Origin of the sequence: Bacillus sp. IT-79MI2 (genome assembly GCF_949768135.1) — a bacterium.
In the GTDB taxonomy this organism is placed as follows: Bacteria; Bacillota; Bacilli; order Bacillales; family Bacillaceae_G; genus Bacillus_A; species Bacillus_A pseudomycoides.
Map to the genome: position 1 here is coordinate 115,344 of NZ_CATKPV010000139.1, position 57,671 is coordinate 173,014.

Below are 57,671 nucleotides of genomic sequence, written 5' to 3' on the forward strand. Positions count from 1 at the left end.
TTATATGGATGGGAAGTCACTGACATTGCCGTAACATTAACCCATACCGGTTATGCAAGTCCGGTAACTACAGCTGGTGATTTTAGAAAACTAACACCTCTTGTCTTGATGGATGCTTTAAAGCAAGCTGGAACAAATGTATACGAACCAGTAAATGAATTTGAATTAACAGTACCAACAAATTCAATTAGCACAGCAATGTATAAATTATCGGCAATACACGCTACTTTTAAAGACCCTGTACTGCATAACAATTCCTTTTATTTAACAGGAACTCTGCCGATGGCCAAAACAGAGAACTTTAAGCGTGGCCTACATTCTTTTACTGAAGGCGAAGGTGTCTTTATCGCTAGACCTTGCGGATATAGTAAAATCGAATCAAATTTCCCATCACGAAAACGAGTAGACTATAATCCACTTAATCGAAAAGATTATTTATTGCATGTGCTTCGTGCTTATTAATTTAACATAAAGTGAAACTAATAATCAGTGGTTCCCCCCACTGATTATTAGTTGAACCAATGGGGCTTTTACAGACAGCTCATCTCCCACCTAACTTCTTTGCATCTGCTGAATTTTGAGGTGAGAGTGTTACTGTCCTAAAATAGCGGGATAAACTGAAAAAATCGATTGTCAGCAGACAATCGACTTTTGAGTTAAGCATGATGTATGTAACCCTTTTTGGGAAATCCTACATATAGCGTTCATGTAGCACATTGTACGTTATGAACTACTGCTGGCAGAGGTTGCTGCAGAGGAAGCGGTAATTGCTGCTATCATAGCTGCCTGCTGCGCCTGTATGAGAACCTCTATCATTGTTTGTAAACCTGTGTTGGCAGCGTGACTTTCCGCACCTTTCTGACTTACGAACAGTTGGATGGCAATCAGAATATTTGCATCCGTATGCCAGCGGAATAATTTGTCCCCCTGCAGTTTTTCAATGAATGCTCGAATAGAATGAACTTCTTTCTCTCTATCCTCAAGCAACGCTAGTAGCCCGATAGCCGGATAATGCATCTGTTTCACTTTTACCTTTTCTTGCTTTAGCAGATTCCATATGTTTGTGTATCGTGCTACTAAAATATCTTCACTGACATCCTTCTTTAGAGAAAGAATATGACTTAAAAATTGAAGATTATTTCCTTTGTACATACCAGCTGCCGCCAGCTTCTGGTAGAGACGTTCCACTCGATCCATAAGCGTCTCTACTTTCTCTGATTGTCCTGCTAGTAAAACAGCGAGCGGGTAATCATCTGTACTTGTAAGAAAGAAGTGATCCTCTTTCATGCGTTTATATACTTGCAGCGACCGCTGAATGCGTGTGTCATGCTGTCCATTGTCTTCTGGTAAAAGCACTGCTGCTGCCAGATAAGTGAATATACTCCGGCTAAAGCCACCAGCGACCAATCGTTCATATAAGTCTAGAAACTGTTGAAACGCTTCTTTGTAATATGTAAAGTGAATATCTAATGTTGCTGCAACCACAAAGCGATGATAGGACTTCAAATAGGAAAACATCCCTACCTGATCCTTAATATAATTACTAATTTCTAAAAACCGCCCAAGATCAAACGGCTTATCGCTGCCTGCATACATAGCGGCAATCATCATCCCAGTCCGAGAATCACTAGTTTTCCACCTTAGTTCTCCCTTCAACTGTGTATATATGTGTGTATACTGCTCCAACTTCTGCTGCAATGTAATCATAGTGGTCCCCCCGTTTTTCTTGTGCTTCTCTTCTATCATACTATTATTCCATATTTAGGAACACTGTTTTTGATACAAAATTTGTAAGCTTATACTTCCCTTAGTATTTTTTCCACAATACCCCTATTAGTTATAAGTAAAATCCCCATTTCCGTCTTTCTATCTCTTTTTACTCACTCCTAACAATATGTTCAATATGAATAGGCAAATCATTCACTTTATCTTTTAGAAAATCCGGTTTCAAGTTATATTCACTTATTCGTTCTAATAGCACCCATTGAAATACATACCTTCTGCCGTCTTCTTCAAGAACAAAAGTATCCTCTCCTTTTGCAGGCAACTCAAGCAAGTTCACTTCATAATAAAAACTAATTTCATGGAACTGATGCGTATCATATGTAAAGAAATTTTCAGCCGTCCATAACAGTTTTTTCACATCAACATTTACTCCTAGCTCTTCTCTAAGCTCTCTTTTCACTGCCGTTTCACTGCTTTCTAGCATCTGCACTCGTCCGCCTGGTATATACCAGAAATCTTCCCCTTCATTTTGAATCATGAGGATTTTATTTTCTTGTTTGCATATTGCACCAACTCGGTAGTTAAAACAAGTTTTCTCTAATTTGAATGTAAGATCCATTATTATGTGCCACCTTCATATGATTTGAAATTTAACTATTAAAATATTTTACTTGTAAATTTTGTTTATAAGCGATGATGATAGAAAACAATCCATTAAGTGCAAAAAGAATAACTACTCCAATTGATAAATAAGCTAAATCTGGAGAAAACACAAAAATCGCATGCCATGGAGAATCCGTACTATAAATTAGTACTGGAATTGTAGCAATAGATAGCACTAAGAAAATGATACCGGAAATGCACCCTATACTTCTTTTACGAAATTTTTTTGATTTCATCTTTACCAATAGATAAATAAGCATGATAAAAAGCAAGCAAATTATCCCCAATGTAATCAGTTGAACAATTGGAGTATTTGAAGGTATATCAACTAGTTCATTTCCATTTATTATATTTATAATACCTTGCTTCAAATATGAAAGCGCCTCTTCTTCTAGAATATGATTTTTATTGGTAAGAATCACGCCGCCCCAACCTGTTTTTGGTATAAAAAACATTTCTGCATGTGAATCAGGGGTTGAACCTGAATGCCATATCATTTTCTCCTCAGAATCTGGATTTGTGATTCTTACCCCTAGGCCATAGAAGCGGTTTTCACCGGTTTGAAGATGAGGTGATACATAAAGATTCCTAGTATTTTCAGTTAAAAAATTGTCATTCTCTTGTCGGCTAAGAAATTTAATGTATTGAATCATATCTTCTGCACTTGCCGTTATGTACCCATATGGTGCTCCTCCATTATCATAAGTTACCGAACTTTTCCGAGGGATTCCAAACCATGACTGATAGCCACCTAAATATCCTTTTTTATATGCAGTATCATAATCAGCTGCTGCATTCTTCATACCTAATGGTAAAAATACTTCCTGCTTCATGTAGTCAGAATATGTTTGATTGGTAACCTCTTCAATAAGAGCACCGAGAATTAAGAAATTGGCATTACTATATTGATATTTTTCTCCGGGTGAAGCGGTAAGTGTAACGTTTGATAGACTTTTCACATTGTCTTTTATAGCATTGAAACCTTTAGATTCTTTATCTGATATTGATAAACCCGAATAAGTACTAATTCCACTTGAATGGGTAAGCAAATGTTTAATTGTTATTTTTGATGTTGCTTCTTTATCTTTAAGTGCAAACCACGGAATATATTTTTGGACTGGATCTTCTAAGTGAACGGTACCTTCTTCCATTAATTTCATTATGGCTAAACCTGTTAATGATTTACTTATCGATCCAATAGTAAAGGGAGTTTCAATCGTTACTCTTTCTTCAGTTTCTCCCGTTACACCCCATGCTTTTGAATAATACAAATCATTTCCATGAACAATAGCAATCGAAGCTCCTGGAATTCGATGTTCCTTTAAAAAAGCTTCTACATAGTTGTCTATAGTATCTTTCATATCTTGTTCTGCGGAGACTTTTGAGGCTGATAGGAATAAAGTGCATGCATTAAATAATAAGCAAATTAAAATCATAGTGAATTTTAGTAGTTTCATATAAAGTTTCACCTACTAATATTTATTTTTCGTATACGAAACACTACCAACATAGAGATTAGTAAGGAAATTGAAATGCTAGTAATCATTAGTAAGGAATTCCACCAAGAATTATCTGCTATGTGATACAAAATATTATAGTCAAACGAATTATTAGTATGTAGTGGGTTAAATGATTCTGTTAAAAACATAGATAGTAAGAGTTGTGAAGTGAGGTAGGTAACGATGGAAGTAAGGAATCCACTCACAAATAAAATTCCTGTTCTATTTTTTGATTTTCGTATCTGTTTTATTTCAGAATGAAGATCTATTCCATTCATTTCTAAAAAATCTTTAACAAATGTTGTTGTATTTCCTAAATCTTTTAGACTATCTTGGCCGTGTTCACGACATTCTTGTATATGCTCTAAAAGCTGCTGCCTAATGATTCTTCTGTTCTTTGAACTGACTTGATATTGTTTTAATTCTTCCAGAACTTCTTTTACAAACCGTTTTTCTTCCTTGGTCAAATTCATGTTCATTCCAAATGCTCTCCCTTCAAATCACTTTGCAGTAGGGATTTTATATCTTGTTGTAATTCCAACCACTCGTTGATTTTTTTCTGAAGATACATTTCCCCTTGTTCATTAATTTCATAATAAACTCTAACCTTACCACTTTCTGTCATTTCACGGTAAGTATGAACCCATTCTTGATCTTTAAGCTTGGTCAAAATCGGATAAATGCTTCCTACTCCTTTCAGTTTTAAATTGTGTTTTTCTAACTCCTTCATAATTTCATATCCATAGCTTTTTCCCTTTGACAAAATAGATAACACACACATCTCTAAATGACCTTTAATTAAACTTGTTCTATCCATAAGATAAATTTAACAAAAATATATACTTCATTCAAGTATATTTTTTTGAAAATATTAACTTTTCTAAAATCGAAAGCACACGCACTAAATTTTGAATCTCCAAATACATATAACCCCGTCTAATTTTAAGACGGGGCAAAATATTTTTTTGAAATCTAAATTTTATTACACAATCATATCAGATCTTTTGGACTCCCAATCTAGCAGAATCTATTTCCTTGCAAATTTTTTCTCAGCTTGATGAGTATATACTCTCATCATAATTTCTCCTTCTGAAACCAAACCTCTAGCAATTCCGCCTCTCTTTCTCTGGATATACCTGCTTTTCGTTCTGTATCCTGCCTCGATTTCTCCCATAGATACACATCACAAATAGTATCTTCAATAGGTCTAAAAGAAAGACCAGCGTTAACAGCTTTTTCTATACTGATGAAAAAACTACCTTTCCACGGTTCTGTCTCTCCTTCTAGTGGAAAATTTTCAGGAATCCATAAAGGCAACTCCGTCCATGGCTTTACTTTATTCTCAATTAAAAATTGTTCTTCTACCCATACAAATTCAGCATCGCTATTTGTTACTGCTTTACAAGTATTTAATAGTTCTTCTATCGTCAATTCATTATTCGGCCCTGTTACATTAAACTTGCCTACTTTTCTGTTTTCTGCCATATCGAATGCCCAGGTTGCCACATCTTTCACGTCAATCAGTTGAACAGGACGGTCTGAACGCCCTGGCACCATTATTTCCCCACCCTGTGCTACACGCTGAACCCAGTACGGGAGTCGATCTGAATAGTCAAATGGTCCAACAAGAAGCCCTGCTCTTATATGCAAAACACGCCCCGGCCAATGTTTTTCTGCTTCTTCTTCACATAAAACTTTAAGTGCTCCATAATACTCGTAAGGAGATATTTTCCCATCCTCAACCGCTTTCAACTTATCCTTAGACGGCATAGACTGTACATGATAGTCTTCCTTAATATGAAATGGAATCCAATCTTTATAAGTAGAGATACTTGATATAAATGTATAATGTTCGATGTTATCTCCAAGTACAGCAGCAATTTTTTTAATTTGATGAGGAGCAAATCCACATGTGTCCATTACAACATCCCATTTTCGATTTGCTAAACATGATACATCACTGTCTCTATCGCCTGTTAACTGCTCTACTTCAGGAAATACATCTTTATTCGTGCCACGATTAAATAAGGTGACTTCATGCCCTCTTTTCAATGCTTCTTCTACTAAAGCTCTTCCTAAAAAACGCGTACCTCCTAATATAAGGACCTTCATAATTTTCCCCCATTCATTTTAATAATCTATAAAATTAGCATTCATTTAATTTAACGATTTTCCTACTTAAAAAGTTATGGGGATGACGAAAAAATTAAATTCCCCCTGTCGGTGTAGGATACTACCCGAACGATTTACATAGTATCCCTAGTTTATTTTTCCCTAGTCTGTATCCGTTTGGTATATGGATTACAGGGCTCATATTACTATTCTATTCATTTCCCTTAATCGTTCTAAAAAAACAAAACTGGAAATCAGAAAAGAAACACTAACATTTCATATAGAAAAAGAGGCTACTGATTCATTAACTAGTTCGGTTCAGAATTACAAAATAACCGACTGAATAGCATTGTAATTCACAAGAATTTAACGTACTAATTAGCATTAAAAACAGAAGCAAAAAAGGCGTATGCATATAAACACACGCCTTTTTTGCAAATAACATAGGGATAACCAAAAAATCATCTTTTATTCAAATATTTCTACTTTGTTCTCCACTATTCTAACTACTTTCATTTTCACACGAGGAACACCATCTTTTTAATAATAATCATTTAATACTTGCTCAACTTCATTTTTGTATGTTCCAAGTATTTCAGGTGAAAATTGCTCAACATAATAGTCTCCACCTTTAATTAAACAGCATGCCATTTTATCAAGGGCAATTAAACTTAAAGGTCTCCCCTTGGTAAGGGGAGACCTTTAAGTTTCACTTTATTTCCACAATCTTTTAACCTCCTCCAATTCCTCACCATTGAATTCCATTCTGTATATATCTGGTTTTGATGTATGTAGTAAAAAATTCAAATCGTACTGACTGTCATAATACCCCATCATCAAAGTCATAACAGCTCCATGAGTGCCTAATACTATTTTTTGCCCTCGATAAGTCTTTAATAATTCTTTGAAAACTTTTATAGCTCGTTTCTGACAAACTGCATTAGACTCCCCTCCCTTTAAAGCAAAGTTTGGATCAGAAAACGACTTCTGTAACAAAGGCAATAATTCCTTATCAGATATTCGCTTGTCTTCAGCAGAAAAAATTCTCTCTTTCAAGTCTTCAAATACTATAACTTCTTGCCCTAAATGTTTAGCTAATCCCTGAATCGTTAGGATGGATCGATGGTATGGGCTTGAAACAAAAACATCAATACCCTTCCCTTGTAATATATCAGTTATTCGATAAGTATCTAATTCCCCTTTTTCAGTTAAGCCTCTTGTTCTTTCATTTTCTTCTATTTTTGGTGATTCACCATGTCTCACCATGTAAATGAAAGTTTTCATAATACCCCTCCTTAACATAGTTTATCGTTATTTATAGCCTCTTCATAAACAATACCCTACTCCCCCCATTCCCATCATAATTTAAATGTACCGATACCCCATTCACTTCTCCATCACCTGTTTCAATTTCAAATCCAATATCCTGATGAAATTGAATTGATTTTTTATTTACTGGAGAGGTTACCGCTTTTACAATGTGACGGTCATTTGCGCGAGCTGCATCGAAAAAATAGCTGTAGAGCGCAGAAGCTATACCTTTTCTTCGATACTTTGGATTCACTCCAATAAAATGAACGTATGCTTCATCGGCATATGTTTGCGATAAGAATCCACATAAAAACCCTAACATCTCTCCATCCTCTTCAATGACAAAACTCGTTTCTTGAAAATGAACGAAGAATAACTTTGGCAGCATATCCGCCATATTTCTCCCGTCCCACCATTCGTTAATTACAGCATGAATTGCGACATAATCTTCCACTTGTATGTTTCTAACTTTCATTTTTCTCCCTCTCATTCTACTATTTTCTATACATAGAACCGTAACATCCTAATAAAAAGCAACTCTTTATAATATTTGCTACTTATTGTATTACTTCCTTCCATCTTCAAATTTTGACATAAAAATCATTTTTATATAAAATATTCATAATAGTTAGAAAAATAAATTAAAAGAGGTGAATTTATGCAACAACAAAGTTCTGTCCAAAGAAAAGCACTCATCGCTAGTTTAATTGGTAGTTCTATCGAATGGTTTGATTTCTTCTTATACGGAACTGCCGCCGCACTTGTATTTAACAAATTGTTTTTTGTAAACCAAGATCCCCTTGTCGCACTTATGCTTTCTTATCTTTCTTTTGGTATTCCATTTTTTATCCGTCCACTTGGAGGCATTATTTTCAGTCATATTGGTGACAAAATTGGAAGGAAAAAGACACTTGTGTTAACACTATCTCTCATGGGAGGGGCGACAGTATGCATTGGTTTGCTTCCTTCATATGAAACTATCGGTATACTAGCTCCTATTCTTTTAATATTACTAAGAATTATCCAAGGATTAGGAATTGGTGGAGAATGGGGCGGTGCATTGTTATTAGCTGTAGAATATGCACCGAAGGAAAGAAAAGGATTTTTTGGTAGTATTCCTCAAACGGGTGTTACAATTGGAATGTTACTGGGAACTGCTGCTATATCTTTCATGACCATGAATATTTATAACAATTCTTGGATTCCAGTAGCTTTATATATTGTACTAACTTGCTGTATTTCTTTAATTGCGATCGCTGCCGTTTCAACGAAGCAGATCGCAGAGAATATACAAAATCAAGATGTACAAGCCTAAGTCAATCGGGGGATTTTCAACTCCCCCTCTTCTATTAAAAAGGAGGATGATCTAAATGATTCATATTACAGAAGAAATGGTAAAAGATATTTATAAAATGAAAGACTGCTTACAAGATGTAGGAAAGGCATTCCAGTATTATATGAACAACGAAATTACAACACCAGTAAGGCTGAATATACAACACTCTCAAGAAGATGCAAACTCTCTTTATATGCCTTCTTATGTAGCCCCAATCGAATTTGCATCTACAAAAATCGTTAGTATCTTCCCTAAAAATACTCAAAAAGGAAAAAAAGCACTACAAAGCTTGATTGTTTTAACAGAAACGAATACTGGTGAGCATGTCGCAACAATTGAAGCTTCCTATTTAACAACACTTCGTACGGGAGCGATGAGCGGTATTGCAACAAAACATTTCGCTCGTCAAGATTCTAGCGTCTGCGTTGTCATCGGCTGTGGTGCTCAAGCACTTGGACAAATACAAGCTGTTATGGAAGTTCGTTCTCTAACTCGTATTCTTCTCGTTAATCGGACAATACAAAAAGCTTTTGAATTTAAAAATCATTTACTCTCCTTGTATCCAAATTGGAACGGAACAATTGAGATTATAGAATCAGCTGATGATGCTGTTATGGAAGCAGATATTATTATTTGTAGTACAACTTCAACTACTCCTGTGTTTGATGGAAAACACTTAAAACCCGGTACTCATATTAATGGAATTGGGTCTTATCAACCTCATATGCAAGAACTCGATTTCACAACATTACAGCGTAGCGATAAAATTATTGTAGATACACTAGAAGGAGTTCAGCACGAAGCTGGAGATTTCTTGATTGCGAGTGAAAAAAACGAATGGGATTTTTCAAATGTATACAGTGAGCTTGGCGATATTATTTTAGGACATAAACAAGGACGAACAAACTCTGATGAAATTACTTTATTTAAATCTGTTGGGGTAGCTTTTTTAGATACAGTAGTGGCCAGTTCGATCTATCAAAAATATATAGAAGTGACCTGTTAATATAAGATAAAATAAACATATGTCACTTCTGTAACAATCAACGTTTATACGGAATAACTTAGTGTATATGAGCGCAATCTTATGCGCTCTATTATTTTTGTCACCAAAAGTCACTTCTGTACAAGAGTGAACGATTTTATATTACATAAAGTGAAACTTTAATCAGTGGGGGTTTTCTTCATCCCCCACTGATTATTAGTTGAACGAATCGGGCTTTTACGGACAGTTCATCTCCCACCTAACTTCTTTGCCTTCGCTGAATTTTGAGGTAGGAGTGTTACTGTCCGTTAATGCGGGATAAACTCTTCCTATTAAACTAAATAATATTTAAAAAGCTAAATCCATACATCGAAGCAACTACAAAAATAAGTGTCCATACTGCTAGACTGACCGTCATCCAACTAATGACGTGTGTCCGGTTATATCCAAATGTTAAAGCTAATACGGCTGCAATATCAGTTCCTACAAGAATTGGAGCTAGCAGTGCCAAACCTGGAATACCATATCGTTCCCATATTCGTCTTGATCTAGTTTCCTTTTTAGAAGGTGTTGTTATACCTTTTTTTAACCTTCTTGCTGTTTGCCATTTTGCATACTGCTTAAAGAAGAAGCCTAGTAATAGAACCAAGATAAGATTCCCTGCAAACGCCGTAAGTCCTACTGCAAATGGTTGTAATCCCCATGCGATACCGAGTGGTACAACGATAGACACATCCATCCATGGCGCAAAAGCTAATAAAAATAAAACTACATATTGCCATAATTCACCTGCATTTTGAGCCCACTCCAACATACCTGTTTCCCCTCCTTTTTTGTTCAGATTAAATGCGATTTAAAACACGAATGGTAGTTAACCAATAGACAATGTATTGACCTACACCCAGTACACCAATACACATAAACGGAACAAGAATATTATGAGAAAAGAGGAAGCAAACTCCCGCCGTTACTGGAAGTGCAAAGCTATAGTACATATATACATTCCTGCAAGCCTTATAGGTTACCCATTGTTGACCTTCATCTATTTCACGAAATTCGGACGGTGTAAATCCAAATAGTCTAATCTTATCATCAGAATTCCTTCGATTATAAAGCTTTGTAAGAATGAACCACAAAAAAGTAAACATTACCAAAATCCCAAAACACAGTCTAGCCAGAACGACCTGTGTGTTCATAAGAGAAAACAGTAAAAATGCAATGATTAATACAAATAAACTCGCGCCTATAAGCGGAGATTTCAAAATATGTTTCATCATAATCATTCCTCTCCTTTTAAATAAAAAACATCTTCTACAGTAACATGAAACGCAGCAGCTATTTTTAACGCCATAGTGACAGATGGAGAATAATCACCTTTTTCAATTAATCCGATTGTCTGCCTTGTCACTCCAACTGCATCGGCCAAGTCTTGCTGAGTCCACCTAAATCGTGCCCGTAATTCTCTAACTCTGTTTTCAAGCATCACAATTTCCCTTTCCTCATTTTCTATCACCATTGTAAATGATTACCAACAAAATGTAAACAATCATTTTCATTTTGTAATGAATAATTGCTTAAACAAACATAAACAACACCATCTATAACTAAAATGGTGTTGTTTCATTTATATGACTTTTTAAATTTAATTTAGTACAAAAGGAATGAAACATTTTGATTAGAGCATCATTATCATTGGTTTAGTCGCCTTGACAAACCTTTTTTTATGCAATCATCTCTGCACATTTTCATTGCATTATTATGTATTTTCATTTTGCACGCTCACCCCAAAACACCTCTTACATAATCAATGCGTTTTGGGGGAATTGAAAATTATTCCTCTGTATCCTCTCACTTCATTTTCTCATAAATTTTAATAACCGTTTCTACTAAAACAATAAATACCCAAAATCTACTTATGCACGAACATCAGCAGTGGGCAGTGAAACAAGCCTTGTCATTCCTAAAATGAAAACGGCCCCTTTCTACAGAAAGAGGTCATTTTAACATTAACTTACTTTTTTCAAATTGAGAGCTGGCTTTTTTACAGCTCCTTTTTTCACAACATATAAACCGATAAAGATAACGAATCCGCCGACTAATTGCATCGTATTTATTCTTTCTCCAATTATTACTGCGGCAAAAATGACAGCAAACAATGGGACAAGATACATATATACCATTACTTTTGTTGAACCGATTTTGCTAATACCAACGTACCACATCGCTAGTCCAAAGACCGTTGCAAATACAATCGAATAACCTAATGATCCCCAGCTTAATGTATCTGTTGGCCATGTCAGTGTACTTACGTTACATAAACAATATACGACAAGTGGCACAATACCAATTAATGTAGACCAAGAAGTTACTCGCATTGCCGAATATTTTGTAATAAGTGGCTGTGCAAGAATTGGATACCAACCCCAAGCAATCGCAGCAACTAATCCAATTAGATTTCCAAGCCAAGCATACTCATATGTAGATTGATTCGTATGCCCTGTTAATAAAACAAGTGCTGCCCCACTAAAGGATAATAAAGAACCAATTTGAATCTTCATCGAAAAACGTTCTTGTTTGTGTAACACTGCTAAAATCCCTGTAAAAATAGGTGACATCGCAATTAATAGTGACGCATTTGTTGCTGATGTATATTTTACAGATAACATAAATAATGTTTGATAAAGTGTAGTGCCAACTATACCTACGACTAGTAACCTTAACCAATCTTTTCTCTCAATTCGTAGCGATCGTTCCATAAAAAATGTAATCAATAATAATACCGGAGATGCAACTAAAAATCGTAAACTATTAAATTGAATGGATGACATATACGCCACTCCATATTTTCCAATTGTATAATTCGCTCCCCATACTAAAGCAACTGCTATTAGGAGCCATTCCATTTGCCATCGTTTCATCCGAATCTCCCCTTCCACTATCTTAGCATAGTAAAATTGGCTGGATACCACACCGTCCAATTGGCTGTTTTTTCACCCAGCCAATTTGTTATAATGAAACTAGATAAAGAATAAGGGGACGTTATACATGGAATGGAAGTTAGATAATGACAGCAAGATTCCGATTTATCAACAAGTTGTTGATTTTATTGAAAGACGTATTATGTATGGAGAGCTTCCTCCTGGTAGTTTTCTCCCTTCGGAACGAAAACTAGCAATCCAACTAAATGTAAACCGAAGTACTGTTACAACTGCTTATAATGAACTGCGTGCTATGGGAATTGTGGACAGCACAACTGGAAGAGGTACACGTGTAAGTACACATATGTGGGGCGTTTCTCCAACATTAACACCGAACTGGAGAGGATTCGTAGAAGGTGGTACTTTTTTACCGAATTTACCACTACTTCGACATATTCGAGAGCAAGTCCAGCAAAATGAAAATATAATTGATTTCGCAAATGGAGAGCTTGGTTGTAACCTGTTTCCTCATGAACAGTTACAAAATATTTTACGTGAGCAACCTTTAACGCAATCACTTAGCTATGATCATCCACAAGGCTATCTACCATTAAGACAAACGGCAGCGAAATATATGAGAGATTATCTAAAAATTGAAGCAACAGAACAATCGATTATGATTACTTCTGGGGCCCAACAAGCGCTTCATCTTATCGTTCAATGCTTATTAAACCCAGGTGATGCGGTAGCATTTGAAAGCCCCTCACATTGTTACTCATTGCCCCTCTTCCAATCAGCGGGGATTCGTATTTTCCCGTTACCTGTTGATGAACATGGAGTGAATCCTGAAGATGTGCATGAACTATATCGAAAGCACCGAATTAAAATGATTTTTTTAAATCCAAATTTCCAAAACCCAACAGGTACGATGCTTCATCCAAATCGAAGAAAAAAACTTTTATCGTTATGCGCAGACCTACGTATTCCAATCGTTGAGGATGATCCATCTAGTTTATTAACATTAGAAAATAAACAGCCTTGCCCTACTTTAAAATCCATTGATGAAAATGGAACCGTCATCTATGTGCATTCACTATCCAAAATGATTGCACCTGGCCTTCGTATCGGTTGGCTTGTTGCTCCACAGTCAGTAGTAGAACGGTTATCAGATGCACGGCATCAAATGGAATTAGGACTGAGTATATTTCCTCAATGGCTCATGCAGCAATTTTTTGAAACTGTTCCATTTGATACGCATATAACACAATTACGCAATCAGTTAGCACAAAAAAGAGATGTCATTGTCGATGCCCTAGATTATTATCTTCAAGATAAGATTTCTTTTTCAAATCCTAATGGTGGGATTTACATATGGGGAAAATTAAAGGAGCCTATTAACGAAAAACAGCTTATAATACAAAGTTTAAAACAGCAAGTAGCCTTTATGCCTGGCAGTATTTTTGGAGCAAAAGATGGCTATATTCGGTTATCGTATGGGAAAGTAAATATCAATCAAATAGAGGACGGAATTTCTCGTTTACATACCGCTATCGAATTTTGTCAAAAATAAAAAAACACTTTTCATGGAGCATTAATGCTCCATGAAAAATGCTTTATACTATGAAAACAAGTATGAAACTATAACAAATAACTGTGGACTGAAAAGGTGCTTTCTAGACGTGAAAACACCTTTTGGTTACTATAATCAAATATTATTTACTTAAAGTTTTTATTTTTAAAAATTCATAAGCACATTTTTTCAAAAATAGTCTACCTCAGTTAGATATTTGCGGAATATTGAGAAATCTTATCGTTGATTTTTATTGCTATAAAAATTATATCATATTTGCTACAAACACTAACTATTAGCATAAAACTACTTATCAAAAGTAAATCTGATTTATATAAGCTAAAATGATATAAATGAATATTCTCAACTTGAACGTATTCTAAAAAACATCTATCCTATATTTTTTCTATAATTTGTTTTTAATAAACTTTTAAAATCTAGTTCAGCGATTACTACACTTAATAATATAAGAGTTGCACCTAAATAACCTTTAACTGTGAGAGTTTCACCTGTGAAAAAGAAAGCAAAGCCTGCTGAAAACACAGGTTCTAATGAAAAAATAAGACCTGTATGTGTAGGACTCGTATATTTCTGTGCAATGATTTGAACAATGAAAGCCATTCCTGTACAAAATATGCTTAATACTAAGATCGAAAACCATGATTCAACAGTACTAGGAAGTTTAGGATTTTCCATAAACATTGAGAAAATAATACTAAATAGACCGACAAAACCAAGTTGTAAAACTCCAAGGCTAATTGAATTAACCTTCTTAGTTATTGTTCCAGTAATGATGATATGGACTGCATAAAATAGAGCACATAGAATACATAATATATCGCCATAACCTATTTTTAATTGGCTATTTAATGTTAATAATCCTATCCCTACTATTGTTAAAACAACTCCCAATATAACTTTTTTTTCAGGTCTTTGTTTTAAAAAGATAGATGATAATACTGGAATAAATATCACTGTAAGACTCATTAAAAAACCAGCATTAGAAACCGATGTATACTTTGTACCAAAAGTCGCAAAAATATAAACGATAAACAAGATAGCAGCTAATATAAAAGCATATTTAATAGTTCTAAAATCAATTTTGTTTAAATGCTTATAAAACACTATACCCGACAAAAGAAAAGCAATAATAAAACGTAATGATATTAAATTATATTCTTGCATGTAATTGAGGCCAACTTTTGTAAGTAAGATGGATGCACCCCAAAAAAATGCAACCATTAGTAACATTAAATCCGCCTTTAATTGTATTTTCATCTCTATTCCCTCGTTAATTTTTAGCTTTTAGAATATTTCATAATTGATTAGAGTTACTATACACCTTTTGAATACAGACATTAGCTGTCGACCTAACCTTAGGATTTCTAACCCTGTCTATTTAGAGCAAAACCATTGTATCCAATGATTTCACTATTTCTTTTCCTTTTCTTAATAAGGAAGATTCAATCCCTTTATTTTTAAGAACAGTATTTAAAGAAATAATTTCATATTCAGTATCCATAATATGAAAAATTAGCATTACAAATACTTATTGATATAAACATTTAAGGATTTCTCCAATTCGTAATGAAAAATCTAGCTACTAGCCTTTAATTCTCTCTATTTAGAAGTTATAATTCCTCTCCCTATCATTCATCCGACTTCCTGTTTTAAATATTCGAAATAATCATTTTTGAATCTCCCCTATATTTAATATTTTCAAGTATTTATCCAGAACTGTATACTGATTTATCGAATATATTTTGTCTAATTCTACTTTAATCCCCGATACTTAGCTGTCGTCAATTCTTGTATGTACGCATCAATCTCAGGCATTTCTTCTTCTCTAGCCAATCGGATCGCAAGCTCTATATCATAAGGAACGCGAACAAGTTGAATTGAGAAACTTGCTGCCTCTTTTTGGCCATATACACCTTCAAAAATCAAATAAGAAGCTTGTGTAATCTCAAGCGGATTACCTACGCTCCCGACATTACATAATGTTTTCCCTCTAAAATTTTGCACATAAGCTTGATGAATATCTCCGTAGCAAACAACATCAGGCTCTCGTTCACCTTCAATATTTTCTGTAAGATCACTATTTTCAAATAAACTTATACGTTGTTCGCTCGGAGCTCCCGGCTGAACTCTTTCATATAAGCTTCTAGGTGATGCATGGAACATTCTAATTAATTTCCCACTCATTATGAACTCAATTGAAAATGGTAATTCCCTTAAATAATTCAATTGTTCTTCTGATAATTGTTTTTGATGCCATTGTAAAGTCTCAAATTCACTAGGTCTTGTAATAAAATCATCCCAATTTCCCATTACAACATGCTTACACTCTTTCCGAATGACCTCAATCGCTTCACTAGAATGTGGCCCTTTCCCTACCAAATCTCCTAAGCACATAATACGTTCTATCCCTCTTAATTTGATATCTTCAAGAACAGCTTCTAAAGCAGGAATATTACCATGAATATCTGAAATAACCGCTATTTTATCCACATGTACACCTCCATTATTCTACATTCATTATATCTTTATTAGCAGATTTATACCAATTTGGAATATAGGAAGTAAAATTATTATGTTCTTCTAAGATTCTTCTTAACCTCATTTTCATTTCATCTACTAAGTTAGGCGTAATTCGATTTGTCCATACAATATCCGCTGGAAATATCATCGCTGCATACAATGCATATAATTTCCAAAAATGAAGTGGCGGCTCACCATCACAATACCCGTGAACTTGCCCGACTGCAAATGGTACACTTATATCAGTTGTAAATAAAGCCATCTTATAAAAATCATGAATGGGATCTCCAAAATCAAATCTAGCAAAGTCAATGACAGCACGAAATTCTTTATGATGAAGCATAAGATTCGCTGGGTGAAAATCGTCATGTAAAAATACGATAGGACGACCTTGTAATAAATTTTTATGATTTTCTACAAAGAGTAACACCGATTTCAGATCAATAAAATCAGTCTTATATTCTTCTAATGCTTGCAAATATCTCTCATATTTATTCCATCGAGCTGTTCCCCAAGATTCTTCTACATTCTTTTTCTTCACTGTATGAATTGTCTTTAATGCTTCTCCCGCCCGTTTTCCAGCTAAATATTGCTCCTTCTCAGTCAATTTACCAAGTATGTCTTTCCCGTCTTCTCCTTCAATCCATTCAAATACTTGTACACATTGATTTAATTTAACGAGATCTATGAAATAAAACAGTTTTGGCATTGGTACCTCTAATAATTCAAAACGGCTCATATATTCATATTCTTCGAGCTTACGTTCACGATTTGAAATATCACACACTTTTATAAAATAACGTTCATTATTTGCTAGTTCAATTTTATACTTTTGATCAAGCGAAAAGCCTTTTGGAATAGCCGTACATTTTACGATACGAGGCCAATCTAATTGTTTTTCTAATTCCATTAACACTTCATTCACATTGATTCCCCCGATTAATATATGTATGAGCTACCTAACACATGTGTTTTGTTCTTCTGCTTATTCGTCCCTTGAAATTCAACGGCAAAAGGATATTCTCCATGTTTTACTAACTGTTCTTGTACAAAGCCCTCACCAATCGGTTCACAAAATTGAATATTTATATTTTCAAACAATACACTTTGACAAATCGCATTCCATTCTTTATGAACTTCGGAAAGGCTTACTTGTACTTCGAGTATCTTCTTCCATCTTTCTACGGTTTCATGTACATTTTTCACAGCATAGTATATTGTCTGAATTTCTTTTACCTCGTTGCTATGCGGGACAATGACGCCCACTTCTTGTAAATCGAATCTCCTACTCTCATCAGATTCTTCCCACTGTATAAAGAAAGGTAATTTCGGTCCACTATCTTCCTGTTCCACAAATAACATTTTCCATTCGATAAGATGACCGTCATTTCTCATTCGTTTTCCTTCAAACGGCCCCTTAACTTGTAACCCTTCTTCCATGAACCTTACCGCAAGTTCTTCAATATGATCTGTACGAAGAGCAATTTGCAGCATTCCTTCTCTATCTCGTAATTTCTCTACAGTTTCCTGAACAAGTGGATTATCCGCTTGTTTCGCTGTATCTTCATGTTGCACTGCTAAAAATTCAATATAAGATAAGTCAAAATAACATAAACTATTCCATGTCCCCCAGTTTGTATGTTCTCCGCCCTGTACCGTATGAAATCCAAGCTCCTCCATTCGCTTTTCTGCTTCCTTTGGTGTGCACCTAACGGTATGAACGAGATGATCAAATGCTAACATAATTTTCCCCTCCCTTTATTTACATCCTTTTATTATATAACTATTCCGTTATTTCAATCAATTTAAAAAACTTTTAAAACCTAGTTGATTTATGAGATTAATATGCATTATAATAATAAAAAAATTAACGTTAAGCTGATTGGAAAAACCAAAGGCTCTTTTCTCACTCGAGAAAAGAGCCTTTTTATTTATTATTACAGGGGGATTTTATATGCAAAAATTAATTGTCTTTGCTATTATTGGTTTTTTTGCTCAACTGATTGATGGGGCACTTGGAATGGCTTACGGAGTAACGTCTTCCTCATTATTATTAATGTTTGGAATTGCACCTGCTATCGCTTCCGCATCCGTTCATTTAGCTGAAGTTGTTACCACTGCAGCTTCTGGCGTATCTCATATTCGATTTGGAAACGTTGATAAATACACTGTTTCCAGACTAACATTACCAGGTGCAATTGGTGCTTTTGTTGGTGCTTGTTTTTTAAGCAATTTACCGGGTGATTTAATTAAACCGTACATTTCTATCTTTTTATTTACTTTAGGTGTCTATATTTTATTACGATTTATTATTCAAAAACAAATTGTCCAATCAAATAAACGTATGTCTAGTAAGCAACTTATACCACTCGGATTGTTTGCGGGATTTGTTGATTCAACTGGTGGAGGTGGCTGGGGACCTATCACTACACCAGTACTTCTCGCACGTGGAAATGAAGCAAGAAAAGTCATTGGTTCCGTTGATACGAGTGAGTTTCCTGTCTCATTAGCTGCAACTATTGGATTTTTCATTTCATTAGGCTGGGAACAAGTAAGCTGGTTTTGGGTATTTGCTCTTATGCTCGGCGGCATTATCGCCGCTCCAATTGCTGCATGGTTAGTACGAATTGTACCTTCACATTTACTTGGTGTACTCGTTGGTGGACTGATTATTTTTACAAATATCCGGACACTGCTTACATCATTTAAAGTGGATCCAACAATTATTAACCTTTCCTATATTGCAGTGGGTCTTGTCGTTATCATTGCACTTTTCATTTCGGTTAGAAATCACTCCCAGCTTACAAAACAGAACGTTGGATATACGACTGGACAAAAACGGGTTTTGCCTTAAAACAGAAATAATTATAAAGTGGTGTGAAATACTACGGTAAGCAAATGATAAGTTTGCTTACCTTTTTTAATCTCTTTAGCACACTTTATTTTGCTTATAATCAGTGTCGAATTTATTTTTTTCTGAATTTTCTTTTAATTTTAGAGGATTTTCCATATCTTTTTGCGAAACATTTGTATAACAATTTTTTCTTCATTTTTTACATATCAAGTAGGTTCGGGTGGAATTTCGAAAACGTTTCCTATACAATAACCGATTTTTTTGATATTTTCCTACAAAAATTCCTTGCAATATTTTCAGAAACTAATTACAATTGCCATATATTAAAAATCACAGCAATAAATAAATCCTCATCAATCCGATGAGGTAGAGGTTGCGGCTTTTATTAGTAGAACGGCTTAGACACAGAGAATGTCAACGACTCCGTTTGAAAGGAAATGCTGCCGAAGTTTGTATTTCTTCTCTGGAAGTACGAGCTGGGGCTGTCTCCGAATAGGAACAGAACTGTCACGTTTACAAAGTACCGTGTAAACGTGGGGTGCTATCTTAACGGAAGGGTATGATGGGGTGGTTATTTGTGAAACGTTCCGCCAAATTCCTTTGGCGGTTTTTTGTATTTTTCTCCCCGTTCCTTCCTAATCTTGCAAGAAAAGGAGTGTTGAACATGAATAGCGCAACGAATCAAGCTACCTCTAAAACTCAATCTACACAAGGACAAGGTGAATTAAGACGCGGGTTAAAATCTCGTCACCTTACAATGATTTCTCTTGGCGGTACAATTGGTACCGGACTCTTTCTTGCCAGCGGTGGTGTCATTCACACAGCAGGGCCTGGCGGAGCTCTCGTCGCATATGCGGCAATCGGAATTATGGTTTACTTTTTAATGACAAGCTTAGCCGAATTAGCAGCTTACATGCCTGTCACTGGATCTTTTAGCACATACGCGACAAAATTTGTCGATCCATCACTTGGATTTGCACTCGGCTGGAATTATTGGTATAACTGGGCAATTACCATTGCCGCTGAACTTGCAGCCGTAACATTAATTATGAAGTTTTGGTTCCCAAATACACCTTCCCTTATTTGGAGTGGCCTTTGTTTAGTCATTATGTTTCTTTTAAATTACTTATCTGTTAAAGGGTTTGGTGAAGCGGAATATTGGTTCGCACTTATTAAAGTAGCTACTGTTATTATCTTTTTAATCGTTGGATTTATGATGATTTTTGGTATTATGGGTGGCGAACCTGTTGGATTTAAAAACTTTACTGTTGCAGACGCACCATTTAACGGTGGTATTATGGCAATTATCGGTGTATTTATGGCTGCTGGTTTTTCATTCCAAGGAACTGAATTATTAGGTGTAGCTGCTGGTGAAACTGCCGATCCAGAGCGTAGCATTCCAAAAGCAATTCGCTCAATCTTTTGGCGTATTCTATTATTCTACATCTTTGCAATTCTTGTTATCGGTTTATTAATTCCGTATACAACTGAAAGTCTTGCAGCTAGCGATGTAACAGTAAGTCCATTTACACTTGTATTTGAAAAAGCAGGCGTTGCATTTGCCGCTTCTGTTATGAACGCAGTTATTTTAACTGCAGTTTTATCTGCTGGTAACTCAGGTATGTACGCATCAGCTCGTATGCTTTGGGATTTAGCAAGACAAGGAAAAGCACCGAAATTTTTAGGTAAATTAAATAGCCGCGGCGTACCTGTTAACGCGTTAATCGCAACTTCAGTAGTTGGCTGTGCCGCTTTCCTAGCTTCCTTATTTGGCGACGGTGTTGTATATATTTGGTTATTAAATGCATCTGGAATGTCCGGATTTATTGCATGGGTCGGAATTGCTATTAGTCATTATCGTTTCCGAAAAGCATATATTGCACAGGGAAAAGATTTAAATGATTTACCGTATAAAGCAAAATGGTTCCCATTTGGTCCAATCTTCGCATTTGCACTTTGTGTCATTGTCATTTTAGGACAAAATTACGGAGCATTTATAGGCGAGTCTATCGATTGGAATGGTGTACTTGTTTCCTATATCGGCTTACCTCTCTTCCTTGTGATGTGGTTAGGATATAAATTTACAAAGAAAACAAAAGTAATTCCTCTTGATAAATGTGAACTATAAGGTGATAAAAAATCAGCAAACACACTCATGTTTGCTGATTTTTTTATTAGAATGACTCTTTACATTCAAAGGATATGTTTATTTTATGTCGAATGATGTATTAGATGTAAGAAATTCAACATAAAGAAGGTGTGACATGTTTGTAAATTCTCAAATTGAAACAGAAAGATTACATATACGACCTTATAGGATCCACGATGCATCCGCCTTATACGAATTACAAAAACAACCTGAAGTAAACTTCTATATTCCAGAGCCCATTTATTCACTTAAAGAAATAGAAGATATTATCCACTGGAGCATCGAAATGAATAAAAAAAATTCCAAAAACCATATCGCTAAGTTTAATCTTTCTATTATAGAAAAATCTTCTCAAAAATTAATTGGCTATTGCGGATTAGGACCATCGGATTTCGAACCAACTTCAACTGAACTATATTACGCACTCTCTCGTGATATATGGGGAAAAGGTTATGCTACCGAAGCAACGTCTGCTCTTTTACAATATGGGTTCTCGGTAATTGGACTGGAAATGATCATCGCTTCTGTCTTTCCAGAAAACCAAAAATCTATTCATGTATTAGAAAAGCTTGGATTTCAATTTAAAGAAACTGTACAAAACTTAGAAGAGACACTCAAAGAGTATGAAGGTATGCTTTATTTTCACATTACGAAAGAGTTATTTCTACAAAAAGCGGTATTAAAATGAATATTATCTTAGAAACTGTTTCCACGGAACAAATGGAGATGTTTAAAAATTTTTATGCTCTATATTTACATGATTTATCCGAATTCTCCCCTACCCTTCATCCGAATGAAAATGGATTTTTTGAATTTGATGCTTTTGAACTTATTTGTAACCGAGATGAGCTTTCTCCTTACTTTATTAAATATGAAGAAAAATATGTCGGGTTTCTCCTATTCGCGAAATCACCATTCACAGCACCTGAAACAGATTTCTGTATTAATGATCTTTTTTTATTAAAAGCGTACCACGGAAAAAAGATAGCAGATCAAGCAATTTTAGAACTGTTAAAACAGCACAAAGGAACTTATTATGTAATGCAATTAAAAAACAATAAAACAGCGGTGAACTTTTGGAAAAAATTCTATCAAAAGAATGAGATAAAGTATCAAGAAGTTGAAAAAATAAGTGATGACGAGTTATGCTTAACACAAACATTTACAGTTCCATCCTTACTTTTCAAATCGTAATCCCCATACGCTTATCATTCATTGAGGCCCTTTACTTCCCTATTTCTTATGTTTTTGCAATAATAGAATGAGAAATATAAACAAAGGTTGGGATTCCATGAACATTCGCGTAACGGATGAAGCAAAAGCCGTATTACATAAATCAAACGCAAATAACAAAAACATCATACGTATTAGAGGTACAATGACAAATTCTTGTAGTATATTTGTTGATGTGGATTTAATTTTCGATGAGTATAATCCAAATGAAATCGCTTATGAAGATGAGCAACTTATTATTCAAATGGATGATTTTACAAAAGACTATATAGGAAATACATTAAAGCTTGATTATAAAATGACAGGTTTTAGTATTACGACTCCTAGCGAAACGCTTGTATATGGTTTATCAATTAAAAAATGAAGAGTCCCCCCTTGTTTCTTAACCGAAGCATGGGGGATTCTTCATTTTTACCTAATCTTATCAATATGCTTCCTTGAATTAAAGTTTAATAGAAAGCATCTGATAGACACACATTTACAGTAAACTAAAAGAATCGATTTTATTTACTTGTACGTTGAATGAAACCAACTTTTTTAGCTATTTGTTGAATAGAAAGTGAAGATAAGTAATTTTGAAGTTCTTGAGAGAATAGATTCATTTCATCTGAAATAGAAAACGCCATCCCTCCTATTCTCTTTTTCTCTCTTATTATCTAAATTACACCAAAAAAGTATTATTATAGGATAAAATAGAGTCAAAGGATATAATATTATATGCTTCTAATATGTGTGCAGAGATAATAAAGTTGTTTAATTTACAATAAAGTCATTTGAAAAATAATATAATTGTTTAAAAATCCTTCTTCCACTAACGGAGTAGATTAGCTCAATAAGGAATCAAAATAATGTATACAGATAATAAAGTTGTTTAATTTTTAATTTAAGATACTTCACTATCCTAAAAAATATAACAATAAAGTCGTTTGAAAATCTAAATTTTATTGAACAATCGCTCCCTATACTTAAGTAAGGATTGTACTTTTATAGCAACTTCTTTTCGTTTAAGTTATTTTCATAAAAATGTTAATATTAGTGAAAATAACTTATTAATAAGGGGACTACTAAATGACGAAAATTGAATTTGGGATTCTAAGTAGCGAAAAAGATGAAAAAGCAATTATTAAAAATATCAATGACTATTTAGCGTCTCTAAATAGAACATTATCCAAACAAAAAAACAAGAGTATGCTTGATGCTCGGCTTCCTTATATTTACAAACATTTTTATTGGAACCTAAATAAGGCTGAGAGAGTTTATTTCGAAATTTACCCTAACAAAGATATAGAAGGAAAATACAGATTCGAAACAAAGAAGAATTTAAACTGGATAATCTTTTTTAATAAACTAGATCTAGTAACGGGAGTTGAAAATCAGGAAAAATATATTAAAGATATATTAGAAGCTACCAAGTTTGAATTTCAATTCCTTAAAGAATCTCTTGAGAGCGTAGAATGACACTATTGAGGTTCAAGTTTCTTTAAAGGAGTTCCTCCATTAAATGGCTCGTTTGATGAATAGTATGACTAACATTTTTAAATGCCTTTATTATTTTTCAAATGACTTTATTGTAAATTAAACAACTTTATTTTTAACCCCGTCCTAAATTAGAACGGGGTATGCTTGTTTGAGCTTTTAAAATTAAATAACTTTATTTTCATTTCACAAATAAGAATTTGTAGCTTCTGAAGAAATGGAAAAAAGAAAGGTTTTAAATACAAAGTAGACTCTGTTATACAGGGGTAGAGAGATATTATAATTCATTTGTGATAAATTAGGAATAGTTTGATTTGTTTAAAACTGAGTAGAGGATTATAAAGTGTGTGCGGTTTTTTGCCAAGTCCTATATGTCTTATCCTTTGGAGGAAATATGCTTAAAGATAATTTTAAAATTAGTAATATTCCCACGGTTTTATGGGGAGATAAGAGTGAAAAAATTTTTATTGCAGTACATGGAAGTATGTCAAATAAGGAAGATGCAGTTATTGAAATATTAGCTGAAGAAGCCAATCAAAAAGGTTATCAAGTATTAAGCTTTGATTTACCTGAGCATGGAGAAAGAAAAAATGATAATACTCCTTGCAAAGTACAGTTTTGTGTTAGTGAATTATCTATAGTTATGAATTACGCAAAAGAACATTGGAAAGAAGTAAGCGTGTTTGCATGTAGTATGGGAGCTTATTTTAGCCTTTTAGCCTATCAAAATGATGTGTTAGAAAAGGCATTATTTTTATCACCAGTAGTTAACATGGAACGAATTATCGAAAATATGATGAAATGGTTTAATGTAACACCAGAGCTTTTGCAAAAAGAAATGACTATAGAAACACCTGTTGGTCAAAAGTTATATTGGGATTATTTATGCTATGTAAAAGAACATCCTATTAATACATGGAATACAGATACATATATTATGTATGGAGCCAAGGATGAACTGTGCGAATTTGAAACTATTAACTATTTTACAAAAAAACATCGTTGTGAATTAGAAGTCATGGAAACAGGTGAACATTACTTTCATACTGAAGAACAGTTAAAGATATTTGAACAGTGGTTACACAAACATATCGATTAACAAATTACAATTTATCTTGGGTGAATATATAAACTGATATTATATTTGACATTATAAATGTGATTCACTTAAACAAACAGGTGCTTTATTTCAATAAGAATTAAACAACTTTATTAATGATTTTTGAGTACAAATACCTTTAAATGTATAGAAATTAAACAACTTTAAAGAGCCTTACCACACACTAGATTGTAGCAAGGCTCTTCATAATTATCGGTATCGGAAGTTAAACAGAAAATAATATATATAGTCTCGTAAAAGTTTTTTGTGTCATTATATTTCAAGTGTTTGCGCTTTAACTTTTGTGCATTTCCAGTATGTCTTCGATCCGTTATTTCTTAAAATACCATTTGGAGGTACTTGTTTTAGTATTAGTAGGAGTGTAAGCATATCTACTGATGATGCCATTGAGTTCAACAGTATTAACCATTTTAAAGTTGTTGTCAATGCACCGAAAACACTTAATAGAAGCGGTGTTAGGATTGAAATGATAAAAAAAGGGGCGATTGTAATAAGCACAAATCTTGGTTTTGAAATCTCTTCTTCTGTTGCAACAAATCCTCCAAAGAAAGTGAGTCCAATCCATGTTTTTTCTGATTTAATGAAATTAGGGATAAAGATTAAATGAATTAACTCGTGAAGGATTACAAGAAAAATAATGAAAAGTAGGGATACTAAGTCGATGGTTATGAATACCCCCTCTGTTGTTAATCCAAACTCACGTAAAGATATATCGGAAAAAATATTGATCATCCCTATCGAAATGAGTGCATTTATAATCATAAAAGGAACAGACAGCAAAAGAGCGTTGACAAAATTTTTAGGTTCTTTCATCGGAGTCCAACCATCTTGTGTGAGCGTTATATCTAAAGTCTTATCCCCCTTTGGTACACTATTTCTTATTTTCACCATGTTTTTCACTCCTTTTATAAAATAAACAGCAAACCCCTCCTGTTTGGAGGGGGAGTCAATCTTTGTTTTGTTTTTCTAACAGTTGAATAACCCTATCTAATTTTTGCTCAACTGGATCTTGTTTTTTGCGATTGCTGGTATGCCGAATTATACGTATAATCCCCCCAAACATTGCACCGATGATCACTAAAATAATAGCAACTTCTATGTAATAAATAGAGTTTTCTAAAGGCATTATTTAGAACCTCCTTTTTCCCTATTTTACCATTTAAAAGAAGTGATATGTTGTTTGATTTTGGTTGTATATTCTATACATGTCAGGTTAACATAACGTCTCATTATCAGAAGTTCTCCTCACCAATAATTCCCGATTTATCAACATTCTTTGAAACATCCTCTTCACCTACGTATGTAGTTTCTTATTCATCTCATTATATTAGTGGTTAAAAGCAATCATTGTCTTTTTTCCTTTACTCCATATGTATAAAATTTCGCATAAACTAACGGCCAGCTTATGGGTTAATAATTAACTTACGGCCAATTTATGCTTCCAATTCCTTTGAATAATTTGATAATTATCTGCAAAAATAAGTGTTTTCTGGCCAACTTATAGGTAAAGTGACATTATAATAGGTAGAACCATTGATATATCAATATTAATAGAGGGGGATAATTATATGATTCGTGAAGCTGAACCAAAAGACAGTAATGTAATTGAAAATCTATATAAAAAATTAGCACCACATAGTAAAAACATTAAGGTTTTACCAGAAAGAATTGAGCAGATAAGGAATGATTCTAATAATTTCTTATTTGTTTATGAGGAAGATTGTAAAGTTAAAGGAAGTATATTTATGACGTTTTGTCTTGATCCTGGATATCAATTTAGACCGTATACCGTTCTAGAGTATGTAATTGTAAATGAAGATTTTCGAGGTAATGGGATAGGTAAAAAGTTACTAAAACATGTAGAACGGCTATCAATTGCAAGGGGATCCACAAGAATTATCTTATTAAGCAGTACAACTAGAATAGAAGCACATAAATTCTTTGCTAAAAATGGTTATAATGGAACTATAAGTAAGGGCTTCAAGAAGTATATACCAATTAATTAAGTTTTATATATAAGAACCATTCTTAGCTAAAGGAGTGGTTTTCTTAATTATCTTTAAATTAACTAACACAGTTTAAAAGAAGTCATCGTAAAGAAAAGAAAATAAGCATGTTGTGTCAATGATGCTTAATTTTTTCGTTATGGGGATAATTCAAAAGCTTAGCCTGATAGCGATGCGGTAGAACCCCTTTTTAAAGTTTTTCATGAAATTATTTGTGTATAAAGGTTATAATCGAACTGGTTAAACCATCGAACTATTTTTAAAGGCTTCTACGCCCTTTATATCTGAACTGCGGTATATGTGATAAGCAGGATGATGTGTATCCACATATAAATCAAATCCTAAAGCAACTGCTCTAATACAAAAATGCCTATCTTCACCCCCAAAAAAAAGATTTTTGATTGTTGAAAAATTAACTCCTACTTGTAGGGCCTTTCGACTAATAGGTGTGCAAGCGCCTAACCCTCCAACTTCATATACGCCTGGTATTCGCAATTGGTGTAGGAAAGAGAATATTTGCTCTCGGATTTCCTCATTAGACATCAAGGAGTGATATTGCTTTTTGTACATGGAATACTCATCCTCTATCCATACTTGGGGCATTTCAATTGTGCCTGGTTGCCAGGAAGTCCAAAATATATTACTGATGATATCTTTTTCTGCAGATATCAATTGTTTTAATGTGTTTGGGTGCAATAACGGAAACTACTTTAACATTGAAGATGTAATGGAGAGCCGGTTATTAATGAATGATGGAATACCATTTCCTCCTACCGAACGTGACCATGAAAAATTTCTTAATGAAGTAAGTTCTGATAAAGAGGATTACATGTTTGGGATTGAACTTAAAGATGAAAAAATCTTTATTGGGACAATAGCTGTTTACTTAGTGAACTGGAAGAATGGTACTTGTCACGTTGGCGTTTCAATAGGTCCTGAATATCAAGGGAAAGGTTATGGAACTGATTCAATGCAAATACTGGTTGACTTTATTTTCAATTATATGAATGTAAATAAAGTCAAGCTCCAAGTGTTTAGTTACAACAAAAGAGCTATCGCTTCTTATGAAAAATGCGGATTTTCCGTAGAAGGGAATTTAAAAGAAGAATTATTTAGGTTCGGTAGTTACCATGACATTCATATTATGGGGTTACTTGGAAAAGATTAGGAAAACGAGAAAGCTTAAATGATACTTCAAAAGGCAGTTGAAGAAGCAATTTCTACTAAAAGAGCTAATTCTGATTGACTTTATTTTTATAATCCAAAAACCTCTACTGACAAATGGATTACCACACGCCAAACTGTTACAGTAATCGGTAATCATGTGTTTGCTAAGTAAAGAAATTTGTTTTTCTAGTTTTGGTGCAACAAATACATAATTTTAAAAAGGAAACAGAAACTTCGTTCTGTGCACGACCAACATTCATCCCCTCCCTACCGCATGGACTATGTCCTGCACGCGCTTGAGGAAGGGGATGAATGTTGGATTACTGTTAAATTATTTTACCTCTACTGTATAATTCCCTGTTCCACCGCCATATTTATATACACTCAAGTAATATTTCCCTGGCTTCGCATTATAATTTCCAAGTAATTTATTTCCGTCACGTTTCGTTGCATATGCGGCATAATTATTTAAGTCTGATTCAGAATATAATACCCAATTCAGTCCAAGGTTCTGTTCATTCGTAACAGTAATCTGTAAATCTTTCGGATCCTTTACATCAATAACAAACCGGTCAACTTGATCTTGATCACTTAGGTTACCTCGTAATAACGTATTCAAAGATAGTGGATTCGCTTTATCAAATGTATCGTTCGGTTCTTTTTCTACAGTAGTATCTTCTTCTGTATTCACTCCGCTAAACACAACATCATATTCAAATTGTCCAGCGGCATTGACACGGTAATTCACGAAATAAGCAGTCAATGTTTTGTATCCGCTCCACTCTTTTTCGGAAAGATGTTTCAGCATATCATTTGTTGCTTGATTCATCGTTTTCCAGTCCTCTGTTTCTCCTTTTGACGCACTTCCTGTATATGTTCCTTGTAGTGTAAATGTATTAAAGAATTGTGATTTATTCTTTGTTACCTTCACATTGTTTAACTTTGCTTCATTTGTGATATCCGCTGCAACACCTGAAAGCGCTTTCGATTTATGCTCTGCTAAATAATCATCTGATACTTGCGGAATTGTATACTTATCACGATTATCAAAAAGCATTTGCATATAAGATTGGTAGTCTTCATTTAATTTATTGTCTTTACTTAATGCAGAGCGGTACGCATCGTAATTTGTTACATCATTTGCACGAATTAAATCATGCACTTTATCAAACATCTCAGGGCGATTATTATACATATAAGATTGCAATGCAAACGAATAGTTATAAAAATCCCATGTTCCATACTTCGCATTTAATGTTTGCTCTGCTGTGTATCGCTTAGCTGGATCATTAGATAATCCGCCAACTATACTTTTTCGCGGTACAACGCTATCTAATCGCGTTGAGCCTGCAAAGAACTCTGCATTTCCTTCTTCAAACCAAGTTAAGCGTTCATTTTGATACATATCACCTTGTCCCCATAATCCAGGAACTTCGTATCTTCCCTGTAAATAGTGTGTAAATTCATGACGGAATAATTCTTCTAAACTATAAATACTTTGCTGCGGTGTACGTTCATATGTAAAGAACGTTCCGATTCCTTCAATATAAATTCCGCCATTATTCGTTTCATAGCCGTACAATTGACGGTTAAATTGATATTCGTCCGGACTATTGTAGATGACCATTGTTAACACATCATCAGCATGTCCGTTTTCAAGCGGCTTATCGCTACCAACTGTACGATAAAATTGGGATCGCACTTCTTTTGCCGCCCAGTATAAACGTTTAATTTTCTCTTCACTAACTTTATCTCCCGCTTTAAAGACAATTGTTCCGTCATCAAACGTATACGTTTTCGGTAAATATTTCTTCTTACCATCTTCTCGAATTTGATCTAAATTTACTGTTTTTCCGTTCGCATCCACTCCACCATAATTTGTAGCAATTTGTTCTGCCGCAACAAAATATTGCTCTCCTAAATATGGATAAATCCGCATCGCTTCTGTAACAACTTGCTGTCCTTTTACCTGTGTACTATGAAGCTTACCAAATCGGCTAGCATAGTAAATTCCGTTATTAATTAACCATCCGTTTTTATCTGTTACCGTACCAATTAACGCAAAACGACTGATTTCATTAATAAAACTATCGATGTTTCGATACCACATCGTATCTTTTGGTTCCTTGCCCGTAGTATACATATACGACTGAACTTCATAATCAATTCCTTTCATCAAATCATATACAGCATTTCCTTTTGTGTAGTCTTCAATGAAAGTTGCAAGATTATCGTTGTATTGTTTGAAGATTTCACCGGCATATTGAATAACTTCAGCATCAGCTGATGCGTTTCCAATCAGCTTTCCATACGATGAAATAACTTTGTTTTGTTCCGATGTACCAAGTTTGAAATTTGGATTTTTTGCAATCGTTTTTAAAGCTGGTAAACATTTATCATGATAGCTACGCTCATTTAGTTTGCTTAATTCATCATGATAAAAACCTAAATAAAATGCCGCACGTAGAGCTTCTACTAATGTCTCAATTCCTTTTGAATCATCTTTCGTATAAGCTTGTCCTTGTTCTGCTAGTTTATCAATGATCGCTTGCATCCGGCTATCATCTTGATAGAATTTCAAACTATCATTATTAAACTGAAATAATTCCGGAATTTGATACCATTTAATTGTCACAAGAAGATCAGTTAATTGTTTGTTGCTTAATTGATTCAATTCAGCCATCGAATATTTTTTTCTTCAACTAGCTGTTTAGCATTCTCTTTTGGCGCTGGCGGACGCTGCGATAAGTCTGCTAACTTTAACCGTTTTGTATATGATGCATTTTCCTGTACGTTCGAAGGATGTGCCAACTCATCAACGGATTTCTGTATTCCTACCGGTTCCATTTGTAATACATTCTTCGTATTTTTCTCTTTTGTCTCTGCTTGAATTTGCATTCCATTACATGATATCGTAACAAGCCCAACCCCAAGCATCAGTTTATAAAATTTCGAGTATTTCGCCATGCTATTGCCCCCTTTTAATAGTTTAAAAATTCAGACTATTTTAGAGTAAGTCATTCAATCTGTCTATATTAAACAACTTTCCTATTGATACTAGTAAAATTAGTGAGATAATGGTAGGTCACTTTTTTACTGTTAATAATACACCCTACTTATTTCTTAAATCCATTCCCCCTTCCTTAAATTTAATACAAGCAAAAACTGTGCCAATGTTGCATCTTATGATTAGGAAACAACCCTTTATTAATACTGTATAATAAAATATACACAAACAATTTAATGATGTATAAATTATTTGACATGAGATTCTTCCTTTATAAAAACACTTCCGGTGAAAATTCATTTTGTTTCCTTTCTTAAGTTGATGGCTATATAGCACTATCCCATTACCATCAAGTTAAGAAATTCATTGTTTCCAATTAATAGTATCCGTTTTTATGTAATTGTTATTGATTTTGAAAAAATAAAAAATCGCCTTATTAAAGGCGATTCATAATTTATTCATTTTGCATTCTTTTGATAAATAAGTATCTTTTAAAGTTAAATGTAATGTTCTACATTAACGTCTTTCTGGTTCTTTTTCTTTTTTTCTAAGACCGAATAAACCGACTAGTCCTAATAAACCAAGCCACGCCCAATTATTATTACCATCACGATGATTATTCAAATCATTTGTTGTATTCACATTTCGAGTTCTAGTATCATAATTAACTCTATTCATGTTATTGTCATTAACTCGAGTTGTAATATTATTATTGTTAACTCTATCCGTGTTATATCCATCGTATTCAGCATGGACGCTTGTACTAAAAACCATAATAGTTAGTAATAGGGCACCTAAAATAGATGACAGTTTTTTCTTCATAGTTTTCCCTCCTTTCATATTCAGTAATGTCTCCAGTTCCTTTAGACAATATTCGTTTGAAAATATATAAAACCATTTGAATTGATATTATGATAAACATCTTTAACTTTTATTATTAAAAGTACTGATAATAATGGATCAAGTCAATTGCTTTATATTTATAAGAATAAATTTTTTATAACAGTATATCCTATGAGGGGTAATTACTATATTTGGGTAAGGTGTTCCTTATGAGTTATAAGAACTTATTTTCTTTAATCTGGAACATGGTTAGGAAAATTTTTTCTATAGTAAGCATTTTTGTTAAGAGTTTAATTTCTTTAAGGAGGAATATTTTAATGGGTATTTTAAGTGGAAATCCGCAAAATGAACCAATGCACTACGGCGAAGTCTTTGGGATTTGGAGTTATCTTGCAGCGGCACAGGGAGCAATTGCTGGATATCAAGTTCTTATTAACCACACAGGAGACGAGGATTTAAAGAAATTTTTAGAAAATCTTGTAGAGAATGATATCCAATCAGAAGTTGAAGAATTAAAAAATTTATTAAAATTAAATGGAGTTGCATTACCACCAGCACCTCCAGAAAGACCGGTTGCATCTATTGAAACGATTCCTCCTGGTGCTCGTATTAATGATGCGGAAATTGCAACTAAAGTTTCCATAGATCTTGCTGCTGGTTTAGTAGCATGTAGTCAAGCTATGGGACAATCTCTTCGAGAAGATGTTGGAATGATGTTTGGTCAATTTCATATGAAAAAAGCACAAGCTGGAGCTATATTGCTTCGTCTGAATAAGAAAAAAGGTTGGATTATTCCGCCTCCATTACATGTTCTACAATCAGATCAAGCATAATACCTAAATAAAAATTCAATTTATTCTTTATGGCTGTTGCAGTGAGGTTGTCTAGGAAAATAAAGACTATTAGTGAATTAAAATAAGTGGCAGAGACGTGAAAACACCTTAACCAAACGTAATGAAATATGAAGCACACAACATGACTTGTCTATTTTTGAAGACCGTTATCCGAAGGGGTAGCGGTTTTTACTTTGTTTAAGTGAGGTGGTAGTTATGGAAAAACAGAGTCTTATTAACTTGATTAAAGTTGATAAACTTATGAAGTTCTATAAATCTAAAGAGTGGCGGCAGCTGAGACTCAAGGCTTTGCAGCGTGACAACTATGAATGTTGTATGTGCAGAGACAAAGGAAAGTATCGTAAAACTGATTGTGTTCATTATATTAAAGAAGTAAAGGAACATCCAGAACTTGCACTAACCTTTGATAACCTCAAGTCTCTTTGTAATCAATGTCACAACGAAGTACATGATCGTTTAAAAAGTACCAAAAACAGCCGTTTATGGGACTTTATTTATTACCACTGTACAGCTACATCTATTTTATTTTTTACTTTTAGAAGGTATTATACCTGTAAAACTAGAAGGTAGAACAATATACTTTTGTCGGGAGTGATTTCATATGAAAATACTAGAACATGAAACGTAACAACCGTATATTGTAATTAGAGGTCCTCCTCCCGTTTATTATATTCACCCTATTTCGAATATAATAAACAGGAGGATTTAACATGAAGAATGATAAATTATTTTTCACCTTATTAGAAAATGCAAACGCAAGCTTTACTGGATGGGATTTTTCCTTTATTACAGAAACTGGTCGTATGAAGAGTCAATTACTTTCTTGGTCCTACGGTAGCATGGCCTTTTCCCTTATTCAAAACACGAATTCTATGCTTGATATGGGAACAGGCGGTGGAGAATTCTTATCCATGTTAAGACCATTCCCTTCTTCTATTTATGCGACTGAAGGGTATTCTCCAAATATCCCATTAGCAAAAAAGAATTTAGAACCTTTAGGTGTAAAGGTTGTAGAAGTAACCAATGATGAGACTTTACCATTTGATGATGGACAATTCGATTTGATTTTAAATCAACACGAATCCTACTCTGTTTCCGAAGTAAAAAGGATCCTTTCTCCAAATGGCATCTTTCTTACGCAGCAAGTAGGTGGCTTAGATTGTGCGGAAATCAATGAAGCACTAGGGACACCACTCAATTCTGAATTTACAAATTGGAATTTAGAAACTGCTCTAAGTGAGCTCGAGCAACATGGTTTTAAAGTTTTAACATATAAAGAAGAGTTTCCCGTTCAAAGGTTTTATGATATCGGTGCTTTAGTCTATTATTTACAAGCAATTCCTTGGCAAGTTCCTGATTTTAAAACTGAAACATATGTAAATGAATTATACAAAATACATCAACTTATCCTACAAAAAGGGTATTTTGATGTGAAACAACACCGATTTTTTATTAAAACGATAAGAATATCATAATAAAAGAGTCCTAACAGGTATGCTCCATTACCTGTTAGGACTCTTTTTCGGATGAATTGTTATTCTAAAATCTTAGCTTTAGAAAAAGGATAATACACAAATTCTACTTTCCCTATAACACTAGATTAATCAATATACCCAAGACCATTCCGACTATCTTTACTATGAGAGCGGTTATCTCCCATTACAAAAAAAATTTTTGGAGGAATTCGCGTTTTTTTATACTCTAAAAATACTTCGGATTTATGAAATAACTCTCTATTTATATATTGCTCATCTTGTTCTTTATCATTTACATATAGTGTGCCATTTTCCATCTTTATTGTTTCGCCTGGTAGTCCAATTACTCTCTTCACATAATATTTAGAGTCGTCCGCGTTTTTTATCACAACTATCTCCCCATGTTGCAGAGGGGGGAAATGCGCAGCAACTTTATTTACAAACACATAATCTTCCTCTTGTAAGGTTGGCTGCATCGATTTCCCTTCTACTTTACACAATGTAAAAGACTGAATCATAACAATTATAACGAATACAAGCAAAATATGTTTGCCCCACTCTTTTCTAGTAATCTGCTCCATGACTTTCCTTCATCCCCTAAAATACCTCACTGTCCTGTTATTCTATGTAAATGTAAAAATCTTTTATTGCTGTTTATTCGGCTGTTCCATAGGTACTGGATTTCCACCGACTCTTTTCACTTTCAAATCAAAATATGCGTCTAAAATTTCTCTTCCAATTTTAGAATTAATCCCTGATTTATCATCGTTTACCCATGGTACAACAACAGAAAATGCAACTTCTGGATCAGAGTCATAAGGTGCGTAACCAGCTAAGGTTAAATTATAACACTTTTTTCTATCTCCATTTTCATCCTTACCTATATTACTATCACCACCATACACTGTTTCTGCTGTTCCTGTTTTTCCAGCAGGTTTATACGGTAGATTTTGAAAGTGTGCTACACCGGTTCCATCGCCTTCTTGAAACACTTTCTTAAATCCTTCTTTCACTTGATTAATATAGGATATGTCCATATCTACACGATTTAAGATGACCGGTTCCATTGATTGAACTACCTTGCCTATATCCTCAGCTTTATTCGGTTGCTCTCTAATTTCTTGTACAATTTGTGGTTTCATACGATAACCACCATTCGCAATCGTCGAAATATATTGCGCAAGCTGAAGCGGTGTATATGTATCATATTGACCGATTGAATAATCAAGTAAGAATCCTGGTGTATTATCTTTTCTTCCCCGTTGTCCCGCAGTCTCATTGGGTAAATCAATCCCCGTTGGAACGCCTAAACCAAATTGCCCAAAATGATAACGCATTTTATTAAAAACTTCTTGTTTAATATTTAACGGACTATTCGGTACGTAATCAATCCCCGCAATCTTTAAAGCTGTGTTAAACATATATACGTTAGAAGATACTTGTAAAGCTCTGACATCATCAATATCACCAAAATCTTTCCATGATTTCTTTGCTTTTGTTGTCCCTTTAAATGTCATCGGTGCATCGTAAAAATGAGTAAATGGCTTAATCGCACCCGTTTGATAACCTGTTAGTAGCGTAGCTCCCTTGACTGTTGAACCTAATTCATATGAACTTGTCATTGTACCAAGGGCATAATCCTCTACTTGAATATTTCCATCTTTATTTACTAGTTTTTTTCCTGAAATTGATAAAAGTTGTCCATTTTTAGGATTCATCATTACCACAAAGGCACGATCCAACATTGGTTCTACAGCTTTGAACGCCATTAAGTTTTTTTCAATGCTTTCCTCAACTTTCTTTTGCAATTCCATATCAATTGTTAGCATTAAATTATTGCCACTTCTCCCTTTCGTAATTTGTTCAGTACGAAGTATTTTCCCTTCTTTATCTGTAATATTTTTCGATTGTGCTTTCATACCGTGTAGGGCATCTTCGTATTGCTTTTCAATATAACTCTTTCCAATCCGATCATTGCGGTTATAATCACGAACTAAATAATAATCTAATTGCTCTTTCGGTAGTCCTTCATCAGCACTTGAAACGTTTCCAAGTACTGAACGAAGTATTTTATCATATGGATACTCACGTTCCCAATCTACGGTCGTATCCACACCTGGAAGATTTGCTAAATTTTCACTAATTACTGCATATTCTTCTGGTTTTACATCTTTTTTTATTATTTTAGGAGTCATATTATATCCTGCATTCATTTTACTTTTAATAGCTAATACTTCTATATCTTGTGGGGTAAGTTCATTTAACTCTTCCGCTGTAATTCGCTCACGTCTAATTTCTTCCACCTTTTTATCTAATTCTTTTCTCTCCATTTTTTTTGCTCTTAATTTATTTTCATCCTCCTTTGTAACCTTTTCTGCTGCACGTTTCTTATGTAATTGCATCCAAAAATCTTTCTTATCTACCTCTGTTAACTTATTTATAGCCTCCTGCGGCATTTCAATCATCTTCGCAAGTTGTCTTGCCGTATTTAAAATCTCTTCTGAATTAACACCTTTCACTTTTGTATATGTAATTGTCCGTAATGGTTTATTATCAACAATCGAGTGGCCTTCTCGATCAAAAATTTTCCCACGTGGAACGGGAGTACTAACCGTTAAATCTCCCTTTTTTTCCACCTCATTTTTATAAGTCTCACCATCAATAATTTGAACCTTACCTAATTGAACAATAACAGTTGAAAACATAAGAAATACAAAGAAAAACAACACATTTAATCGGAAAGGAATATGGGTTTTCTTTTTCCGTTTCTTTTTCTGTTCTTCCTTTTTCTGTTCTTTCTTTTTCATTATGCTCTCCTCTTTCTATGGTCTAAAGTATCTTTATCTCATAAATAACAAAAATTAAACCATACTTTCTCATCTGGATATAAAAATCTCCTCTATTAATAATATTAAAGCACATAGATAATATAATTTATAGTATTTTTAAAGAAAATTTAGAAAATTTAAGCTCCAAAAAAAACGAGATAAATACCTCTTATCTCGTTTTTCCTACATCATTTAAAATTGATCTACAAACTGTCCAATTTTTTGCTGAAAGATATAATCAAAATAATACTCTTGACCCGTTAACTCTTCATTCACTAAAATTGTTGTTGCCTCTACTTCTCTTTTTGCAATTTGCGGGAACGATGCAACTGGCTGCACTTTTAACGAAGTTCCCATAACAAGTAATACATCCGTTTCATATAAACGCTGTATTGCATTTTGATATTGTGGTAATGTATCACCATATAAAACGACATCTGGATTTAAAATAAAATTACATGTTTCACATCGTGGTACCTCATGGCCTATCATATATTGCAAATCATATTTCGTTTTGCATTTTGGACAATGAGCCGTTTGGAGTGTACCATGCAAATCTATTACATGCTTACTCCCTCCTAATTGGTGCAGACCATCAATGTTTTGTGTTAACACCACAATATCTTTTCCTTGCTCTTCTATACTTGCTAAAAATTGATGCCCACGGTTTGGTTTGTATTGATGGAAAGTATTAATTTGAAATATTTCTTTGTAATGCTTCCAAAATTCTTTTGGATTACGGTTATAATACCCTCTAGATAAGTACATTTCAACTTTAGCATCTGCATATAAACCATTGGCTGAGCGAAAATCAGGAATGCCACTTTCTGTACTTGCACCAGCACCTGTTAATACCGTAATCTTATTTGCTTTTTCTATAACAGAACGAACTTCTTCATATTGCTGCATTGCTCTCACCTCTATGTATAATCCTTCCTTTATTATAACATTTGTCCATAGCAGGCATTATACTTTTGCTTAGTGTGTGGTCCCGCCACATTCTATAATATCCGTTTCTACCTCTAATGCGACCCGTACCAATAATTCAATTCCAGTTGTAATAGTTGAAAGCGACATACTCGGTTGTCCAGGATGTTTACTTGCTTGCTCTGGCAAAAATGGAATATGTATAAAACCACCACGAACCCCGTTTTCACTTTTTGCTAAAATGTCCATAAGTCCATAAAAGAGATGATTACAAACAAATGTACCTGCAGTTTGAGAAACAGAAGCTGGTATTCCTTCTTCCCGAAGTTTTTTTACAGTAGCTTTTATAGGAAGTGTAGACCAATACGCAACGGGCCCCCCTTCTACAATAGATACATCAACCGGTTGGTTTCCTTCATTGTCAGTGATTCTTGCATCATCTACATTTATTGCAACTCGTTCCACTGTAATATCTGGACGTCCTCCTGCTTGCCCGATACATATAACAAGCTCCGGTTCTATTTCTTCCATATAAGACTTTAACACTTGTAATGATTTATGAAACACAGTTGGAACTTGTTTACTAACAATCTTGTAATCTCCAAAGCTTTGTCCATCAAGCTGCTTTGCAACTTCCCAGGCAGGATTAATCTCCTCTCCACCAAAAGGTTCGAACCCTGTTAACAATACTGTCTTCATCATTCCCACTCCTTACTAAAATCGATATACGAGCCCATACATGATGAACATATTAATAACAAAAATGGTAATAGCAATTGGTGCTTGGGCTTTAATTACCGCATTTTTATCTTTTAATTCTAATAGCATTGCTGGTACAATATTAAAATTTGCAGCCATTGGTGTTATCAATGTACCGCAGTACCCTGCAAACATTCCAAGCGCGGCCATGATCGCTGGATTACCACCATGCATTTGAACGATAAGCGGTAAACCAATTCCTCCTGTAATAACAGCAAATGCGGCAAAGGCATTCCCCATTACAACTGTAAACAACATCATACCTAAACAATATGCCATAACAGCAACGAATGGATACTCTGTCGGCAATACTTGTCCTACTAAATCTGAGACAACTTGACCCACACCAGACTTTGCAAAAATACCGCCAAGCGCAGCTAACATTTGTGGTAAAATAACTGCCCAGCCGACAGCTTGTAATAATCTGCTTCCCTCTTGTACAGGGGCTGTTATTTTTGCTTTTGTGATTCCCATTGCTGCTACAAAAGCAAGCAATGCCCCAAGAGCTAATGCAATTAATGTGACTTTCTCAGGATCAACAAGAAATACATTTCCAAACTTTAGCTTTCCTAAAGTTAAAGTACCAATAATCGTAAAAATAGGAATTAAAATAGCGGGCATAAAAATTTTATTTCTCAGTTTTTCTGCATGTTTCACTCGTTCTTCAGTAGGTGCTTCTTTTTCATCGGACTTCGTTACTTTATTCAATGATGCTAAAATGACCATCGCTAATACAATACAACCGATATAAAATGATGGAATCATATTTCCAAATAAAAATGTAATAGAAAATAATGCCCAAAATAAACTAGAACCAAAGCGATTTGGATGTTGACGATCAAAAGCGACACGAATCGCGACAAAGGCAACAATAATACCTAATAAATAATAGATTGTATCAAGTGTAATAATATTCATCCTATATCGCCTCCTTTTGTTGGCTTTCTTCTTTTTTCATCGTTTTTTCAATATACTTATCGAATTGTTTAAAACGAATCCAACTTACAATAAAAGCTGAGATTGCCGTAGGAATTCCCCAAAGCGCCATATCCCACACACCAACATGCATTCCTACAGAATCAAAGAATCCTTTCATTAATAGAATCGCTCCTGTTGCGATAAAAATATCTTCACCAAAAAACCATGCCGTATTTTCAGCTGCCGCTGCATTCGCTTTAATCTTTTCTTTTAATTTTTCTGGTAGTTTTCCATAACGTCCATGAGCTGCACCTTCTGCCATCGGTGCAACAAGAGGCCTTACTGTTTGAGCATGTCCCCCAATATTTAGTCCTACCGCTGCCGAAGCCTCACGAATTGTAAAATATGACATTAATACTCTACCAGTCGTTGCTCCCTTAGATTTTGATATCAATGCTTCTGCACGTTCCTTCAGCCCATATCGTTCTAAAATTCCAATTACAGGCAAAGTTAATAATATTGGCATAGACATATATCGGTTTTCTATAAAAAACTTTCCAAACATACTTATGACATCATAAAAACTCATCCCCGCAACCATACCAGTAACAATTCCTGCAACCATTACAACCAATAACGTATTAAGGCGAAATAAAAATCCAACAGCTACAAGCAATATTCCAATTAGTTTCAACATCTATGTATCTCCTCCTTATTCTACTTTGGTGCACAAATAGAAACATTATTTAATCTAAATGTTCTGTATATTCTTTCTGCAAATTGAACTGCATGCTCACCATCACCGTGTATGCAAATTGTTTGTGCATCGATATTGATAATCTTTCCACCAACTGCTTTTACATTTCTTTCCTTAACCATCTGCAACACTTGTTCAATTGCTATATCTTCATTTTTTATGAGTGCATTTTCTTCTGTTCGGCTTGTTAATGTTCCATCTAATTGATACGTACGATCGGCAAATGCTTCCTGCACGAGTTTCAGTTCATATTTTTCAGCTGCTTGTATAAATTTACTATTCGCTAATCCATACAGAAATAAATCTGGATTTATATGATAAATTGCTTTTGCAATTGCATCCGCAATCTCTTGATCAGTGGCTGCCATATTATAAAGTGCACCGTGCGGTTTTACATGATGCATCCTTCCTCCTGCCGCTCTTATAAATCCATCTAATGCCCCTATTTGATATAAAACATAATCATAGACCTCTTCTGGCGAAATATACATCATTCTTCTACCAAATCCAATTAAGTCCGGAAACCCTGGATGTGCTCCTATTTCCACATTGTGGTACAATGCTTTTTCAACAGTTTGACGCATGACAGTTGGATCACCAGCATGAAAACCGCATGCAATATTTACTGATGAAACAAACGGAAGAATTTTATCATCGTTTCCTATCTTATATGCACCAAATCCTTCTCCTAAATCACAATTTAAGTCAACGGTAACCATACGCTATCTCTCCTCCTGCTTTACGCTTGTAAAGCGATGAACTTCTTTAATAGATTCATATTTTGTTCTTGCTCGATGTAAAGCTCCGTCGCTTCTGTTATAGAAGTCTTTGCAAACGTGACATAATCACCTGGTTTCAATTGCGCAAGAATAGGTAAATCAACTGATATGACATTACCAATTAGCGGATATCCACCTGTCGTTTGTCTATCTGCCATTAAGATGATTGGATGACCACCAGATGGCACTTGGATTGTTCCAAATGTAACTGCACTTGATAGAATCTCAGATTGTTCTATTCTTTTTAATTTTTCACCTTCAAATCGATAGCCCATACGGTCAGCATAATTGGAAACTTTATATTCCTTTGTAAAAAACGACTCTAAACTCTCGCTCTTAAATTGATCCCATTCAAAACCTGGAATAACACGAATGATTGGGCTGCGACTATATTTGGGTAGAACATGATTACATATACCCCAACATGTTTCTATTCTGCCTTCATCCATCAATTTCTTTATCATACAAGTAGCAAATTTTGATGGTGTACCAATTTGAAAAAGGTCGCCCTTTTTAAGCGCTCGTCCTTCTAGCCCACCTATAGCTGCTTTTACATATGTACTTTTGCTTCCCATACTACTTGCAACATCAATTCCACCTGCAAATGTCACATATGTCCTACACCCAAACTGCGTCTTCCCGAAGCAAAGCATGCTACCTTCTTTCGCTAAAACTGGTCGCCACAATGGAATGGGTTCTCCATTTAACAGAGGCTCCATATTCGCACCACCAATTGCTAGCAATGTCGTTTTCTTTATAAGAAGCTTTGGTCCCATCATTGTAATTTCTAATCCAGCTTCATTCTCTTCATTTCCAACTAACATATTTATCACTCTTAATGCTGCCTGATCCATAGCACCGCCAACAGGCACACCATATTGTTGATAGTGATACCTTCCTAAATCTTGAACAGTTGTAAACATCCCAGCATGTAAAACCTCAACATTCATTTCCTAGCTCCCTCCATAACCAGGTACTCTTCCTCTGTTATTGGGATAAAACGTAAATACATTCCACTCTGCACATATGTAGGCTTTTCTTCATTTGGCTGAAACAACGCAATCGGTGTTCGGCCAATAATATTCCAGCCGCCTGGTGTTTCTAATGGATATATTCCAGTTTGACTTCCACCAATTCCAACTGAACCAGGTGTTATTTGTAAACGTGGTGTTTGCTTTCTAGGTGTTTCTAGCTCTTTGGGCATACCACCCAAATATGGAAAGCCTGGTGTAAATCCTAACATATAAACAAAATAAGTCACTTCACTATGAAGACGAATCACCTCACTTGCACATAACCCATGATACGCCGCAACTTCTTCTAAATCAGGTCCATATTTCCCGCCATAACAAACTGGAATTGAAATACAATCATATTGTTTTTGTGTTTTATTTTGATTATGACTAAACAATCGCTTCATGTATTCACATACAAACTCATACGGTACTACCTTTCTTTCATTTTTCCTCCATAACTTATATACATCATAGTAAACCGTTAAAGAAGTAAAAGAAGGTACACACTCAACCATTCCAAGAAATGGATTCCCCTTTAATAGTCGGTGTAAATTTTGCACTTTTTCATATATATCCAAATCAATTTTTTCTCCAAACGTAACAACAACTGCTTGATCACCTAGTGCTGAAAATTTCATCATATACCTTCCTTTTCACCTATCCAGCCAAGTTCTTTCGAAATTTGATACGCTGTTTCTTTTACTTTTGTAATAAAGTTTGGAATTGTCGATTCATTATACTCTATTTCTAATCCCGAAATACTAATACCAGCTATTACACTACCATCACTTGCAAAAATAGGGGCTGCAATTGCAGCTGTATGATTCTCAAGTTCCGAATAACTTATCGTATATCCTTCTCTTTTAGCCTTACATAATAGGCTTTGCAACTCTTCTTTATCCACTATCGTTCCATCTGCAAATCGTTGTAATTGCACTTTCTCTATATACTGCATTTGATCGTCTTCCGAAAAATACGAAAGTAAAATACGCGGACATGCTCCGGCATATAAAGGAGCTCGCCGTCCTATCTCTGTGTATACTCTTACTGGTTGATCTCCATCCATTTTTTCAATATAAATTGCCTCATTCGCATCTTGAACAATTAAATTGACAGCTTGACCAAGAGAGTCTCTAAGCTTTTTCATATATGGCTTTGCAATATTTCGTACTGACAATCGCTTCGAAACGAGTTGACCGAACCTTAAAAATACTAATCCAAGCCTATATGTTCCCCTTGTTGTCTTTTGTAAAAAGCCCATTTCTTCAAGCGAACCAATTAAACGGTATACAGATGTTTTAGGCATTCCCGTCTGATGAACCATTTCCGTTAACGTTAGCTCTTCATGTCCATAAAATAGTTCTAAAATATCCATCGTCTTTACTGCCGTTTTATTTACACTCATCTTAGCTCCCCTAAGTTCCGTAATTCGGAACAATAATTCCGTTTTTTGAAACAAATATATAATTTAAAATTATAAAATATTCTTACTATTTAAACAATATTTTTCTCAAATAAAAAAGCATTGAAAGTAAAATTCAATGCTTTTTTAACGCGTATACGTAAACTCTCTCTTTAATGCAACGCTCTTACTTGTTGCAGTGGCCAAAATACCGCTTCACCTTTTCCAACAATTTGATCTTCTGAAATAAACCCAAACATGCGACTATCTTTTGAAACTTGACGATTATCTCCTAACACAAACACTTGACCTTCTGGAACTTTTGTTTTCCCAGTTTTTTGTTCTAATGTAAAATCAGGAGTTAATTTCCCTTTCGATACCTCGGCCTTATAATCTGCTAAATATGGTTCATCAACCGCTTTTCCATTCACGTACAATACGTCGTTTTTATATTCAATCGTATCTCCTGGTAAGCCAATTACTCGCTTCACTAAATCATATCCTTCTTTTCCATGAAAAACGATAATATCAAAACGATTTAATCCTTGTACATTAAAACCAATTTTATTTACAAGTACACGCTCGTTATTTTCTAAAGTAGGCATCATAGACTCACCTTGTACGAGTGAAGGAGTAAATAAAATACCACGTACAATTAAAGCGATTCCTAGTGTAATCCCTATTGTTTTAACCCATGAAACGATTTCTTTTTTCTTGCTTTTCTCCATCTTTTTCCCTCTTCTCTAGTATTATAATGATTTTGTTAATACCACTAAATCTTGTACAGATTTTTGATCTACTTCAGCAAAACAAGATTTACCTTCTCGGACTGCAGTACCAACATGTGCTTCTGAAATTCCTGTTTCGTTCAATAGTCGCTTTATATTTTCTTTTGTCACACCACTTCCAACAATGAGCTGAATATCCCCTTTACTTACTCTTTGCATTTCATGAAGCACAGGTATATTTTCTTCTATCGTCCCTTGACCACCAGAAGTTAAAATATGAGTTATCTTTTCAAAATTACGTAATGTTTTAACTGCACCAATAAGATCATCCACTTCATCTATCGCACGATGAAATGTGATGTTAATCCCATCTACAACAGATAATAAATTAGCTAATTTTTTTTCATCAATTTGATTCTGCTCATTTAATACACCTAAAACAACACCTGCTGCACCAAGTTCTTGTGCAATTAAAATATCTTCTTTCATCATTTCGATTTCTTCTGTTGTATATATAAATGACTTAGCATGGGGACGAATCATAACATGGATAGGTATGTTTGCTGCTTTCACCGCTGTTTTTATAAAAGCATAACTTGGCGTTAATCCACCTTCTGTATATGCTGAAATTAGCTCAATTCGATTTCCACCAGCTTTTTCAATTTGCTTCACATCTTCTAAACAAGTTGCAATGACTTCTAGCATGAAACTACCCCTTTTCGTACTTTTTCCACATTATTATACCGCAGCATAAATAAGAAACCTAGGTTTCTCATATAAAACATAAAAAAAGGAATTGAAAAGAAAGATTTCGAAACTCCTTAACAGATTTATTACTTTCTCAAAATTGTTACGTTTATCACATGAAGTCTGCGAATTCTATAAAACAGCTGATCTTCTTAAAAAATATCGGATAACTTTCACGCCTCATTTAAACTATCAACCCTTCCATAGATTTCTCTAAATATTATCGTACGAATAAATCTTATGTTGAGAAAAACAAAAATCTCTTTCATTTATTTCCATAATCTTTATATTTCTGTTATTCTTTTAATACAATTCAAAATTTTACCACAAATTATACAAGGGGGCTCATTATACGATGAATATGAAAGTTACAACATTGACAGCAGCAACTGTCGCAATCACTTCTCTTCTCCCATCAATTACTGAAGCGGATATGAAAACAGCTGCTGTACAACCAAAAAACAATGTAAAAATCGGATATGTAAAACTTGATAAAGTCCAACTATATCAAGAAAATACAACAAATGGTGATTCCCTTGGCAGTATTTCATACAATACACCTGTTACCATTCTCGAAACTACACGTGACTGGTATAAAGTAAACGCTCAAAACAAAATTGGTTACATACAAAAATCTAATTTATCTTTGGCGAAATTAAATCAACAGCGTAACCAACATATCGTAAATGCAAGCGCCTTAAACCTTCGTTCAGAACCAAGTATACAATCATCAATCCTTGACGTATTACCAAATGGGACATTTATCTCCGTTCAAGAAACACTTAATGACTGGTATCTCATCTCTTACAACGGAAAAATAGGATATGTAAAAAAAGAATTTATATCACATAACTCACAACCATTCGTTAAAGGAATCACTATACAAAATAATTCTTATTATGTTGCAATCCCTAAACTAAGGGTAAGAAATGGTGCAGGAACAAATACTGCTGTTATTGGTTCCTTGCAAAATGGGACACAAATACAAGTAGTAGGCACAGTAGGTACATGGTATAAAATTCATTTTGGCTCTGGATATGGATATGTTGCAAAGCAATATGTATTACAAAATAAGCAGCAAGAAAAGTCTACATCCCCTTCTATACCTGCTGTTTTTAAATTTCCAACACAAGGACAAGTTAGCTCAAACTTCGAAGTCAGATGGGGGCAAATGCATTATGGTGTCGATTTTACGTCAACTGGAGATAAGCCTATTCGTGCTGCAGCTGCTGGAAAAGTTATCAAATCCTACTATTCTAGTAGCTACGGAAACGTCGTATTCGTCACTCATTACATAAAAGGAAAATTATATACAACTGTTTATGCACATATGAAAAACCGATCTGTACAAGCTGGAGATCGTGTTCAAACTGGACAGGTGTTGGGGCAGATGGGGAATACTGGACATTCAACTGGGCAACATCTTCATTTCGAATTACATAATGGGGAATGGAATTTCGAAAAAACAAATGCCGTTGATCCACTTCCTTACTTAGTACGGTAACATCTTATGCTACGTAATATTCCATTACTCATTGAATACCTAGCTTTTTTCGGCCTAATCTGTTGTTTTATTATTTATGATACAAATATAATTTTTTTAAGTATGCTCATCCTATTTGTATGCTGTGAAATATTGCGAGATATATATAAAATACGATTAAGAAAACACATTTCTCATCTATTTACATCACTCATTATTATCATTTGTCTAATCACTAATTTAAAGGTTGATGGTCTATTTATATCGAGTATGTTCCCTATATTTTTTATAAGCGTTCTCCTTATCGTATCCCAATATATCTATGTACCTGAACATCACAAAAAAGAAGATAAAGAGGAAAAGATTATATAGTCTTTTCTGACATATACGTCCATACAAAAATAATTCTAAAATGAAATGCTATATATACAAAAAGCCACTTTTGAAATAATGATTCAAAAGTGGTTTTCTCTGCACAAACCATTTCGTTTTTATCCCGCATTAACGGATAGTAACACTCCCGCCTCAAAATTCAGTGAAAGCAAAGAAGTTAGGTGGGAGATGAATTGTCCGTAAAAGCCCGATTGGTGAGAGCTAATAATCAGTGGGGATAGCCCCCCACTGATTAAAGTTTTACTTTATAACTCCATACGGTTTAAGATATCTTTTAATGCTTTTAAGTCTTCAATCGTCAATGTGACACCTTTTCCCATTTTGTCATGCTCTGGTGCCCAATCACGCAGATCATATTTTGGCTCTTTTCCGTTCCAACTGATTAAATTAAGCTCTTTATTCCAACCTTTAGGTGACTGCGATAAAGTTCCAAAAGTTTCCTTAATATCAAATTTAATTTCCGCCACTGTTATTCCCCCTTTAAAATATATATTCCCTATCTAGATCTCCTACATTCTCTCATATCTATATCGATAGGGCTAATTTTCCACACATCTACCTCTGATTCATTATGAACTACACTGATTGTTTGAACTTAGCAGAACACCCTCAGCAATTCATCTTTCACTATAAAAAAGCTCCGGTGTATACCGAAGCCTTTTTTCATACTTACCGTTTATCAATTTTTGCAGCAATCCTATTCCCAATGAATTGAACAGATTGAACGAGGATAACAAGCATAAGTACCGTAACAATCATAACGTCTGTTTGGAAACGATAATATCCAAAACGAATTGCTAAATCGCCGACACCGCCTCCTCCAACAACACCTGCCATGGCTGAGTAGGAAATAAAACTTACTGTTAAAACTGTTAAGCTTAATACAAGGCCTGAACGTGCTTCAGCGAGCAATACTTTCCACACAATTTGCAGTGGCGTCGCTCCCATTGCCTCAGCAGCTTCAATTACACCTTTTGGAACCTCACGTAATGCTTGCTCTACGAGTCTCGCAAAATAGGGAATGGCTGCTACTGATAAAGGAATCGTTGCAGCGATTGGACCAATTGTAGTTCCTAATAAGGTTCTTGTAAGTGGTACAAGAGCCACTAGTAAAATGATAAATGGAAATGAGCGAATAATATTTACAATGCCGTTTAAAATACGATGGACAATATTTTGTTCCAAAATTTGTCCTTTACTTGTAAAATATAAAATTACACCTAAAGGAACACCTAAAATAATTGCTGCTCCAACTGAAAGTCCAACCATTAATAATGTTTGTAAAAGTGATGTCCAAATCTCTGGAAGCAGTGGGATAACATTATTGAACATGTGCAATGCCCCTCTCTTGTTCTATACCTAATAGAAGTTTTGCAATTTCTGTTGTTGGTTTTAGATGTTGGTCACGTAAGTGGAAGGATTCAATAACTTCTCCTTCTTCCATCACCGCTACTTTATTACAAATTTGTTTAATTACATTCATTTCATGCGTTACAATTACGATTGTAACTCCTAACTCTTTATTTATCTTTTGTAAAAATTGCAAAATAGATCGTGTCGTTTTCGGATCGAGTGCCGATGTCGGTTCATCACAAAGCAATACCTTGGGATCATTTGCTAATGCACGAGCAATCGCAACACGCTGTTTTTGTCCACCACTTAGTTGAGAAGGAAAATGATGCGCTTTATCACTTAAGCCAACAATCTCCAAGCACTCTCTTACACGTTTTTCTCTCTCTTCTTTTGAAACTGATTTCAATTCTAATGGTAAAGCAATATTATCCGATACGTTTTTATTATGAAGAAGATGAAAATGCTGAAAAATCATACCAATTGATTGTCTTGCTGTTCGTAAATCTTTCTTGGATAACTTTGTTAAATCTTTTCCATTTACAATAACTGCACCTGAATCTGGTTTTTCCAATAAATTCATTGTACGTAATAATGTAGACTTTCCAGCACCACTTAATCCAGCAATTCCATATATATCATGTTCCTCAATTTGCAGAGAGACTGATTTTACACCGTGAAATAAACCTTCTTTCGTCTGAAACGTTTTATTGATATCGCGTAGCGTTATCATTTTCACTCACTCCTTTTCAATTGATTTAAAAGCATCATCTGCTAGTAATGAGAGTGTTACATCATCCATCGGTGGATTGTGTAAACCAGCGCGAACATTTACATAATAGCGGTGCAGTGGATTCTTTTCAGATAAGCTTTTTGCCCCTACAATTCTCATTGTCTTATCAACAATTGATATCGCCGCATTCGTCGCAATATATTTCGCTGCTGCTAATTCCGCTTGTAAAGATTGTTTATTTTCCACCTCATCATATTTTTTCGCAACTTGGTATAAAAAAGTACGAGCTTGCAAGAGTTCCAGCTCTAATTCGCCTACTAATCTTCTAACGTTTGGAAGCAAACTAATTGGGTGATTTAAACTATTCGGTTGATATGCTTTCGCAAAATCAATCGCATAATTTCTTGCAGCCTGCGCAATCCCTAAATAACATGCTGGTATATGAAGTAACCATCCAATTCCTTTCGGTTTCGCCTGTGAACCTTTTACATCTGTAAAAAATTTATGTGGGATTTCAACATTCTGTAATACAAGATCATGGCTAGCCGTTCCACGCATCGCAACACTATCCCATGTCTCTTCAATCAACACACCCTTTTCATGTCTTGGGATCACAAATTCTCCTATCTCATCTCGCCCTTCAATGCTTGCAGATATGATGAAATAATCAAGTACGGGCGCCATCGTTGTGAACGTTTTTCTTCCGTTTATAATCCACTTGTCGCCTTTTTGTACAGCTAATGTTTCTGGTTTCCCTCCCCGAGTAGGACTCCCTGTCTTCGGTTCAGTTGCCGCCCTGTTAAAAAGGGCGCCTTTTTTTACTTCTTCACAAAACCAAGAAAACATCTCAGGTTTCCACGAGCGATTTTCCGCAAGTTCCTTCACAATTCCAAGATGCCATCCAATAGACAAAGCTGTTGCTCCATCTCCCTCTGCAATCTTCTCTTGAAATAAAACAAAATCATATAATGAAATCGCCTTCCCACCAAAATCCTTCGGAAGAGTTAATTTTGTATAACCAATACTTTGTAAGTCTTTAATATTTTCAAAAGGAAAAGAGCCTAGTTCACTCAGTTGATGTTCCCTTCCTGCAAATTGCGGAATGAATTCTGTTATCTTCTCCAATACGAGAACTTGTTCTTCTGTTTCTATAAATGATAATGTCATGTCAAGATCTCCTTTACTTTAAGTAGTCAGGAAGCACAAACCCTTCAAATTGTTCTTCAGACTGAATCATCTTTTTGAACTCTGGTGAATGGTACGCTTCAATTAAATCTTTCGCAAATTGTTTTTCTTTATCTTCATCACGAACCGTAACAATAATTCTATGTTGTGATGGTGTTTTTTCTAATTCCAGTGCCTCTTTTAACTTATGTCCAGATGAAATGACAAGGTTTCCGTTAATAATGCCGTAATCTAAATCTTTCATTGCCCTTGGGATTTGTGGTGATTCAAGTGGTACTAATTTGAAATCTTTCTTTTTAAACGTTATATCTTTTTCAGAGATTGTTAAAATATTTACATTTTCTTTTAATTTCACCCAGCCAATCCCTTCTAAAATACGTAATGCCCGTTCTAAATTAACTGGATCATTTGGTACCCCAATCTTCATTCCATCTTTCAAATCATCTAATGATTTATGTTTTTCAGAGTATACACCTTGAGGTGCTGATGGAACTTGAATAATACTTGAAATTTTCGCATTATTTTCTTTTGCGTAAGATTTCATAAAAGCAGTACTTTGAAATATATTTGCATCAATATCCTTATTCGTTAATGCTGGATTTGTTTCGTTTGGTGAATTAAACTCAACAATTTTAATTTTGTACCCTTTTTTCTCTAAGTACGGTTGTACCCCTTTTTTCACTTGATCACTGTACGGACCAGGTGTAAAACCTAAACGAATTTCTTTTTGATCGCCCCCTGATGTCTGCGTGCAACCCGTAATGATAAATAAACTACATACAATACTTACAAGTGTAAAAAATAAACGTTTCATCCCTTCTCCTCCTACTAAAAAACAACCTTACATATTAAGAAGGTTGTCATCTTTTTTCCTTCTTATCTACTCGGAATTAGCACCTTTTTTATTACAGATAGGTTGCTGAAGCTTCATTGGGCCGTTCCCTCCACTTCTCTCGATAAGATTATATTTGATTATGCACTCTATTGTTTCACTATTCCGATGAAAATACAAGGTTTTTATTGAAAGTTTTTTCTATAATTTGTAAATTTATAGAAAATCCAAAGCATATTTGCATAAAGAAAAGGATAGACTCGTAGAACTACTCTACCTTTGTCTATCCTTTTCTTTATTTTTTAATCGCCTTTCAACATACGCAAAGGTAACGATGCAACATATCCAATATAAGAACATAATTCTTTAAAGAAAAATGGAATTTCCGTATCTAATGTTTTATATGCTGATGTTGGCGTTGGTGATGCATATGCATCTATCCCAATATGTTTCGCTATTCTCATCGCTCGCTTCATATGAAGAGGATCACTTACAATCGTATACGTATGTAAGCCATTATCAATTCCAACCTGTTTCGCATTCTTTAAATTATCTTCTGTAAAACGCGACTGTGTTTCAATTAATATATCTTCATCCTTTACGTTATGCTTTAATGCATACGCTTTCGCAGTACGTGCTTCTTCCTGCTCTGCTTCAAATTTAGTACCACCTGTAAAAATAATTTTTTTAATACTTCCATTCTTATACAAAGAAATCGCATGATTGATTCTTTCACGAAATACAGGAGATGGTTTTCCGTTCCAAGAAGCTGCTCCTAGTACAATAGCAGCATCTGTATCCACCTCATCCGTTTTAAAGCGATAACTCCAAATATCGTAAGCTGCATAACTTACAAATAGAATGATAGAACTAACCATAAGCAAGAACACTTGCAAGACTCTTCTTTTTTTACTTTTCTTATTTTGTTTCATTTGTACTGGCCTCCGTGCATTATCCATACTTCTAAAAAATAATCTATTTTAAATCATTATATTTGAGTTCATTTGAAAGAAGGCACTTTTCTCAACAATTGATTCGTGCTATAAAGGGTTTTCATTCAAATAGAGGATTTTTAATTTACTATTTTTTGTGGTTCATATTTTATGAATTTAATTTATGTACAAAATTTCTCATACAACTCCATTGTAACGAATTTTTTCACAGAAGGGAATGATGAAACAAAAGTATATAAAAGAAGTAATCATTTTGTAAGAAAAAGAGGTATATTTTTCCCTCTTAGGGACGTATACCTCTTCCACTTCACTTTACAATCCAATATTTCATATGTTGTTCTTCAAGCACACATGTAAAACCGGCTTTTTCTAACACTCTACTTGAAGCGGCATTACTCGTTAAACAATCCGCTTGAATTGTTTGTACTTCTTCAGTCTGCTGCAACCATTTTACAAACGCACGCGCCATTTCAGTCGCATAACCATTTCCTTGATAATTTGATACGATACTATATCCAATCTCCACTGTACCAGTTGAATCCGGTGCACCTTTACAGCCCATTTCACCAATAATGATATTGTCTTCCTTATGAATAATGAGTCCACTCCACTTACTTTGCTTTGGATTTTTCCGTAAACCTTCCGCAACCCATGGTAAAATATCTTTATAATCAGGCATTGGCCATTCTAAAGATATTTTATATGGTATGATTTCTTGCAGCTCTTCTCTGCCTTTTATCGTTGCCTCAACAAGTTCTAATGTAAAAGGAATCATCTTTAGTCTTTTTGTTTCAATATTTGTCATGTTTGCCTCCTATTTATACAGGTCCATTTTGTACAGTAATCGATCTTTCACGATTGGCCACTCGCTTGCAATGATGCTATATACTACCGCATCCCTTATATAACCGCTTGGTAACCTTCTCTCATTTCGTAATATCCCTTCTTTTACTGCGCCTAGCCGTTCAATTGCTCGTTGTGCTTTTTCATTTCGCAAGTCTGTTTTTATTTGCACGCGCAGCATTTGTAATTCTTCAAACGCATATTGCAATAACATGTACTTACATTCCGTATTCATACTTGTTCGTTGTACACTCGGATGATACCAAGTTTGGCCGAGTTCAACCGTTTTGTTATTATTTGAAATACTGTACAAACGTGTACTGCCTACAACTTCATTCGTTTTTTGATCTATAACAACAAATGGTAAATCCGTTCCCTTTTCATATCGTTTTACTGCCGTTTCAACATATCGCTCCATATCTTGATAGCTATCCATTTTAGCTATTAAATACGTCCATATTTCTTTATTCCCTTCCACAATTGAAAATAATTTTTCGGCATCATTTGTATCTATTAATCGTAACATTGCTCGTTCATTTGTTATTTGCATGAACAATTCCCCTTTTCTATGTATCTAGCTGTATTATAAATAAAATTTCAAACGAACACCTCCACAATATGAATCACATTATTGATTTCTCTGTGCTTCTTTAAACTCTTCCTTAATTTGATCAAGCGTTCCTTCTTCTGTAATTAATCGATATGCTGCATACGCTAATGCTTTTGCGGATGTAACTAATGCTTTATCGCCAAGTTCCGAACGAGCTGCTTCTCTAAATTCATTCGTATGTGCAACTAAATTATCCGGCCCAATTTTAATATAAGGATGAACCGTTGGTACGACTTGACTCACATTTCCTGCATCTGTTGAACCGATTCCAAGTCTCTCTTTACGATTTACATTTTCACCAAGGTTTTCTAATTCCTCCGCAACCACTTCATTAAATGTTTTTGTCACTAATAGTTCATCGATTTCATTTTGAAACTGATTAATTTTTACTGTTGTTCCTGTTGCTAGCGCTGCACCTTGCGCAATATTTCGTACTTTTTCAGTTACTTCAGCACATCTTTTACGTGTTGCTGCGCGAATAAAGAAACGTGCCGATGCGTAATCTGGAATAATATTTGGTGCCTTCCCTCCTTCTGTAATGACACCATGAATTTTCACATCTGATGGAAGTTGTTGGCGAAGTGCATTAATGCCATTATAAAGCTGAATAATTGCATCTAACGCATTAATTCCTTCTTCTGGGGAAGCAGCCGCATGTGCAGACTTTCCATAAAAATGAAAATCAAGTGGATCAACTGCTAGTGAAGGACTTGTCGTTGCTGTTTTTCCGCTAGGGTGAATCATAAGTGCTGCATCAATATTGTTAAACAAACCTGCTTTCACATAACTTGCTTTTGCGCTTCCATTCGGCCCACCTTCTTCTGCTGGTGTCCCAAATACAACGATTTCACCACCAATTTCTTCAATTGTTTCCGATAATGCAATCGCTGCCGCAACGCTTATTGTGCCAATTAAATTATGACCACACGCATGGCCTAATCCAGGCAAAGCATCATACTCCGCTAAAAAGGCAATTATGGGTCCTTGTTTCCCTGAACTTTTCCGTGCGATAAATCCTGTTTCATGCCCTGCTATATTGTGCTGAAGCTGAAATCCTGCACTCCCTAAAAGTAAACTTAATGTTCTAGATGCAAAGAATTCTTGATTTCCAATTTCAGGATTCGCATGTATATCATGACTTGTTTGTAAGTATTTTTCTTTATTTCTTTCTATACTTTCAGTAATGCTATTTCGGTGTGACGTTACTTGTGTTGTTCCCATTTCCCTATTCCTCCTTTAAATTTGCACATAAAAAAGCCTCTTTCCAAAAGATAGAAAGAGGCTTAAAAAATACAGATTCAAAAATGGCCTTCTTTCTTATCTTTCAAGTCTTTCACTTGCTGGAATTGGCACAGTATTCATATCGAATCCGCTGCCGAGGTTTCATAGGGCCAGTCCCTCCACCTCTCGTGATAAGAAAATCATTTTTATTTTCATAAAATTGCATTAAATTATTTTCATTCTAGTTTTATTCCGACTAAATGTCAAGGAATTACGATCCGATTTTAACGAATATCTAAAAAACCTTTTAAAACGCCAATCGTTTCAGGTGCATGCATTCTCGCACTTATAAAAGGGAATTCCGGACTTCCTTCAAACATCATTTGCGATGTTAACGGAGCACCTACCCAAAAGATTTCATCATCAATACATACAAATGGGAGTGATTTATTTTGCCTTTGTACTCTCACATTTTTTAATGGAATTGGTCCATCGCTATAGATTGTTACTTGCGCTGTTGTACGCATTAACGCCTGCCATACCCTTTTATCTACTTGTCTTGTACTTGGAAGCGAAATAATAATTTTTTGTTTTGCTGACAGAATGTCTTTTAATAATGCTTTCGTCTCTTCCAAATTCATTTGCATAAACCATCTCAAGCGTTTTGTAATTTTTCGTTCTAACAATGGACGCGATGTTGTACGATCATATACATTTCCGTGTCTTTCTATGTGAGCAGTTAAGTGAGATAGCGCTTGTTTTCTAGAAAGGTTTTTCCGCATATACTGACAATCCGATAACTGGATGAACTTCCCTCTTGCCCTTGATACTGCAACGTTTACAAGACGATGATTCTTATGATCAAAGAATAACACGCCAGGGCGCTCTTGCGGATAACTATCTACCGTATCAAATATCATCATGTCTCGTTCAGATCCTTGAAATTTATGAACTGTCGCTGCTAGAACAGGTGTATTTCGATACTTTGTTTTTTGCAATACTTCTCTTATAAATGTTGATAAGAACCGAGACTGTGCCCGATATGGCGTTACAACTCCAATCGATTGCACCCCATCTAATAATCCAATTAAGATCATTTGCATTGCAACTAAACCGGACATAATATTAAAACGAGAACCAGAAGCGGCATCTTTTAAAGAATAAGCTCCCATTAAACTTGTATCAAACAGAGCTGTCGCTTCATTTGCAAACGGCTGTAATTTCGCTAATTCTTGCCTTGCCGAAACAGAAGGATGGTCGAACACTCTATTCTTATAAATAAATGAGTTTGTAAATTTAGATATATCTGCATGCATACGTCTTTGTTCTTGCAACATAAATAAATTCGGATGCTTTTCATAACTATTTACCGATTGCACAATCCCCGCATGATAAAACATATCTTCCCCGAGCCACTTTCTAACAAGCTCATGATTTGCCATCGTAATTGGAGGTAACTGTAAAAAATCACCACAAACGACAATTCGCTTACCAAGAGAAGCAGCTAATGCGATTTGTGGCACATATGCCATACTCACTTCATCTACAACAACTAAGTCAAATGTTCGTTCATAAACAAGAGAATCAATTGCGCATTTAGATAGCGTTGCACCAATTACCTGTGCATTTTCAATATATTCTCTTTCTACCTCTTTAATTTTCGCTCTTTGCTTTCTGAGATCGCCTTCAATTTCTTGTATACGTTTCTTATCAGAAGCAGTCGCCTTATAAGATAAGATTTTTTGACGTAAATCTTGGCGCATTTCCTCTAAATAGAGCTTTTCTTCTCCCCATGACCCATTCGTTGTTTCCACTAATCTAGAAGCAAGCAACGTTTCATGGTTACGTATATGTTCATGTTGACTAAATCCATACCGGACGATTTCTCCTGGTGTCCATTTTTCTTTCTTTTCGATTTGCTTTGTTACTTCACTCATTAATACATCAACTGCCGCATTACTGTGAGCAAGTACAAGTACTGATTTTCCTTTTTGATAATGAGCCGAGATAATGCGTGATAAGTTATAAGATTTCCCTGTTCCAGGCGGTCCCCAAACATATGTTGTCGGATTATAAAAAGAACGATATGCAAGTTCATTCTTCGGATTTTTCATCTTTTCAATATGCTTTGGCGCACTCTTTCCATCCAAAAGACGTTTTACACGCTGACGCTTTTGCTTATCTTTTCGAACTTCTTTCAACCGCTCTTGTAATTGCTCTAATAACTGCCATGGTTCACTATATAAAATCGCTTCTCTTATTTCGCCTTGTATATAATCATTTAATTTCAGTTCGATTTCTAATCCATGTACAGATAGCACTTCTCCTGTTGCTTCCTCACCATCAAATTCAATTCGGATTGG

The 57,671-nt window shown here is 34.7% G+C and carries 57 protein-coding genes, 6 pseudogenes and 3 riboswitches (2 of these 66 cut by a window edge); of the genes and pseudogenes, 18 read left to right on the top strand and 45 right to left on the bottom strand.

What is annotated here, in order from left to right:
* Positions 1-462: pseudogene (tet, locus tag ACM6HU_RS28030) on the top strand (tetracycline resistance ribosomal protection protein) (it extends 1,511 nt beyond the left edge of the window).
* A 261-nt stretch (positions 463-723) separates the two neighbouring features.
* On the opposite strand, the gene ACM6HU_RS28035 reads toward tet, so the two are convergent.
* From ACM6HU_RS28035 to ACM6HU_RS28070, 8 genes are all read right to left on the bottom strand, one after another.
* Positions 724-1,707: a DUF4003 domain-containing protein gene (locus tag ACM6HU_RS28035; RefSeq protein ID WP_016115277.1), complete on the bottom strand. Its 984-nt coding sequence runs from the start codon at positions 1,705-1,707 to the stop codon at positions 724-726.
* A 169-nt stretch (positions 1,708-1,876) separates the two neighbouring features.
* Positions 1,877-2,344: an NUDIX hydrolase gene (locus ACM6HU_RS28040; protein ID WP_016115278.1), complete on the bottom strand. Its 468-nt coding sequence runs from the start codon at positions 2,342-2,344 to the stop codon at positions 1,877-1,879.
* A gap of 31 nt (positions 2,345-2,375) precedes the next feature.
* A complete protein-coding gene (locus tag ACM6HU_RS28045; protein WP_016132951.1) occupies positions 2,376-3,845 on the bottom strand; it encodes a serine hydrolase domain-containing protein in 1,470 nt (489 codons plus the stop codon).
* A gap of 8 nt (positions 3,846-3,853) precedes the next feature.
* Entirely contained in the window at positions 3,854-4,366 is a 513-nt protein-coding gene (locus tag ACM6HU_RS28050) for a hypothetical protein (protein ID WP_016115280.1), read from the bottom strand.
* The gene (locus ACM6HU_RS28055) at positions 4,363-4,704 is read right to left on the bottom strand and encodes a PadR family transcriptional regulator (protein ID WP_033671244.1); all 342 of its coding nucleotides are present in this window, start codon (positions 4,702-4,704) and stop codon (positions 4,363-4,365) included. Before ACM6HU_RS28055 ends, ACM6HU_RS28050 begins: the two co-directional genes overlap by 4 nt.
* A 257-nt stretch (positions 4,705-4,961) precedes the next feature.
* Complete coding sequence (locus tag ACM6HU_RS28060) at positions 4,962-5,999, bottom strand: SDR family oxidoreductase (protein ID WP_016115282.1); 1,038 nt, start codon at positions 5,997-5,999, stop codon at positions 4,962-4,964.
* Positions 6,000-6,713: 714 nt separating this feature from the next.
* On the bottom strand, positions 6,714-7,283 hold the full coding sequence (locus ACM6HU_RS28065) for a histidine phosphatase family protein (RefSeq protein ID WP_016115283.1): 570 nt from the start codon (positions 7,281-7,283) through the stop codon (positions 6,714-6,716).
* A 31-nt stretch (positions 7,284-7,314) separates the two neighbouring features.
* Positions 7,315-7,785 (bottom strand): GNAT family N-acetyltransferase, encoded by a 471-nt coding sequence (locus tag ACM6HU_RS28070; protein ID WP_016115284.1) that lies wholly within the window; start codon positions 7,783-7,785, stop codon positions 7,315-7,317.
* Between the two features lie 183 nt (positions 7,786-7,968).
* Here ACM6HU_RS28070 and ACM6HU_RS28075 point away from each other — a divergent pair.
* Positions 7,969-8,538: pseudogene (locus tag ACM6HU_RS28075) on the top strand (MFS transporter); the annotation flags it as partial.
* A gap of 142 nt (positions 8,539-8,680) precedes the next feature.
* The gene (locus ACM6HU_RS28080; RefSeq protein ID WP_414848562.1) at positions 8,681-9,652 is read left to right on the top strand and encodes an ornithine cyclodeaminase family protein; all 972 of its coding nucleotides are present in this window, start codon (positions 8,681-8,683) and stop codon (positions 9,650-9,652) included.
* Between the two features lie 316 nt (positions 9,653-9,968).
* Here ACM6HU_RS28080 and ACM6HU_RS28085 read toward each other — a convergent pair whose 3' ends face one another.
* The 5 genes from ACM6HU_RS28085 to ACM6HU_RS28105 form a co-directional block, all read right to left on the bottom strand.
* Entirely contained in the window at positions 9,969-10,445 is a 477-nt protein-coding gene (locus tag ACM6HU_RS28085) for a small multi-drug export protein (protein WP_414848563.1), read from the bottom strand.
* Between the two features lie 28 nt (positions 10,446-10,473).
* Positions 10,474-10,908, bottom strand: a complete 435-nt coding sequence (locus ACM6HU_RS28090) for a hypothetical protein (RefSeq protein WP_016115288.1) — start codon at positions 10,906-10,908, stop codon at positions 10,474-10,476.
* 2 nt (positions 10,909-10,910) lie between these two features.
* Positions 10,911-11,117 (bottom strand): helix-turn-helix transcriptional regulator, encoded by a 207-nt coding sequence (locus ACM6HU_RS28095; protein ID WP_033671254.1) that lies wholly within the window; start codon positions 11,115-11,117, stop codon positions 10,911-10,913.
* 362 nt (positions 11,118-11,479) lie between these two features.
* Complete coding sequence (locus ACM6HU_RS28100; RefSeq protein WP_139350021.1) at positions 11,480-11,548, bottom strand: DUF3980 domain-containing protein; 69 nt, start codon at positions 11,546-11,548, stop codon at positions 11,480-11,482.
* 89 nt (positions 11,549-11,637) lie between these two features.
* Positions 11,638-12,549, bottom strand: coding sequence for a DMT family transporter (locus tag ACM6HU_RS28105; protein ID WP_016115290.1), 912 nt, complete (start codon positions 12,547-12,549; stop codon positions 11,638-11,640).
* Positions 12,550-12,676: 127 nt separating this feature from the next.
* Between ACM6HU_RS28105 and ACM6HU_RS28110 the strand changes: the two genes are divergently transcribed.
* Positions 12,677-14,119 carry a PLP-dependent aminotransferase family protein gene (locus ACM6HU_RS28110; protein ID WP_016115291.1) on the top strand — a complete coding sequence of 481 codons (1,443 nt, stop codon included), beginning with the start codon at positions 12,677-12,679 and terminating at the stop codon, positions 14,117-14,119.
* A 390-nt stretch (positions 14,120-14,509) separates the two neighbouring features.
* Here ACM6HU_RS28110 and ACM6HU_RS28115 read toward each other — a convergent pair whose 3' ends face one another.
* From ACM6HU_RS28115 to ACM6HU_RS28130, 4 genes are all read right to left on the bottom strand, one after another.
* Positions 14,510-15,397, bottom strand: a complete 888-nt coding sequence (locus ACM6HU_RS28115) for a DMT family transporter (RefSeq protein ID WP_016115292.1) — start codon at positions 15,395-15,397, stop codon at positions 14,510-14,512.
* Positions 15,398-15,892: 495 nt separating this feature from the next.
* Positions 15,893-16,630 (bottom strand): metallophosphoesterase family protein, encoded by a 738-nt coding sequence (locus ACM6HU_RS28120; RefSeq protein ID WP_016115293.1) that lies wholly within the window; start codon positions 16,628-16,630, stop codon positions 15,893-15,895.
* Between the two features lie 13 nt (positions 16,631-16,643).
* Positions 16,644-17,585, bottom strand: coding sequence for an aminoglycoside phosphotransferase family protein (locus ACM6HU_RS28125; protein WP_016115294.1), 942 nt, complete (start codon positions 17,583-17,585; stop codon positions 16,644-16,646).
* A 14-nt stretch (positions 17,586-17,599) separates the two neighbouring features.
* On the bottom strand, positions 17,600-18,403 hold the full coding sequence (locus tag ACM6HU_RS28130) for a VOC family protein (protein ID WP_016115295.1): 804 nt from the start codon (positions 18,401-18,403) through the stop codon (positions 17,600-17,602).
* Between the two features lie 211 nt (positions 18,404-18,614).
* On the opposite strand from ACM6HU_RS28130, the gene ACM6HU_RS28135 reads away from it, so the two are divergent.
* The 5 genes from ACM6HU_RS28135 (at position 18,615) to ACM6HU_RS28155 (ending at position 23,260) form a co-directional block, all read left to right on the top strand.
* Positions 18,615-19,514: a sulfite exporter TauE/SafE family protein gene (locus tag ACM6HU_RS28135; RefSeq protein WP_016115296.1), complete on the top strand. Its 900-nt coding sequence runs from the start codon at positions 18,615-18,617 to the stop codon at positions 19,512-19,514.
* A 359-nt stretch (positions 19,515-19,873) separates the two neighbouring features.
* A riboswitch (Lysine riboswitch) is annotated at positions 19,874-20,066 on the top strand.
* A gap of 112 nt (positions 20,067-20,178) precedes the next feature.
* Positions 20,179-21,642, top strand: coding sequence for an amino acid permease (locus tag ACM6HU_RS28140; protein WP_016115297.1), 1,464 nt, complete (start codon positions 20,179-20,181; stop codon positions 21,640-21,642).
* Positions 21,643-21,778: 136 nt separating this feature from the next.
* Complete coding sequence (locus ACM6HU_RS28145; protein WP_414848564.1) at positions 21,779-22,351, top strand: GNAT family N-acetyltransferase; 573 nt, start codon at positions 21,779-21,781, stop codon at positions 22,349-22,351.
* Positions 22,348-22,857 (top strand): GNAT family N-acetyltransferase, encoded by a 510-nt coding sequence (locus tag ACM6HU_RS28150; RefSeq protein ID WP_414848565.1) that lies wholly within the window; start codon positions 22,348-22,350, stop codon positions 22,855-22,857. The genes ACM6HU_RS28145 and ACM6HU_RS28150 overlap by 4 nt, the downstream gene beginning before the upstream one ends.
* A gap of 97 nt (positions 22,858-22,954) precedes the next feature.
* Positions 22,955-23,260 carry an iron-sulfur cluster biosynthesis family protein gene (locus tag ACM6HU_RS28155; protein ID WP_016115301.1) on the top strand — a complete coding sequence of 102 codons (306 nt, stop codon included), beginning with the start codon at positions 22,955-22,957 and terminating at the stop codon, positions 23,258-23,260.
* A gap of 139 nt (positions 23,261-23,399) precedes the next feature.
* Here the strand turns inward: ACM6HU_RS28155 and ACM6HU_RS28160 are convergent, their stop codons facing one another.
* Positions 23,400-23,522 carry a hypothetical protein gene (locus tag ACM6HU_RS28160; protein WP_016115302.1) on the bottom strand — a complete coding sequence of 41 codons (123 nt, stop codon included), beginning with the start codon at positions 23,520-23,522 and terminating at the stop codon, positions 23,400-23,402.
* Positions 23,523-23,964: 442 nt separating this feature from the next.
* Between ACM6HU_RS28160 and ACM6HU_RS28165 the strand changes: the two genes are divergently transcribed.
* Positions 23,965-24,354, top strand: a complete 390-nt coding sequence (locus tag ACM6HU_RS28165; protein WP_414848566.1) for a hypothetical protein — start codon at positions 23,965-23,967, stop codon at positions 24,352-24,354.
* 412 nt (positions 24,355-24,766) lie between these two features.
* The gene (locus ACM6HU_RS28170) at positions 24,767-25,471 is read left to right on the top strand and encodes an alpha/beta hydrolase (RefSeq protein WP_033671245.1); all 705 of its coding nucleotides are present in this window, start codon (positions 24,767-24,769) and stop codon (positions 25,469-25,471) included.
* A 273-nt stretch (positions 25,472-25,744) separates the two neighbouring features.
* Here the strand turns inward: ACM6HU_RS28170 and ACM6HU_RS28175 are convergent, their stop codons facing one another.
* On the bottom strand, positions 25,745-26,383 hold the full coding sequence (locus ACM6HU_RS28175; protein ID WP_077294048.1) for a DUF3267 domain-containing protein: 639 nt from the start codon (positions 26,381-26,383) through the stop codon (positions 25,745-25,747).
* A 55-nt stretch (positions 26,384-26,438) separates the two neighbouring features.
* On the bottom strand, positions 26,439-26,618 hold the full coding sequence (locus ACM6HU_RS28180; RefSeq protein WP_077294045.1) for a DUF4083 family protein: 180 nt from the start codon (positions 26,616-26,618) through the stop codon (positions 26,439-26,441).
* Positions 26,619-27,060: 442 nt separating this feature from the next.
* On the opposite strand from ACM6HU_RS28180, the gene ACM6HU_RS28185 reads away from it, so the two are divergent.
* On the top strand, positions 27,061-27,498 hold the full coding sequence (locus ACM6HU_RS28185) for a GNAT family N-acetyltransferase (RefSeq protein ID WP_016133043.1): 438 nt from the start codon (positions 27,061-27,063) through the stop codon (positions 27,496-27,498).
* Between the two features lie 240 nt (positions 27,499-27,738).
* Here ACM6HU_RS28185 and ACM6HU_RS28190 read toward each other — a convergent pair whose 3' ends face one another.
* Complete coding sequence (locus ACM6HU_RS28190) at positions 27,739-28,068, bottom strand: hypothetical protein (protein WP_154214595.1); 330 nt, start codon at positions 28,066-28,068, stop codon at positions 27,739-27,741.
* Here ACM6HU_RS28190 and ACM6HU_RS28195 point away from each other — a divergent pair.
* Complete coding sequence (locus tag ACM6HU_RS28195; protein ID WP_414848567.1) at positions 28,061-28,666, top strand: GNAT family N-acetyltransferase; 606 nt, start codon at positions 28,061-28,063, stop codon at positions 28,664-28,666. The genes ACM6HU_RS28190 and ACM6HU_RS28195 overlap by 8 nt on opposite strands.
* 33 nt (positions 28,667-28,699) lie before the next feature.
* Positions 28,700-28,837: pseudogene (locus ACM6HU_RS28200) on the top strand (cell wall hydrolase); the annotation flags it as partial.
* 159 nt (positions 28,838-28,996) lie between these two features.
* Here the strand turns inward: ACM6HU_RS28200 and colA are convergent.
* Positions 28,997-31,632 (bottom strand): annotated as a pseudogene (gene colA, locus ACM6HU_RS28205) (collagenase ColA).
* 556 nt (positions 31,633-32,188) lie between these two features.
* A complete protein-coding gene (locus tag ACM6HU_RS28210) occupies positions 32,189-32,494 on the bottom strand; it encodes a WGxxGxxG family protein (RefSeq protein WP_016115310.1) in 306 nt (101 codons plus the stop codon).
* A gap of 338 nt (positions 32,495-32,832) precedes the next feature.
* On the opposite strand from ACM6HU_RS28210, the gene ACM6HU_RS28215 reads away from it, so the two are divergent.
* From ACM6HU_RS28215 to ACM6HU_RS28225, 3 genes and pseudogenes are all read left to right on the top strand, one after another.
* Positions 32,833-33,348, top strand: a complete 516-nt coding sequence (locus ACM6HU_RS28215; RefSeq protein WP_016115311.1) for a DUF3231 family protein — start codon at positions 32,833-32,835, stop codon at positions 33,346-33,348.
* A 216-nt stretch (positions 33,349-33,564) separates the two neighbouring features.
* Positions 33,565-33,831 (top strand): annotated as a pseudogene (locus ACM6HU_RS28220) (HNH endonuclease); the annotation flags it as partial.
* A gap of 248 nt (positions 33,832-34,079) precedes the next feature.
* Positions 34,080-34,844 (top strand): class I SAM-dependent methyltransferase, encoded by a 765-nt coding sequence (locus tag ACM6HU_RS28225; RefSeq protein WP_016133045.1) that lies wholly within the window; start codon positions 34,080-34,082, stop codon positions 34,842-34,844.
* A 59-nt stretch (positions 34,845-34,903) separates the two neighbouring features.
* Here the strand turns inward: ACM6HU_RS28225 and lepB (ACM6HU_RS28230) are convergent.
* The 12 genes and pseudogenes from lepB (ACM6HU_RS28230) to ACM6HU_RS28285 all read right to left on the bottom strand — a co-directional run bounded on the left by lepB (ACM6HU_RS28230) (position 34,904) and on the right by ACM6HU_RS28285 (position 45,663).
* Positions 34,904-35,425 (bottom strand): annotated as a pseudogene (gene lepB, locus ACM6HU_RS28230) (signal peptidase I).
* Between the two features lie 63 nt (positions 35,426-35,488).
* Positions 35,489-37,651, bottom strand: coding sequence for a peptidoglycan D,D-transpeptidase FtsI family protein (locus tag ACM6HU_RS28235; RefSeq protein ID WP_016115315.1), 2,163 nt, complete (start codon positions 37,649-37,651; stop codon positions 35,489-35,491).
* 213 nt (positions 37,652-37,864) lie between these two features.
* On the bottom strand, positions 37,865-38,581 hold the full coding sequence (locus ACM6HU_RS28240) for an NAD-dependent protein deacylase (protein WP_016115316.1): 717 nt from the start codon (positions 38,579-38,581) through the stop codon (positions 37,865-37,867).
* Positions 38,582-38,650: 69 nt separating this feature from the next.
* Positions 38,651-39,298, bottom strand: coding sequence for a pyroglutamyl-peptidase I (gene pcp / locus ACM6HU_RS28245; protein ID WP_033671313.1), 648 nt, complete (start codon positions 39,296-39,298; stop codon positions 38,651-38,653).
* Between the two features lie 15 nt (positions 39,299-39,313).
* Positions 39,314-40,276 (bottom strand): DUF979 domain-containing protein, encoded by a 963-nt coding sequence (locus tag ACM6HU_RS28250; RefSeq protein ID WP_016115318.1) that lies wholly within the window; start codon positions 40,274-40,276, stop codon positions 39,314-39,316.
* A gap of 1 nt (position 40,277) precedes the next feature.
* On the bottom strand, positions 40,278-40,973 hold the full coding sequence (locus ACM6HU_RS28255; protein ID WP_003198508.1) for a DUF969 domain-containing protein: 696 nt from the start codon (positions 40,971-40,973) through the stop codon (positions 40,278-40,280).
* Between the two features lie 20 nt (positions 40,974-40,993).
* Complete coding sequence (gene pxpA / locus ACM6HU_RS28260) at positions 40,994-41,752, bottom strand: 5-oxoprolinase subunit PxpA (protein ID WP_016115319.1); 759 nt, start codon at positions 41,750-41,752, stop codon at positions 40,994-40,996.
* Between the two features lie 20 nt (positions 41,753-41,772).
* Positions 41,773-42,762 (bottom strand): biotin-dependent carboxyltransferase family protein, encoded by a 990-nt coding sequence (locus ACM6HU_RS28265; protein WP_098116934.1) that lies wholly within the window; start codon positions 42,760-42,762, stop codon positions 41,773-41,775.
* Positions 42,759-43,466, bottom strand: coding sequence for a 5-oxoprolinase subunit PxpB (gene pxpB, locus ACM6HU_RS28270; protein ID WP_033671314.1), 708 nt, complete (start codon positions 43,464-43,466; stop codon positions 42,759-42,761). The genes ACM6HU_RS28265 and pxpB overlap by 4 nt, the downstream gene beginning before the upstream one ends.
* The gene (locus tag ACM6HU_RS28275; RefSeq protein WP_077294012.1) at positions 43,466-44,233 is read right to left on the bottom strand and encodes an IclR family transcriptional regulator; all 768 of its coding nucleotides are present in this window, start codon (positions 44,231-44,233) and stop codon (positions 43,466-43,468) included. Before ACM6HU_RS28275 ends, pxpB begins: the two co-directional genes overlap by 1 nt.
* Positions 44,234-44,403: 170 nt before the next feature.
* Entirely contained in the window at positions 44,404-44,958 is a 555-nt protein-coding gene (gene lepB / locus ACM6HU_RS28280) for a signal peptidase I (protein WP_016115323.1), read from the bottom strand.
* Positions 44,959-44,979: 21 nt separating this feature from the next.
* Entirely contained in the window at positions 44,980-45,663 is a 684-nt protein-coding gene (locus tag ACM6HU_RS28285; protein WP_016115324.1) for a copper homeostasis protein CutC, read from the bottom strand.
* Between the two features lie 397 nt (positions 45,664-46,060).
* Here ACM6HU_RS28285 and ACM6HU_RS28290 point away from each other — a divergent pair, with 397 nt between their 5' ends.
* The gene (locus ACM6HU_RS28290; RefSeq protein WP_016115325.1) at positions 46,061-47,209 is read left to right on the top strand and encodes an SH3 domain-containing protein; all 1,149 of its coding nucleotides are present in this window, start codon (positions 46,061-46,063) and stop codon (positions 47,207-47,209) included.
* Between the two features lie 617 nt (positions 47,210-47,826).
* Here the strand turns inward: ACM6HU_RS28290 and ACM6HU_RS28295 are convergent.
* From ACM6HU_RS28295 to ACM6HU_RS28340, 10 genes are all read right to left on the bottom strand, one after another.
* A complete protein-coding gene (locus tag ACM6HU_RS28295) occupies positions 47,827-48,048 on the bottom strand; it encodes a YdbC family protein (protein ID WP_016115326.1) in 222 nt (73 codons plus the stop codon).
* Between the two features lie 202 nt (positions 48,049-48,250).
* On the bottom strand, positions 48,251-48,913 hold the full coding sequence (locus ACM6HU_RS28300; RefSeq protein ID WP_098116950.1) for a methionine ABC transporter permease: 663 nt from the start codon (positions 48,911-48,913) through the stop codon (positions 48,251-48,253).
* Positions 48,903-49,664, bottom strand: coding sequence for a methionine ABC transporter ATP-binding protein (locus ACM6HU_RS28305; RefSeq protein ID WP_016115328.1), 762 nt, complete (start codon positions 49,662-49,664; stop codon positions 48,903-48,905). Before ACM6HU_RS28305 ends, ACM6HU_RS28300 begins: the two co-directional genes overlap by 11 nt.
* A 6-nt stretch (positions 49,665-49,670) precedes the next feature.
* The gene (locus ACM6HU_RS28310) at positions 49,671-50,831 is read right to left on the bottom strand and encodes an acyl-CoA dehydrogenase family protein (protein WP_098116951.1); all 1,161 of its coding nucleotides are present in this window, start codon (positions 50,829-50,831) and stop codon (positions 49,671-49,673) included.
* A gap of 13 nt (positions 50,832-50,844) precedes the next feature.
* Entirely contained in the window at positions 50,845-51,663 is an 819-nt protein-coding gene (locus ACM6HU_RS28315; RefSeq protein WP_098116952.1) for a MetQ/NlpA family ABC transporter substrate-binding protein, read from the bottom strand.
* 59 nt (positions 51,664-51,722) lie between these two features.
* Positions 51,723-51,812, bottom strand: a riboswitch (SAM riboswitch).
* Between the two features lie 171 nt (positions 51,813-51,983).
* A complete protein-coding gene (locus ACM6HU_RS28320; protein WP_016115331.1) occupies positions 51,984-52,613 on the bottom strand; it encodes a YdcF family protein in 630 nt (209 codons plus the stop codon).
* Positions 52,614-52,941: 328 nt separating this feature from the next.
* Positions 52,942-53,439 carry a GNAT family N-acetyltransferase gene (locus ACM6HU_RS28325; protein ID WP_016115332.1) on the bottom strand — a complete coding sequence of 166 codons (498 nt, stop codon included), beginning with the start codon at positions 53,437-53,439 and terminating at the stop codon, positions 52,942-52,944.
* 9 nt (positions 53,440-53,448) lie between these two features.
* On the bottom strand, positions 53,449-54,027 hold the full coding sequence (locus tag ACM6HU_RS28330; RefSeq protein ID WP_016115333.1) for a GNAT family N-acetyltransferase: 579 nt from the start codon (positions 54,025-54,027) through the stop codon (positions 53,449-53,451).
* Positions 54,028-54,105: 78 nt separating this feature from the next.
* Complete coding sequence (locus tag ACM6HU_RS28335) at positions 54,106-55,308, bottom strand: M20 family metallopeptidase (protein ID WP_016115334.1); 1,203 nt, start codon at positions 55,306-55,308, stop codon at positions 54,106-54,108.
* 93 nt (positions 55,309-55,401) lie between these two features.
* Positions 55,402-55,506, bottom strand: a riboswitch (SAM riboswitch).
* 86 nt (positions 55,507-55,592) lie between these two features.
* A protein-coding gene (locus tag ACM6HU_RS28340; protein WP_016133048.1) for an AAA domain-containing protein crosses the window boundary here: on the bottom strand, positions 55,593-57,671 show its 3' portion. It continues 231 nt past the right edge of the window; 2,079 of the gene's 2,310 nt are visible here — the last part of the coding sequence; the start codon falls outside the window, past its right edge; the stop codon is at positions 55,593-55,595.

Excerpts from the sequence above, each read along its gene's own strand:
- ACM6HU_RS28035 (WP_016115277.1), bottom strand. The coding sequence starts at position 1,707 with ATGATTACATTGCAGCAGAAGTTGGAGCAGTATACACACATATATACA.
- ACM6HU_RS28040 (WP_016115278.1), bottom strand. The coding sequence starts at position 2,344 with ATGGATCTTACATTCAAATTAGAGAAAACTTGTTTTAACTACCGAGTT.
- ACM6HU_RS28045 (WP_016132951.1), bottom strand. The coding sequence starts at position 3,845 with ATGAAACTACTAAAATTCACTATGATTTTAATTTGCTTATTATTTAAT.
- ACM6HU_RS28050 (WP_016115280.1), bottom strand. The coding sequence starts at position 4,366 with ATGAACATGAATTTGACCAAGGAAGAAAAACGGTTTGTAAAAGAAGTT.
- ACM6HU_RS28055 (WP_033671244.1), bottom strand. The coding sequence starts at position 4,704 with ATGGATAGAACAAGTTTAATTAAAGGTCATTTAGAGATGTGTGTGTTA.
- ACM6HU_RS28060 (WP_016115282.1), bottom strand. The coding sequence starts at position 5,999 with ATGAAGGTCCTTATATTAGGAGGTACGCGTTTTTTAGGAAGAGCTTTA.
- ACM6HU_RS28065 (WP_016115283.1), bottom strand. The coding sequence starts at position 7,283 with ATGAAAACTTTCATTTACATGGTGAGACATGGTGAATCACCAAAAATA.
- ACM6HU_RS28070 (WP_016115284.1), bottom strand. The coding sequence starts at position 7,785 with ATGAAAGTTAGAAACATACAAGTGGAAGATTATGTCGCAATTCATGCT.
- ACM6HU_RS28080 (WP_414848562.1), top strand. The coding sequence starts at position 8,681 with ATGATTCATATTACAGAAGAAATGGTAAAAGATATTTATAAAATGAAA.
- ACM6HU_RS28085 (WP_414848563.1), bottom strand. The coding sequence starts at position 10,445 with ATGTTGGAGTGGGCTCAAAATGCAGGTGAATTATGGCAATATGTAGTT.
- ACM6HU_RS28090 (WP_016115288.1), bottom strand. The coding sequence starts at position 10,908 with ATGATGAAACATATTTTGAAATCTCCGCTTATAGGCGCGAGTTTATTT.
- ACM6HU_RS28105 (WP_016115290.1), bottom strand. The coding sequence starts at position 12,549 with ATGAAACGATGGCAAATGGAATGGCTCCTAATAGCAGTTGCTTTAGTA.
- ACM6HU_RS28110 (WP_016115291.1), top strand. The coding sequence starts at position 12,677 with ATGGAATGGAAGTTAGATAATGACAGCAAGATTCCGATTTATCAACAA.
- ACM6HU_RS28115 (WP_016115292.1), bottom strand. The coding sequence starts at position 15,397 with ATGAAAATACAATTAAAGGCGGATTTAATGTTACTAATGGTTGCATTT.
- ACM6HU_RS28130 (WP_016115295.1), bottom strand. The coding sequence starts at position 18,403 with ATGTTAGCATTTGATCATCTCGTTCATACCGTTAGGTGCACACCAAAG.
- ACM6HU_RS28135 (WP_016115296.1), top strand. The coding sequence starts at position 18,615 with ATGCAAAAATTAATTGTCTTTGCTATTATTGGTTTTTTTGCTCAACTG.
- ACM6HU_RS28140 (WP_016115297.1), top strand. The coding sequence starts at position 20,179 with ATGAATAGCGCAACGAATCAAGCTACCTCTAAAACTCAATCTACACAA.
- ACM6HU_RS28145 (WP_414848564.1), top strand. The coding sequence starts at position 21,779 with ATGTTTGTAAATTCTCAAATTGAAACAGAAAGATTACATATACGACCT.
- ACM6HU_RS28150 (WP_414848565.1), top strand. The coding sequence starts at position 22,348 with ATGAATATTATCTTAGAAACTGTTTCCACGGAACAAATGGAGATGTTT.
- ACM6HU_RS28155 (WP_016115301.1), top strand. The coding sequence starts at position 22,955 with ATGAACATTCGCGTAACGGATGAAGCAAAAGCCGTATTACATAAATCA.
- ACM6HU_RS28160 (WP_016115302.1), bottom strand. The coding sequence starts at position 23,522 with ATGGCGTTTTCTATTTCAGATGAAATGAATCTATTCTCTCAAGAACTT.
- ACM6HU_RS28165 (WP_414848566.1), top strand. The coding sequence starts at position 23,965 with ATGACGAAAATTGAATTTGGGATTCTAAGTAGCGAAAAAGATGAAAAA.
- ACM6HU_RS28170 (WP_033671245.1), top strand. The coding sequence starts at position 24,767 with ATGCTTAAAGATAATTTTAAAATTAGTAATATTCCCACGGTTTTATGG.
- ACM6HU_RS28175 (WP_077294048.1), bottom strand. The coding sequence starts at position 26,383 with ATGGTGAAAATAAGAAATAGTGTACCAAAGGGGGATAAGACTTTAGAT.
- ACM6HU_RS28180 (WP_077294045.1), bottom strand. The coding sequence starts at position 26,618 with ATGCCTTTAGAAAACTCTATTTATTACATAGAAGTTGCTATTATTTTA.
- ACM6HU_RS28185 (WP_016133043.1), top strand. The coding sequence starts at position 27,061 with ATGATTCGTGAAGCTGAACCAAAAGACAGTAATGTAATTGAAAATCTA.
- ACM6HU_RS28190 (WP_154214595.1), bottom strand. The coding sequence starts at position 28,068 with ATGTACAAAAAGCAATATCACTCCTTGATGTCTAATGAGGAAATCCGA.
- ACM6HU_RS28210 (WP_016115310.1), bottom strand. The coding sequence starts at position 32,494 with ATGAAGAAAAAACTGTCATCTATTTTAGGTGCCCTATTACTAACTATT.
- ACM6HU_RS28215 (WP_016115311.1), top strand. The coding sequence starts at position 32,833 with ATGGGTATTTTAAGTGGAAATCCGCAAAATGAACCAATGCACTACGGC.
- ACM6HU_RS28225 (WP_016133045.1), top strand. The coding sequence starts at position 34,080 with ATGAAGAATGATAAATTATTTTTCACCTTATTAGAAAATGCAAACGCA.
- ACM6HU_RS28235 (WP_016115315.1), bottom strand. The coding sequence starts at position 37,651 with ATGAAAAAGAAAGAACAGAAAAAGGAAGAACAGAAAAAGAAACGGAAA.
- ACM6HU_RS28240 (WP_016115316.1), bottom strand. The coding sequence starts at position 38,581 with ATGCAGCAATATGAAGAAGTTCGTTCTGTTATAGAAAAAGCAAATAAG.
- pcp (WP_033671313.1), bottom strand. The coding sequence starts at position 39,298 with ATGAAGACAGTATTGTTAACAGGGTTCGAACCTTTTGGTGGAGAGGAG.
- ACM6HU_RS28250 (WP_016115318.1), bottom strand. The coding sequence starts at position 40,276 with ATGAATATTATTACACTTGATACAATCTATTATTTATTAGGTATTATT.
- ACM6HU_RS28255 (WP_003198508.1), bottom strand. The coding sequence starts at position 40,973 with ATGTTGAAACTAATTGGAATATTGCTTGTAGCTGTTGGATTTTTATTT.
- pxpA (WP_016115319.1), bottom strand. The coding sequence starts at position 41,752 with ATGGTTACCGTTGACTTAAATTGTGATTTAGGAGAAGGATTTGGTGCA.
- ACM6HU_RS28265 (WP_098116934.1), bottom strand. The coding sequence starts at position 42,762 with ATGAATGTTGAGGTTTTACATGCTGGGATGTTTACAACTGTTCAAGAT.
- pxpB (WP_033671314.1), bottom strand. The coding sequence starts at position 43,466 with ATGAAATTTTCAGCACTAGGTGATCAAGCAGTTGTTGTTACGTTTGGA.
- ACM6HU_RS28275 (WP_077294012.1), bottom strand. The coding sequence starts at position 44,233 with ATGAGTGTAAATAAAACGGCAGTAAAGACGATGGATATTTTAGAACTA.
- lepB (WP_016115323.1), bottom strand. The coding sequence starts at position 44,958 with ATGGAGAAAAGCAAGAAAAAAGAAATCGTTTCATGGGTTAAAACAATA.
- ACM6HU_RS28285 (WP_016115324.1), bottom strand. The coding sequence starts at position 45,663 with ATGCTAGAAGTCATTGCAACTTGTTTAGAAGATGTGAAGCAAATTGAA.
- ACM6HU_RS28290 (WP_016115325.1), top strand. The coding sequence starts at position 46,061 with ATGAATATGAAAGTTACAACATTGACAGCAGCAACTGTCGCAATCACT.
- ACM6HU_RS28300 (WP_098116950.1), bottom strand. The coding sequence starts at position 48,913 with ATGTTCAATAATGTTATCCCACTGCTTCCAGAGATTTGGACATCACTT.
- ACM6HU_RS28305 (WP_016115328.1), bottom strand. The coding sequence starts at position 49,664 with ATGATAACGCTACGCGATATCAATAAAACGTTTCAGACGAAAGAAGGT.
- ACM6HU_RS28310 (WP_098116951.1), bottom strand. The coding sequence starts at position 50,831 with ATGACATTATCATTTATAGAAACAGAAGAACAAGTTCTCGTATTGGAG.
- ACM6HU_RS28315 (WP_098116952.1), bottom strand. The coding sequence starts at position 51,663 with ATGAAACGTTTATTTTTTACACTTGTAAGTATTGTATGTAGTTTATTT.
- ACM6HU_RS28320 (WP_016115331.1), bottom strand. The coding sequence starts at position 52,613 with ATGAAACAAAATAAGAAAAGTAAAAAAAGAAGAGTCTTGCAAGTGTTC.
- ACM6HU_RS28325 (WP_016115332.1), bottom strand. The coding sequence starts at position 53,439 with ATGACAAATATTGAAACAAAAAGACTAAAGATGATTCCTTTTACATTA.
- ACM6HU_RS28330 (WP_016115333.1), bottom strand. The coding sequence starts at position 54,027 with ATGCAAATAACAAATGAACGAGCAATGTTACGATTAATAGATACAAAT.
- ACM6HU_RS28335 (WP_016115334.1), bottom strand. The coding sequence starts at position 55,308 with ATGGGAACAACACAAGTAACGTCACACCGAAATAGCATTACTGAAAGT.